This is a genomic window from Methylibium petroleiphilum PM1, assembly GCF_000015725.1.
In the GTDB taxonomy this organism is placed as follows: domain Bacteria; phylum Pseudomonadota; class Gammaproteobacteria; order Burkholderiales; family Burkholderiaceae_C; genus Methylibium; species Methylibium petroleiphilum.
In genome coordinates, this window is record NC_008825.1 from 2,968,311 (window position 1) to 3,023,694 (window position 55,384).

56 protein-coding genes (2 of these 56 only partly in view) are annotated in these 55,384 nt (G+C 68.7%); 14 read left to right on the forward strand and 42 right to left on the reverse strand.

All coding sequences use genetic code 11. From position 1 onward, the window contains the following. From MPE_RS14060 to fba, 7 genes are all read left to right on the forward strand, one after another. Window positions 1-266, forward strand: partial view of an HAD-IA family hydrolase gene (locus tag MPE_RS14060; protein ID WP_011830370.1) — the 3' end only. The gene continues 427 nt to the left of window position 1, outside the view; only the last 266 of its 693 coding nucleotides appear in the window; its start codon lies off the left edge, out of view; the stop codon is at window positions 264-266. A gap of 10 nt (window positions 267-276) precedes the next feature. After that, on the forward strand, window positions 277-1,350 hold the full coding sequence (locus tag MPE_RS14065) for a class 1 fructose-bisphosphatase (protein ID WP_011830371.1): 1,074 nt from the start codon (window positions 277-279) through the stop codon (window positions 1,348-1,350). Window positions 1,351-1,395: 45 nt separating this feature from the next. Next, window positions 1,396-2,274, forward strand: a complete 879-nt coding sequence (locus MPE_RS14070) for a phosphoribulokinase (RefSeq protein ID WP_011830372.1) — start codon at window positions 1,396-1,398, stop codon at window positions 2,272-2,274. A 70-nt stretch (window positions 2,275-2,344) separates the two neighbouring features. After that, the gene (gene tkt / locus MPE_RS14075) at window positions 2,345-4,423 is read left to right on the forward strand and encodes a transketolase (RefSeq protein WP_011830373.1); all 2,079 of its coding nucleotides are present in this window, start codon (window positions 2,345-2,347) and stop codon (window positions 4,421-4,423) included. A gap of 51 nt (window positions 4,424-4,474) precedes the next feature. Further along, window positions 4,475-5,494 carry a type I glyceraldehyde-3-phosphate dehydrogenase gene (gene gap / locus MPE_RS14080; protein WP_011830374.1) on the forward strand — a complete coding sequence of 340 codons (1,020 nt, stop codon included), beginning with the start codon at window positions 4,475-4,477 and terminating at the stop codon, window positions 5,492-5,494. Window positions 5,495-5,514: 20 nt separating this feature from the next. Then, window positions 5,515-6,696, forward strand: coding sequence for a phosphoglycerate kinase (locus tag MPE_RS14085; RefSeq protein WP_011830375.1), 1,182 nt, complete (start codon window positions 5,515-5,517; stop codon window positions 6,694-6,696). Between the two features lie 53 nt (window positions 6,697-6,749). After that, window positions 6,750-7,787, forward strand: a complete 1,038-nt coding sequence (fba, locus tag MPE_RS14090; RefSeq protein WP_011830376.1) for a class II fructose-bisphosphate aldolase — start codon at window positions 6,750-6,752, stop codon at window positions 7,785-7,787. 46 nt (window positions 7,788-7,833) lie between these two features. On the opposite strand, the gene MPE_RS14095 is transcribed toward fba, so the two are convergent. The 35 genes from MPE_RS14095 to MPE_RS14265 all read right to left on the reverse strand — a co-directional run bounded on the left by MPE_RS14095 (window position 7,834) and on the right by MPE_RS14265 (window position 41,094). Continuing rightward, window positions 7,834-8,298 carry a CreA family protein gene (locus MPE_RS14095; protein ID WP_231497552.1) on the reverse strand — a complete coding sequence of 155 codons (465 nt, stop codon included), beginning with the start codon at window positions 8,296-8,298 and terminating at the stop codon, window positions 7,834-7,836. A 46-nt stretch (window positions 8,299-8,344) separates the two neighbouring features. Next, entirely contained in the window at window positions 8,345-9,340 is a 996-nt protein-coding gene (locus tag MPE_RS22810; protein WP_011830378.1) for an HD-GYP domain-containing protein, read from the reverse strand. An 87-nt stretch (window positions 9,341-9,427) separates the two neighbouring features. Further along, a complete protein-coding gene (asd, locus tag MPE_RS14105; RefSeq protein ID WP_011830379.1) occupies window positions 9,428-10,279 on the reverse strand; it encodes an archaetidylserine decarboxylase in 852 nt (283 codons plus the stop codon). 73 nt (window positions 10,280-10,352) lie between these two features. After that, the gene (locus MPE_RS14110) at window positions 10,353-11,729 is read right to left on the reverse strand and encodes a sensor histidine kinase (RefSeq protein ID WP_148210953.1); all 1,377 of its coding nucleotides are present in this window, start codon (window positions 11,727-11,729) and stop codon (window positions 10,353-10,355) included. Window positions 11,730-11,817: 88 nt separating this feature from the next. Then, a complete protein-coding gene (locus MPE_RS14115; RefSeq protein WP_011830381.1) occupies window positions 11,818-13,986 on the reverse strand; it encodes a TonB-dependent receptor in 2,169 nt (722 codons plus the stop codon). A gap of 303 nt (window positions 13,987-14,289) precedes the next feature. Next, window positions 14,290-15,075, reverse strand: a complete 786-nt coding sequence (locus tag MPE_RS14120; RefSeq protein WP_011830382.1) for an energy-coupling factor ABC transporter ATP-binding protein — start codon at window positions 15,073-15,075, stop codon at window positions 14,290-14,292. Continuing rightward, window positions 15,068-15,682 (reverse strand): hypothetical protein, encoded by a 615-nt coding sequence (locus MPE_RS14125; RefSeq protein WP_011830383.1) that lies wholly within the window; start codon window positions 15,680-15,682, stop codon window positions 15,068-15,070. The genes MPE_RS14120 and MPE_RS14125 overlap by 8 nt, the downstream gene beginning before the upstream one ends. After that, the gene (locus MPE_RS14130) at window positions 15,679-16,356 is read right to left on the reverse strand and encodes an energy-coupling factor ABC transporter permease (protein ID WP_011830384.1); all 678 of its coding nucleotides are present in this window, start codon (window positions 16,354-16,356) and stop codon (window positions 15,679-15,681) included. Before MPE_RS14130 ends, MPE_RS14125 begins: the two co-directional genes overlap by 4 nt. Continuing rightward, entirely contained in the window at window positions 16,343-16,840 is a 498-nt protein-coding gene (locus MPE_RS14135) for a hypothetical protein (RefSeq protein ID WP_011830385.1), read from the reverse strand. Before MPE_RS14135 ends, MPE_RS14130 begins: the two co-directional genes overlap by 14 nt. 21 nt (window positions 16,841-16,861) lie before the next feature. After that, window positions 16,862-17,578, reverse strand: a complete 717-nt coding sequence (locus tag MPE_RS14140) for a DUF4198 domain-containing protein (protein WP_011830386.1) — start codon at window positions 17,576-17,578, stop codon at window positions 16,862-16,864. Window positions 17,579-17,590: 12 nt separating this feature from the next. After that, window positions 17,591-19,669 (reverse strand): TonB-dependent receptor, encoded by a 2,079-nt coding sequence (locus MPE_RS14145; protein WP_011830387.1) that lies wholly within the window; start codon window positions 19,667-19,669, stop codon window positions 17,591-17,593. Between the two features lie 299 nt (window positions 19,670-19,968). Further along, window positions 19,969-20,439: a nickel-responsive transcriptional regulator NikR gene (gene nikR, locus MPE_RS14150; RefSeq protein ID WP_011830388.1), complete on the reverse strand. Its 471-nt coding sequence runs from the start codon at window positions 20,437-20,439 to the stop codon at window positions 19,969-19,971. Between the two features lie 35 nt (window positions 20,440-20,474). Next, a complete protein-coding gene (locus MPE_RS14155; protein WP_011830389.1) occupies window positions 20,475-21,932 on the reverse strand; it encodes a nickel-dependent hydrogenase large subunit in 1,458 nt (485 codons plus the stop codon). Next, window positions 21,929-22,948 (reverse strand): NADH-quinone oxidoreductase subunit B family protein, encoded by a 1,020-nt coding sequence (locus MPE_RS14160; protein ID WP_011830390.1) that lies wholly within the window; start codon window positions 22,946-22,948, stop codon window positions 21,929-21,931. The genes MPE_RS14155 and MPE_RS14160 overlap by 4 nt, the downstream gene beginning before the upstream one ends. Continuing rightward, on the reverse strand, window positions 22,945-24,393 hold the full coding sequence (locus tag MPE_RS14165; RefSeq protein ID WP_011830391.1) for a sigma-54-dependent transcriptional regulator: 1,449 nt from the start codon (window positions 24,391-24,393) through the stop codon (window positions 22,945-22,947). The genes MPE_RS14160 and MPE_RS14165 overlap by 4 nt, the downstream gene beginning before the upstream one ends. Next, window positions 24,390-26,165: a hydrogenase maturation protein gene (locus tag MPE_RS14170; protein WP_011830392.1), complete on the reverse strand. Its 1,776-nt coding sequence runs from the start codon at window positions 26,163-26,165 to the stop codon at window positions 24,390-24,392. The genes MPE_RS14165 and MPE_RS14170 overlap by 4 nt, the downstream gene beginning before the upstream one ends. Window positions 26,166-26,187: 22 nt before the next feature. Beyond that, the gene (locus tag MPE_RS14175) at window positions 26,188-26,697 is read right to left on the reverse strand and encodes a hypothetical protein (protein WP_148210956.1); all 510 of its coding nucleotides are present in this window, start codon (window positions 26,695-26,697) and stop codon (window positions 26,188-26,190) included. Between the two features lie 44 nt (window positions 26,698-26,741). Further along, window positions 26,742-27,797, reverse strand: coding sequence for a hydrogenase expression/formation protein HypE (hypE, locus tag MPE_RS14180; RefSeq protein ID WP_011830394.1), 1,056 nt, complete (start codon window positions 27,795-27,797; stop codon window positions 26,742-26,744). Beyond that, window positions 27,794-28,936: a hydrogenase formation protein HypD gene (hypD, locus tag MPE_RS14185; protein ID WP_011830395.1), complete on the reverse strand. Its 1,143-nt coding sequence runs from the start codon at window positions 28,934-28,936 to the stop codon at window positions 27,794-27,796. Before hypD ends, hypE begins: the two co-directional genes overlap by 4 nt. Further along, entirely contained in the window at window positions 28,933-29,178 is a 246-nt protein-coding gene (locus tag MPE_RS14190) for a HypC/HybG/HupF family hydrogenase formation chaperone (protein WP_011830396.1), read from the reverse strand. Before MPE_RS14190 ends, hypD begins: the two co-directional genes overlap by 4 nt. Beyond that, entirely contained in the window at window positions 29,169-30,341 is a 1,173-nt protein-coding gene (locus tag MPE_RS14195; protein WP_011830397.1) for a Kae1-like domain-containing protein, read from the reverse strand. Before MPE_RS14195 ends, MPE_RS14190 begins: the two co-directional genes overlap by 10 nt. Then, window positions 30,338-31,375, reverse strand: coding sequence for a hydrogenase nickel incorporation protein HypB (gene hypB, locus MPE_RS14200; RefSeq protein WP_011830398.1), 1,038 nt, complete (start codon window positions 31,373-31,375; stop codon window positions 30,338-30,340). Before hypB ends, MPE_RS14195 begins: the two co-directional genes overlap by 4 nt. Before the next feature lie 15 nt (window positions 31,376-31,390). Continuing rightward, the gene (locus tag MPE_RS14205; protein ID WP_011830399.1) at window positions 31,391-31,735 is read right to left on the reverse strand and encodes a hydrogenase maturation nickel metallochaperone HypA/HybF; all 345 of its coding nucleotides are present in this window, start codon (window positions 31,733-31,735) and stop codon (window positions 31,391-31,393) included. Further along, window positions 31,728-32,894: a HupK protein gene (locus MPE_RS14210; RefSeq protein WP_011830400.1), complete on the reverse strand. Its 1,167-nt coding sequence runs from the start codon at window positions 32,892-32,894 to the stop codon at window positions 31,728-31,730. Before MPE_RS14210 ends, MPE_RS14205 begins: the two co-directional genes overlap by 8 nt. Continuing rightward, window positions 32,891-33,484 (reverse strand): [NiFe]-hydrogenase assembly chaperone HybE, encoded by a 594-nt coding sequence (gene hybE / locus MPE_RS14215; protein WP_375136156.1) that lies wholly within the window; start codon window positions 33,482-33,484, stop codon window positions 32,891-32,893. The genes MPE_RS14210 and hybE overlap by 4 nt, the downstream gene beginning before the upstream one ends. Beyond that, window positions 33,427-33,663: a rubredoxin gene (locus tag MPE_RS14220; RefSeq protein ID WP_036230946.1), complete on the reverse strand. Its 237-nt coding sequence runs from the start codon at window positions 33,661-33,663 to the stop codon at window positions 33,427-33,429. The genes hybE and MPE_RS14220 overlap by 58 nt, the downstream gene beginning before the upstream one ends. A gap of 73 nt (window positions 33,664-33,736) precedes the next feature. Then, window positions 33,737-34,612 (reverse strand): hydrogenase expression/formation protein, encoded by an 876-nt coding sequence (locus MPE_RS14225; protein ID WP_011830402.1) that lies wholly within the window; start codon window positions 34,610-34,612, stop codon window positions 33,737-33,739. Window positions 34,613-34,637: 25 nt separating this feature from the next. Further along, window positions 34,638-35,150 (reverse strand): thioredoxin domain-containing protein, encoded by a 513-nt coding sequence (locus MPE_RS14230; protein WP_011830403.1) that lies wholly within the window; start codon window positions 35,148-35,150, stop codon window positions 34,638-34,640. Next, window positions 35,147-35,479, reverse strand: coding sequence for a HypC/HybG/HupF family hydrogenase formation chaperone (locus MPE_RS14235; RefSeq protein WP_011830404.1), 333 nt, complete (start codon window positions 35,477-35,479; stop codon window positions 35,147-35,149). Before MPE_RS14235 ends, MPE_RS14230 begins: the two co-directional genes overlap by 4 nt. A 10-nt stretch (window positions 35,480-35,489) precedes the next feature. Further along, the gene (locus tag MPE_RS14240) at window positions 35,490-36,164 is read right to left on the reverse strand and encodes a HyaD/HybD family hydrogenase maturation endopeptidase (RefSeq protein ID WP_011830405.1); all 675 of its coding nucleotides are present in this window, start codon (window positions 36,162-36,164) and stop codon (window positions 35,490-35,492) included. Between the two features lie 23 nt (window positions 36,165-36,187). Next, on the reverse strand, window positions 36,188-36,691 hold the full coding sequence (locus MPE_RS24675; RefSeq protein WP_011830406.1) for a HigA family addiction module antitoxin: 504 nt from the start codon (window positions 36,689-36,691) through the stop codon (window positions 36,188-36,190). A 5-nt stretch (window positions 36,692-36,696) separates the two neighbouring features. After that, the gene (gene cybH / locus MPE_RS14250) at window positions 36,697-37,431 is read right to left on the reverse strand and encodes a Ni/Fe-hydrogenase, b-type cytochrome subunit (RefSeq protein WP_011830407.1); all 735 of its coding nucleotides are present in this window, start codon (window positions 37,429-37,431) and stop codon (window positions 36,697-36,699) included. Between the two features lie 48 nt (window positions 37,432-37,479). Beyond that, window positions 37,480-38,070, reverse strand: a complete 591-nt coding sequence (locus MPE_RS14255; protein ID WP_011830408.1) for a HupE/UreJ family protein — start codon at window positions 38,068-38,070, stop codon at window positions 37,480-37,482. 43 nt (window positions 38,071-38,113) lie between these two features. Beyond that, window positions 38,114-39,970, reverse strand: coding sequence for a nickel-dependent hydrogenase large subunit (locus MPE_RS14260; protein WP_011830409.1), 1,857 nt, complete (start codon window positions 39,968-39,970; stop codon window positions 38,114-38,116). 29 nt (window positions 39,971-39,999) lie between these two features. Then, on the reverse strand, window positions 40,000-41,094 hold the full coding sequence (locus MPE_RS14265; protein ID WP_011830410.1) for a hydrogenase small subunit: 1,095 nt from the start codon (window positions 41,092-41,094) through the stop codon (window positions 40,000-40,002). Window positions 41,095-41,441: 347 nt separating this feature from the next. On the opposite strand from MPE_RS14265, the gene MPE_RS14270 reads away from it, so the two are divergent. Beyond that, a complete protein-coding gene (locus MPE_RS14270) occupies window positions 41,442-42,608 on the forward strand; it encodes an alpha-hydroxy acid oxidase (RefSeq protein ID WP_011830412.1) in 1,167 nt (388 codons plus the stop codon). Window positions 42,609-42,648: 40 nt separating this feature from the next. Here the strand turns inward: MPE_RS14270 and MPE_RS14275 are convergent, their stop codons facing one another. The 3 genes from MPE_RS14275 to bufA2 all read right to left on the reverse strand — a co-directional run bounded on the left by MPE_RS14275 (window position 42,649) and on the right by bufA2 (window position 44,658). Continuing rightward, window positions 42,649-43,455, reverse strand: a complete 807-nt coding sequence (locus MPE_RS14275) for an HvfC/BufC N-terminal domain-containing protein (RefSeq protein ID WP_011830413.1) — start codon at window positions 43,453-43,455, stop codon at window positions 42,649-42,651. After that, window positions 43,452-44,312 (reverse strand): MNIO family bufferin maturase, encoded by an 861-nt coding sequence (bufB, locus tag MPE_RS14280; RefSeq protein WP_041929700.1) that lies wholly within the window; start codon window positions 44,310-44,312, stop codon window positions 43,452-43,454. The genes MPE_RS14275 and bufB overlap by 4 nt, the downstream gene beginning before the upstream one ends. 88 nt (window positions 44,313-44,400) lie before the next feature. Further along, window positions 44,401-44,658, reverse strand: coding sequence for a BufA2 family periplasmic bufferin-type metallophore (bufA2, locus tag MPE_RS14285; protein ID WP_011830415.1), 258 nt, complete (start codon window positions 44,656-44,658; stop codon window positions 44,401-44,403). Between the two features lie 286 nt (window positions 44,659-44,944). Here bufA2 and MPE_RS14290 point away from each other — a divergent pair, with 286 nt between their 5' ends. Next, window positions 44,945-45,484, forward strand: coding sequence for a TRAP transporter small permease subunit (locus tag MPE_RS14290; protein ID WP_011830416.1), 540 nt, complete (start codon window positions 44,945-44,947; stop codon window positions 45,482-45,484). After that, window positions 45,481-46,986 (forward strand): TRAP transporter large permease, encoded by a 1,506-nt coding sequence (locus MPE_RS14295; RefSeq protein ID WP_011830417.1) that lies wholly within the window; start codon window positions 45,481-45,483, stop codon window positions 46,984-46,986. Before MPE_RS14290 ends, MPE_RS14295 begins: the two co-directional genes overlap by 4 nt. 3 nt (window positions 46,987-46,989) lie before the next feature. Here MPE_RS14295 and MPE_RS14300 read toward each other — a convergent pair whose 3' ends face one another. Together MPE_RS14300 and pmbA are read right to left on the reverse strand one after the other, a co-directional pair. Next, on the reverse strand, window positions 46,990-48,072 hold the full coding sequence (locus MPE_RS14300; RefSeq protein WP_011830418.1) for a TRAP transporter substrate-binding protein: 1,083 nt from the start codon (window positions 48,070-48,072) through the stop codon (window positions 46,990-46,992). A 98-nt stretch (window positions 48,073-48,170) separates the two neighbouring features. Further along, entirely contained in the window at window positions 48,171-49,538 is a 1,368-nt protein-coding gene (pmbA, locus tag MPE_RS14305; RefSeq protein WP_011830419.1) for a metalloprotease PmbA, read from the reverse strand. A gap of 110 nt (window positions 49,539-49,648) precedes the next feature. Here pmbA and yjgA point away from each other — a divergent pair, with 110 nt between their 5' ends. Next, a complete protein-coding gene (yjgA, locus tag MPE_RS14310) occupies window positions 49,649-50,224 on the forward strand; it encodes a ribosome biogenesis factor YjgA (protein ID WP_237706326.1) in 576 nt (191 codons plus the stop codon). After that, window positions 50,217-50,831 carry a molybdopterin adenylyltransferase gene (gene mog, locus MPE_RS14315; RefSeq protein WP_011830421.1) on the forward strand — a complete coding sequence of 205 codons (615 nt, stop codon included), beginning with the start codon at window positions 50,217-50,219 and terminating at the stop codon, window positions 50,829-50,831. Before yjgA ends, mog begins: the two co-directional genes overlap by 8 nt. 19 nt (window positions 50,832-50,850) lie before the next feature. Here mog and cysE read toward each other — a convergent pair whose 3' ends face one another. Beyond that, on the reverse strand, window positions 50,851-51,621 hold the full coding sequence (gene cysE, locus MPE_RS14320; protein ID WP_011830422.1) for a serine O-acetyltransferase: 771 nt from the start codon (window positions 51,619-51,621) through the stop codon (window positions 50,851-50,853). A gap of 79 nt (window positions 51,622-51,700) precedes the next feature. After that, window positions 51,701-52,420 (reverse strand): RNA methyltransferase, encoded by a 720-nt coding sequence (locus MPE_RS14325; RefSeq protein WP_011830423.1) that lies wholly within the window; start codon window positions 52,418-52,420, stop codon window positions 51,701-51,703. Window positions 52,421-52,572: 152 nt separating this feature from the next. Between MPE_RS14325 and MPE_RS14330 the strand changes: the two genes are divergently transcribed. Together MPE_RS14330 and mutS are read left to right on the forward strand one after the other, a co-directional pair. Next, complete coding sequence (locus tag MPE_RS14330; RefSeq protein WP_011830424.1) at window positions 52,573-53,565, forward strand: inositol monophosphatase family protein; 993 nt, start codon at window positions 52,573-52,575, stop codon at window positions 53,563-53,565. Window positions 53,566-53,601: 36 nt separating this feature from the next. Then, a protein-coding gene (gene mutS, locus MPE_RS14335) for a DNA mismatch repair protein MutS (RefSeq protein WP_011830425.1) crosses the window boundary here: on the forward strand, window positions 53,602-55,384 show its 5' portion. 830 nt of this gene lie beyond the right edge of the window; only the first 1,783 of its 2,613 coding nucleotides appear in the window; the start codon lies at window positions 53,602-53,604; its stop codon lies off the right edge, out of view.

Here is a 55,384-nt window from a genome sequence, read left to right on the forward strand (position 1 = left end):
CGAAGGCGCAACGCAAGCCTTCGCCACTGCTGCTGGAAAACGCGGCAGACCAGCTCGGCGTCTCGACGGGTCGCCTGCTGATGGTGGGCGACAGCATCCTCGATCTGCGAGCGGCCCACGCGGCGGGCGCCCAGGCCGCGCTGGTGCAGTGGGGCTACGGCCACCTGACCGTGCCCGAGACCCTCGACGCCTGGCGCGTGGCGACGCCGGCGCAGCTGGCGGCCCGACTGCACCTGCAGTCCGCCCCCTGCGCCCAGAACACCTAAGGAGACCGTCATGCCCACTGGAGGAAAGTCGACCCTCACGCAGTTCCTCATCGAGGAACGGCGCAAGCACCCCGCCGCGACCGGGGAGCTCAATGCACTGATCACCGACGTGTCGCTCGCCTGCAAGGCGATCTCGCGCAAGGTGGCGTTCGGCGGACTGGCCGGCGTGCTGGGCAGCGCCGGCTCCGGCAACGTGCAGGGCGAGGAGCAGAAGACGCTCGATGTGCTGAGCAACACGATGTTCCTGCGCGCCACCGAATGGGGCGGGCACGTGGCCGGCATGGTGTCCGAGGAGCTGGAGGCGCCGTACACGCTGCCGCCGCAGTACGCCCGGGGCAAGTACCTGCTGATGTTCGACCCCCTGGACGGCTCGTCGAACATCGACGTCAATGTCACCGTCGGCAGCATCTTCGCGATCCATCGTGCGCCGCAGCCACGCCAGGACCCGCAACCGCAGGACTACCTGCAGCCGGGCACGACGATGGTCTGCGGTGGCTACGCGATCTACGGGCCGTCGACGATGCTGGTGCTGACGCTGGGCGACGGCACGCACGCCTTCACGCTCGACCCGCAGCTCGGCGAGTGGGTGCTGAGCCATCCGAACCTTCGCATCCCCGAGAAGACCCGCGAGTTCGCGATCAACGCGTCGAACAGCCGCTTCTGGGAGCCGGCCGTCAAGCGCTACGTCGACGAGTGCCTGGCCGGCAGCACCGGCCCGCGCGGCACCGACTTCAACATGCGCTGGATCGCGTCGCTGGTCGCCGAGACCCACCGCATCCTGATGCGCGGCGGTGTCTTCCTCTACCCGCGTGACAGCAAAGATCCGAACAAGGCCGGCCGACTGCGCCTGCTTTACGAGGCCAACCCGATCTCCTTCCTGATCGAGCAGGCCGGCGGCATGGCGAGCACAGGCCGCAAGCGCCTGCTGGAGGTGCAGCCGGAAGACATCCATCAGCGCATCGGCTTCGTGTTCGGCTCGACCGAGGAGGTGGCCCGCATCGAGGCCTACCACCGCGACGAACCTCCGACCCCCTACAACTCGCCGCTGTTCGGCAAGCGCGGCCTGTTCGCGGAAGCCGGCTGACACGGCAACCGCCGCCCGTTCTTCTCCTTCTTCATAGGCGCAGCCATGTCCGCATCGCATCCCATCATCGCCATCACCGGCTCGTCGGGTGCAGGCACCACGTCGGTGACCCGCACCTTCGAGAACATCTTCCGCCGCGAAAGCATCCGCTCCGTCATCATCGAGGGCGACAGCTTCCACCGCTATGACCGCAAGGCGATGAAGGCGGCGATGGCGGAACACGAGACCGCCGGCAACCCGCACTTCAGCCACTTCGGCGAAGATGCCAACCTGTTCGCCGAACTCGAGCAACTGTTCCGCGGCTACGGCGAATCCGGCACGGGCCAGGCGCGCAAGTACCTGCACAACGCCGAGGAGGCAGCCCCCTACAAGCAGGAGCCCGGCACCTTCACCCCCTGGGAGACGCTGCCGGACAGCGAACTGCTGTTCTACGAGGGGCTGCATGGCGGGGTGAAGACCGACAAGGTCGACATCGCCCGGCATGCCGACCTGCTGATCGGCGTGGTGCCGGTCATCAACCTCGAATGGATCCAGAAGCTGCACCGCGACCGGAACGCGCGCGGCTACTCGACCGAGGCCGTCACCGACGTGATCCTGCGCCGCATGCACGAGTACGTGCACTACATCTGTCCGCAGTTCACGCGCACCCACATCAACTTCCAGCGCGTGCCGGTGGTCGACACCTCCGACCCGTTCATCGCCCGCACCATCCCGACGGCGGACGAAAGCCTGGTCGTGATCCGCTTCGCCGACCCGCGCGGATTCGACTTCCCCTACCTGCTGAGCATGCTGCACGACTCCTTCATGTCGCGCGCCAACACGCTCGTTGTACCGGGCGGGAAGATGGAGCTGGCGATGCAGCTGATCTTCACGCCAATGGTGATGCGCCTGATCGAGCGGCGCAAGAAGCGGCTGGCGGCCTGATCGCAGCGCGGCGCATCGTGCCGCCCCGCCATCGGCGCGACCCCCAAGAACCTCATCCCCGGGCTCCCCCATGAACGCGACACCCGACACCCTGGCCCTGCGCAGCCAATGCGCCAATGCCATCCGCGCCCTCGCGATGGACGCCGTGCAGGCAGCCAATTCCGGCCATCCCGGCATGCCGATGGGCATGGCCGATATCGCCGAGGCGCTCTGGCGTCACCACCTGAAGCACGACCCGGCCGATCCGAAGTGGATCGACCGCGACCGCTTCGTCGTTTCGAACGGCCACGGGTCGATGCTGCTGTACGCGCTGCTGCACCTGAGTGGCTACGACCTGCCGATCGACGAGCTCAAGCGCTTCCGCCAGCTGCACTCGCGCACGCCGGGCCACCCCGAGATCGACGTCACGCCCGGTGTCGAAACCACCACCGGCCCGTTGGGCCAGGGGATCAGCAATGCCGTCGGCATGGCACTGGCCGAGAAGCTGCTGGCCGACGAGTTCAACCGCCCGGGCCATGCGGTGATCGATCACCGCACCTACGTCTTCCTCGGCGACGGCTGCCTGATGGAAGGCATCAGCCACGAGGCCTGTTCGCTGGCCGGCACCTGGCAGCTGAACAAGCTGATCGCCTTCTACGACGACAACGGCATCTCGATCGACGGCGACGTGAAGGGCTGGTTCTCCGATGACACGCCGGGCCGCTTCGAGGCCTACGGCTGGACGGTGCTGCGGGATGTCGACGGACACGACTTCGCGGCGCTCGACCGTGCCATCGCGCAGGCCCAGGCCTCCGACAAGCCCGTGCTGGTGTGCTGCAAGACGCGCATCGGCCAGGGTTCGCCGAATCGCGCCGGCACCGCCAAGGCTCACGGCGAGGCGCTGGGCGAGGCCGAGATCGCGCTGACGCGCCAGGCACTGGGCTGGACGGCGGCGCCGTTCGATATCCCCGAAGCGATCGAGCAGGCCTGGTCGGCGCTGGAGCCCGGCGCTCGCCGGCGGCGCGACTGGAACGACCGATTCGGCGCCTATGCGAAGGCCTATCCCGAACTGGCCGCGGAACTGCTGCGCAGGCTGTCCGCGACGCCCGCACTCGACCACAGGACCGAGGCTGCACTGGCGTCGGCGATCGAGGGCGCAGAGGCCCGGCATGCCGCCGTGGCCACCCGCAAGGCCTCGCAAGACGTGCTGCAGGAGGTGGGACCAGCCATGCCCGAGCTGCTGGGCGGCTCGGCCGACCTGACCGGCTCCAACCTCACGGACTGGAAGGGCCACCGTCCGCTCAAGGGGCGCGGCACCGGCAACCACGTGCACTACGGCGTGCGCGAGTTCGGCATGGCCGCCATCATGAACGGCGTGGCGCTGCACGGCGGATACCGGCCCTTCGGCGGTACGTTCCTGACCTTTGCCGACTATGCGCGCAATGCCATCCGCATGTCGGCGCTGATGCACCTGCCGGTCGTCTACGTCTTCACGCACGACTCCATCGGTCTCGGCGAAGACGGCCCGACCCATCAGCCGATCGAGCATGCGTCGAGCCTGCGGCTGATCCCCAACGTCGACGTCTGGCGCCCGGCCGACGCGACCGAGACGGCCGTCGCGTGGCGCCAGTCGCTGCGGCGCGACGACGGCCCCAGCTGCCTGCTGCTGTCGCGCCAGGCCCTGCCACACGGCGGTGACGGGCGCGAACGCATCGAGAACATCGCGCGCGGTGCCTACGTGCTGCGACGCCCCGAGGGCGAGCGCGTCGCGCTGCTGGCGAGCGGCTCGGAGATCGGCATCGCACTGCAGGCCGCCGCGCTGCTGGCCGCTGACGGCATCCCCGCGCGCGTCGTGTCGGTGCCCTGCCTCGACGCCTTCGATCGCCAGGACGCCGCCTACCGCAGCGCGGTGATCCCGCGTCACCTGCCGCGTCTGGCGATCGAGGCTGGCAGCACCGGTCTGTGGTGGAAGTACGTGGGCGAGCGTGGCGACGTGATCGGTCTCGACCGCTTCGGCGAATCGGCGCCGGCCGCGCAATTGTTCAAGTTGTTCGGACTCACGGCCGAGGCCGCCGCCGAGCGCGCGCGACAGCTGGTCCGTCCGCAAGGCGCCATCGCGGCCGACAGCGAGTTCGGCACCGAACTGAACGCCGTGCTGTCGTCCAACTGAGCCGTTCCCGCCCCCCTCTCCCCTTCACTCCCATTTCACGAAGAGGCTGCCTTGACCACACGCATCGCCATCAACGGCTATGGCCGCATCGGCCGGAACGTTCTCCGCGCGCTGTTCGAATCCAAGCGCACCGGCGCGGCACGCGACATCGAGATCGTCGCGATCAACGATCTGGGCAATGCCCAGACCAACGCCCACCTGACCCGCTTCGACACCGTGCACGGTCGCTTCGGCCTGCCGGTCAGCCACGAGGGATCGGACCTGGTGGTGGATGGGCATCGCATCCACGTCAGCTCGATCCGCAGCCCCGCCGAACTGCCCTGGAAGCAGCACGGCATCGACATCGTCATGGAGTGCACAGGGCTCTTCACCAGCAAGGCCAAGGCCGGGGCTCACCTGGCCGCCGGGGCGAGGAAGGTGCTGATCAGCGCGCCCGGCGGCGCCGACGTGGATGCGACCGTCGTCTACGGCGTCAACCACGGCGTGCTGCGGGCCGGGCACACCGTGGTGTCGAACGCCTCCTGTACCACCAACTGCCTGGCACCGGTGGCCAAGGTGCTCAACGACGGCATCGGCATCGCCAACGGCCTGATGACCACGGTGCACAGCTACACCAACGACCAGGTGCTGACCGACGTGTACCACGAGGACCTGCGCCGCGCGCGCAGCGCCACGCAGTCGATGATCCCCACCAAGACCGGCGCCGCCGCAGCGGTGGGCCTGGTGCTGCCCGAACTGGCTGGCCGACTCGACGGCTTCGCGGTGCGCGTGCCGACCATCAACGTCTCGCTGGTCGATCTGGTGTTCACTGCCCAACGCGATACCAGCGTCGACGAGGTCAACGCGCTGATGAAGACGGCCGCGGCCACGGGCCCGCTGGCCAGCGTGCTGGGCTACACCGACGAGCCGCTGGTGTCGATGGACTTCAATCACGACGCGCGCTCCAGCGTGTTCGACGCGAGCTGCACCAAGGTCTCGGGTCGGCTCGTGAAGGTCTGCGCCTGGTACGACAACGAGTGGGGCTTCAGCAACCGCATGCTCGACACCGCCCTGGCGATGGCCCGGGCCTGAAGGCGAACGCGGAGCGCGACATGGCCTTCATGACCCTGGACCAGATCAACCTGCGCGGCCAGCGGGTGTTCATCCGCTGCGACTTCAACGTGCCGCTCGATGCCGCCGGTCGCATCACCGACGACACCCGCATCCGCGCCAGCATCCCCGGCATCCGCCACGCGCTGACCCAGGGGGCGCGCGTCATGCTCGCCTCGCACCTCGGTCGACCCGGCGAGGGCGCACTGACGCCGGCCGACTCGCTCGCACCGGTAGCGCGCCGTGTCGGTGAACTGCTCGACCGCGAGGTGCCGCTGGTCGGCGACTGGCTCGCACGGCCTTTCGACGTCACCCCCGGGCAGGCCGTGATGCTGGAGAACTGCCGCGCCAATGTGGGCGAAAAGGCCAACTCGCGCGAGCTGGCGCTGCGCATGGCCGAACTGTGCGATGTCTATGTGAACGACGCCTTCGGCACCGCCCACCGCGCCGAGGCCACGACGGAAGCCCTGGCGCGCGTTGCCCCGGTGGCCTGCGCCGGCCCGCTGATGGCGTCGGAGCTGAACGCGCTCGGACGCGCACTGGCTCGGCCGGCCCGGCCTCTGGCGGCCATCGTCGGCGGTTCGAAAGTGTCGACCAAGCTGTCGGTGCTGAAGTCGCTGGCCGACCAGGTCGAGTTGCTGGTGGTCGGTGGCGGCATGGCCAACACCTTCCTGCTGGCCGCGGGGCAGAAGGTGGGCAAGTCGCTGTGCGAGCCGGACATGGTCGAGACGGCCGCGCAGGTGGCCTCGACGCTCGCCGCGCGCGGCGCCGAGCTCTTCATGCCGATCGACGTGGTGACCGCCACCGAGTTCTCCGAGGACGCCATCCCGGCGATCAAGGCGCTGAGCGAGGTCGGGCCCGACGACCTGATCCTCGACTTCGGTCCTCGGTCGATGCAGGCCCTCGTCGAGCGACTGGCGCCCTGCAAGACCATCGTGTGGAACGGCCCGCTGGGCGTGTTCGAGATCGAGCAGTTCTCCTACGGCACCCGCACGCTGGCCACCGCCATCGCCGCATCGCAGGCCTTCTCGATCGCCGGTGGCGGCGACACCGTCGCCGCGATCAACCGCTTCGACGTGGCCAAGGACATCGACTATGTCTCCACCGCCGGCGGTGCCTTCCTCGAGTTCCTCGAGGGCAGAACGCTGCCCGCTGTGAAGGCGCTCCAGGACCGCGCCGCCTGAGGCCCCGTCCCGCCCCTTCCCGATCCTGACGAACCCGCAACCGGAGCCGACCCATGGCAATGATTTCCCTGAGACAGCTGCTCGACCATGCCGCCGAGCACGGTTATGGCGTACCCGCCTTCAACGTGAACAACCTGGAGCAGATCCAGGCCATCATGCAGGCTGCCCAGAAGACCGACAGCCCGGTGATCCTGCAGGCCTCTGCCGGCGCACGCAAGTACGCCGGCGAGCCCTTCCTGCGCAAGATGGTCGAGGCCGCCGCCGAGATGTACCCCGACATCCCGATCGTGATGCACCAGGACCATGGCGCCAGCCCGGCTGTATGCATTCAGTCGATCCGCTCCGGATTCACCAGCGTGATGATGGACGGCTCGCTGCTCGAAGATGCCAAGACGCCGGCCAGCTACGAGTACAACGTCGACGTGACGCGCCGCGTGGTCGACATGGCGCATGCGATCGGCGTGTCGGTGGAGGGCGAACTCGGCTGCCTGGGTTCACTCGAGTCCGGCATGGCCGGCGAAGAGGACGGGGTCGGCGCTGAAGGCGTGCTGACCCACGAGCAAATGTTGACCGACCCGGAGCAGGCGGCCGACTTCGTGGCCAAGACGGGTGTCGATGCGCTGGCCATCGCCATCGGCACCAGCCATGGCGCCTACAAGTTCAGCCGCAAGCCGACCGGCGACATCCTCGCGATCGACCGCATCAAGGCGATCCACGCGCGCATCCCGAACACGCACCTGGTGATGCACGGCTCGTCGTCGGTGCCGCAGGAATGGCTGGCGATCATCCGCGAGCACGGCGGCGACATCAAGGAGACCTACGGCGTGCCGGTCGAGGAGATCCAGGAAGGCATCCGCTTCGGTGTGCGCAAGGTCAACATCGACACCGACATCCGGCTGGCGATGACCGGTGCGATGCGCCGCGCGATGGGCAAGGACCGCAGCGAGTTCGATCCACGCAAGTTCCTGAAGGACGCCACCGCCGCGGCGCGCGACGTGTGCGTCGACCGCTTCCAGGCCTTCGGCTGCGCCGGCATGGCCTCGAAGATCAAGCCGGTGTCGCTGGAAGCCGGCGCGAAACGCTACGCCTGAGCTGAATCGGCTCGCGCCGTCACGGGGTGCCCAGGGCACCCCGTTTTCATTTGATCGGGATGGTCAGCGCCCGGTCGATCGGCACGGCGGTGACGCTGTTCTGCGGCGAACCCTCGATCACCCGATCGGAATAGGTCAGGTAGACCAGGGTGTTGCGCGCCCGATCGACCATGCGTACCACGTGCAGGCGCTTGAACACCAGCGACTGGCGTTCGCTGAACATCTCTTCCTGCTCCGGCAGGGGCTTCAGGAAGCTGATGGCGCCGGTCTGCCGGCAGGCGATCGAGGCCTCCGCCTTGTCCTCGGCCAGGCCGACGGCTCCCTTGATGCCGCCGGTCTTGGCGCGCGAGACGTAGCAGGTCACGCCAGCGACCTTGGGGTCGTCGTAGGCATCGACCACGATCTTGTGGTCCGGCCCGATCAGCTTGAACACGGTATCGACCTCGCCGACCTGCTGCGAGCTCGCGCTCGCCGTCACACCGAGCCCCGCGGCCAGCAGCAGGAAGGTCATCGTTCTCATCGCTCTCTCCTGACGGCGCACAGCGGCCGCCCTGGTTTCACAGGCGGTCGGACACGCCCACGCGCACCGGCGGCACCGGTCCGCGGACTTCGGCCGGCCGCACGATACCTGCCACGGCATGGCTGCGATCGGCCGTGTCACGCGGTGTGGCCGCGGCCAGCGGCCGACCATCCCGGCCGACGAGACTGGCCACGACCGGCTCGTTCGCCTTGACGCCGCGCCGCGTGACGACGGCCACCTCACCGCTGGCCAGCTTGACGTAGCTGCCGGGCGGATACATGCCGAGCGACTTGATGACGGCCGAACCCACCACATCGGGCCGCCCGTCCGGCCCCAGGCAGGCCGCACGCGCTGCCAGGGTGGCCGGCATCCCGGCCCGGAATCGGCGCGAACTCATCTTGGCGGTGAAGACATCGACGCGACGCACCACGCTGGCCAGGCGCTGGGTCGGGCTAAGCGCCGCGAAGCCGGTCTCCGGCGGCGGATCGGTGTGGTGCAGTTCGACGATCTCGAGCCAGACCGGATCCTGCACACCGACCTGCCGCAGCAACTGGGCACCGGCCTGCGCATGACCGTCGATGACGCGCCGCTGGTCCAGCGTCGGAGTGCGCTCGCGATGGATCAGCTCGTTCTGCAGCTCCATCATGCTGAGGTTCATTGTCAGCGTCGCGAGCGCGGCGGATTGGCGCTCGGCATCCCCGACGTTCAGATGGTGGAGGCACAGGTCGACCACCACCGCGCAGAACAGCGCGTGCTGGCTGCTGTAGTGATCCTGCACCCGCTGCGCGCTCTGCACCTGCAGGTAGAGCGCCATGTCGGCGTCGCGCTCGACCAGTGCCCGGATGCGCCGGCCGACTCCATCGATCAGCGAGACCCACGCCCCTTCCTGGCTAGGCGCCCGTAACAGCGTGAGCAACTGGTGGTGGATCGCGGTCAGGTCGGACGGCAGGGCTGCCTGCGAAGGGGACACTAGGTCGTCGCCGGCTGCCGCACTGGGCTCGGAAGGCTCCGGGTAAGAGGTCAGCGAGTTCAATCGGGGAATCTCCGGTGTGTCACGCTCAGCGTCCACCCGCAAATGTAACCGTGCCGATCACTCGTACATCAGTCGAACCTCATTCCCCTACAGAAGCGGAGCGAACGCCATCGCCTCGCCCAGGCGCACTGCCCGTCCGGGCTCCCAGCCCGGATCGAAGCGGACCGAACCCTGCGGAAACAGTGCCACGACGGTCGACCCCAGCAGGAACCGCCCCATCTCCTCACCCTGCCGCAGCCGCAGTTCGCGGTCGGCATAGCGCCACTCGCGCAGCCGGCCGCTGCGCGGGGGATTCACCTGGCCGTGCCAGACCGTGGCCATGCTGCCGACGATGGTCGCCCCCACGAGCACCAGCACGAAGGGCCCCAGCGGTCCGTCGAACTCGCAGACCACCCGCTCGTTGCGCGCGAACAGCCCCGGGACACCGCGCGCGGTGACCGGGTTGACCGAAAACAGGTCCCCCGGCACGTGGATCATGCGCAGCAGCCGGCCGTCGCAGGGCATGTGGATGCGGTGGTAGTCACGCGGACTGAGGTAGAGCGTGGCGAACTGCCCGTCCTGGAAGCGCGCCGCCAGCTCCGCGTCGCCACCGACCAGCGCGCGGGTCGAATAGTGGTGCCCCTTGGCCTGGAAGATCTGGTCGCGCTCGATCGCGCCGAACTGGCTGATCGCGCCGTCGACCGGACACACCAGTTCGGCCGACGCCAGCGGGCGGGCGCCCGGGCGCAGCGCCCGGGTGAAGAAGTCGTTGAAGCGGGTGTAGCGGGCGATGTCGGGCTCGGCCGCCTCGCTCATGTCGACCCGGTACTTGCGGACGAAGCGACGGATGATGGCGGTCGTGATGCCGCCCCAGCGCCCCGAGGCCACGAAGCCGGCAAACACCGTCAGCGCCCGCTGGGGCACCAGGTACTGCAGCAGCACGGGAAGTCGTTCGGACACGAGGCAAGGACACGGAGCGGAGGCGCAGCAGTGTAGCGAGCGCCGAGCCGCGTCCGCGGCACGATCGGCTCGGTCATTCCGTCAGCGGAAGCTCCAGCGTGAACTCGGCGCCCCCGTCCGGGTGGTTGCGCGCACTCAGCGTGCCACCGTGCTGCTCGACGATGCCGTAGCTGATCGACAGACCCAGGCCCGTGCCCTTGCCCACCGGCTTGGTGGTGAAGAAGGGGTCGAAGATGCGCGTCAGGTGCTCGGACGGAATGCCGGGTCCGTTGTCGCGCAGGCGCAGGCGGACCCGCGAGCCGTCCTGCTCGGTATCGATCCACAGCACCGGGCTCTCGCCAGCACGGCTGGCCGCGGCGTCGCAGGCGTTCTGCAGCAGGTTCATCAGCACCTGCTGCAGCTGGCCCGCACTGCCGGTCACCGTGCAGGGAGGGCCCGGCGTCCATTTCATTTCGAAGCTGGGCGCGGTGCCCTTGCTGACCCAATGGATCGCCCGTTCGATCACGTCGTTCAGCAGCACCGGCACACGTGCCTCCGGGTCCATCGCCGAGAAGCGCTTCAGACCGTTGACGATGTCGGCGGTGCGTTGCGCGCCCTCGAGCGTGCCCTCGATCAGCGACGGCAGGTCATTCAGCAGGTGCTCGATGCGCAGCTTGCTGCGCATCTCGGCGAGCCGGGCCGGCGGCTCGTCCGCATGCACGGCCTCCAGGTAGGTTCGCAGCCGGTCGCTGTAGCGGCTGAGCGCATGGACGTTGCCGAGCACGAAGCTGATCGGGTTGTTCAGCTCGTGCGCCACGCCGGCCACCAGCCGGCCCAGCGAGGCCATCTTCTCGGAGTGGAGCAGCTGCTGCTGCGCGCGCTTGAGCGCCTCGTGCGCTGTGCGCAGCTCGTGGAAGGCCCGCTTGATCTCGGCCGTAGGGCGGCCGACGAACACCGTACCGACGCGCCGGCCGTTCGGCGCGATGCGCGGCGTGCAGTTGGCGTCGACCGGCACGCTCTGCCCCTGCGCATCGAGCAGGTTCAATTCGACGGCCTCGCCTTGCCGCGACGGCGTCGCGTTGGCCAGCACCTGGCGCACGCTTTCGCCGCTGGCCTCGTCGGCCAGCAGGTCGTTGAACAGCATGCCGCGCAGCGTGGCATCGCTGCGACCGACCAGCTCGCGCAGGGCGGCATTGGTCTCTTCGATCACGCCGTGTTCGTCGCACACCAGCAGCACATCCGACATGGCGGACAACACGCTGAAGATGAACTGCTGGGATTGCTCGAGCTCGGTGTTCTTCTGCTCGAGCTCGATCTCGTCGAGCACCAGCTGTGAATACACCTCGTCCATCTTCTGGATGACGTCCATCCAGGTCGATTCGTCGACGCCCTCGATCTGGCCGGGTTGCCCCGCGTCGGTGGCTGCCGGCGGGGCACTCAGCGAGGGACGGGGAGGCAGGGAGCGGGCCATCGAGACAGGGGCGCGAGCGAATGAATATCCATTTGAGCACGATGCATGCCCAGCGACGCTCCCCATGTCCGCACCGCTGGCCGATGGGTCAGAAGTTGGCCGTCAGCGTCAGGCGCAGACTGCGCGGTTCGACGGGGTGGAAATGGATGTCGTCCACGCCGCCGGCCGGTTCCCCCTGCAGGCGGGACGGGTAGTAGTAGTCGATGTCGCTGGCCTTGCGGTCGAACAGGTTGAAGACATCCAGCGCGAGCTTCACGTCCGTGCCGACCTTGTAGCCGACACGCAGGTAGGCCAGGGTCGTGGCACTCGATCGCACGCTGTTGTCCTCGATCAACGGCCGAGGCCCGAAATAGCGCAACTGAAACTGCCCGAACCAAGGCCCCAGATCGGTCACGGTCACGCCCAGCGAAGCGACCCGGTTCACCGCACCCGGGATGTGGTTGCCGACCGTCGGATCGGGATCGTCCTCGCTGAAGCGCGCCCGCGAGGCCGCGAGATCCAGATCGAACAGCAGCCAGGGTCGGACCACGTAATGGTTGTTCCATTCGATGCCGTAGCGCTTGCTGGCCCGGTTGGGTTCGGTCTCGCCGGCATCACCGACGAACAGCAGTTCGGAGTCCAGCTTCAGGTGCCAGAGCGCCAGAGAACTCTGCAGACCCGGCACGAGTTCGGTGCGAAGGCCGAGTTCCCCGCCCTTGGAGCGAACCAGCGGGTCGACCGCCTGGACGGCCACGGTCGGATCCTTGGCCGCGACCTTGGCGGTCGCACCGCGTGCGTCGTTGCTGTGATAGCCGTAGCCGTAGTTCGCGAAGTACTCGGTCTTGCTCCACGGGCCGATGATCAGCGACAGCTTGGGCGACGCGATGCTGTCGTTCTTCTTGCCGCTGTTCTGGGGAATCGAGCTGTCCACGTCGAACGCGAACCGATCGAACCGCAAGCCCGCCACGCTGCGCAACCACGGCAGCCATTGCGTGGCGTTCTCGCCGTAGACCCCGACGCTGGTCTCGCGAACGCGTGACTCCTGGGTGGTACTGACGCGCTGCCGCGCCACGTTGCTGTACAGGCCCACGGGATCGAGCCGGTCGTGCCGGACCTGTGCCCCGAGGGTGTTGATCACCTCGCGGCCCTCGAAGCTCGTGTTCCAGCTCCGGCTGGTGTTCAGGCCGACCACCTTGCGGCGTTCCGCCTGCTCGAACTGGTCACCGTTCGCCACGGTCGGGTCGAGGTCCACCGGATTCTCGAGGAAGAAGGTGAAGTTGGAGAACAGGTTCAAGCGCGACTGGACGGCATAGGCGCTGAACTTGAAGCTGCCGTCGTCGAGCTTGTGCGTCAGGTCGTACGAGAGGCTGTAGCGCGAGGTCTCGCCGCCATCGGTGGGATCGAGCGCGCCGAAGCGCCCGATCAGGCCCCGGTCGACGGCACGCTTTGGAATCTGGTCGGTGGAACTCCACTGGGCCGAATAGCCCATCGCGGTGATCACGGACCGCGTCTGGGCGTCGCCGAAGCTGTAGCGCAACACACCGTTCAGGCGGCGGAAATTTTCGGGGTTGTCCCAGGGCCCGTCGTTGTGCCCGGACTCCAGCGCATAGAGCAACTGCCCATCGCCCACAGCACCGGAGTTCGCCAGCAGGCCCCTGCGGTAGCCGTTCTCGCCGAAGGTGATCGAGCCGATGCCCTTGGGCAGCGTGTCGACCAGGCGGATGTGCGCGGCGCCGGCCGAGGCGAAGTCGCCCTCCTCCGCGTAATAGGGCCCCTTGCGGTAGTTGATGCGATCGACCAGCTCCGGGATCAGCCAGTTGAGATCGCTGTAGCCGTGACCATGGGCGTGCGTGGGCATGTTGACCGGCATCGCGTCGACGAAGGTCGCGAAGTCGGTGCCGTGGTCGAGGTTGAAGCCCCGCAGGTAGTACTGGTTGGCCTTGCCGTCCCCGCTGTGCTGCGACACGATGACGCCCGGCACGAACTCCAGCACCTCGGCCGGCCGCAGCGTCGGGCGGTTCTCGATCAGCTTGGCCGTGACGGTGCCCTGGCTTGCGGCGTCCGAACTGCCGATCGAGTTGTTGTAGTTGCCCTGCACGACGATCGGCTCGAGCTGGGTGATCGGCACCTCCGGCGTTGGTGTCTGTGCCACGGCGCTGTTGCTCAGCGCCGCCAGCGAGATCGCCTGCAGCGCCAGGTTGAACGGCCATTGCCGATGGGAGGACACCGAGGCGAGGTCCCCGCTGCGAGCCTCCCGGTTGGGCTTGCTTTCGTGCATGGCTTTGTCTCCTTCCTGATCGTGTCGGCGAGCCCACGCGCCACGACGCGAGACTGGTTCAAGCCCTCCCGAACGATCTGTGTAAGATAAATTTTCTAGTGCTCATACATTATTCGTACCAGCCCACAACAAGCAGCTGGACAACTTGTGCCGATGCAGCGCTTCGGACGCTCCCTGCCACGTACGGACAAGCGCCGATATCGGATGCATCGTTCGCCGCACGAGCTGACTTGCATGGACATCGCCCGGAAGCCGCGCTTTCCAGTTGGCACACTCTCCTGCTGATCGGTTGCCGGCCTGTTCTCAGCCTGGCGTTTCCCAGGCGTGCAGGTGCATGTGAGCATGCTCGCCAGCGCCATGGCGGTGACGATGGCGATGCGCCAACTGCGCGACCTCCAGCAGTTCCACGTCGGCGAGCGCCCGCTCGATGGGGCCGTCGTAGTGCAAGCTCCCCCCGGGCTCGAGGACGAGACAGCGCTCCCCGAACTCCGAAGCCATTGACAGGTTGTGCGTGCTGACGATGACGGTCGCCCGGGTGCCGAGCAGGTAATCCGCCAGCCAGCCGGCCGTGCGGGGATCGAGGTTGGCCGACGGCTCGTCGAGCAGCAGGACCCTGGGGTCGAGCGCCAGCACCGCGGCCAACGCGACCTTCTGCTTCTCACCGCCCGAAAGATGGAAAGGCGGCGCGTCGAGCAAGGCCTCGAGCCGCAGTTCGCGGGCCCAGCGAGCGACGCGCGCATCCACATCGGCCAGACCGAGCTGGCGCGGGCCGTAGGCAATCTCGTCGCGCACGGTCGCGTTGAACAGCATCGCCTCCGGATGCTGGAACAGCAGCACGCACTCGCGGCGAAAGCGCCGGGCCCGATCGCGGTCGCGCAAGCGCTGCACGGTGACCTCTTCCCCGTCGTGGAAGCTGCGCCCTGCGGTCGGGTCGATCAGGCCGTTGAGCAGCTTGAGCAGCGTGGACTTCCCGCTGCCGTTGGGACCGAGCAGCACCACCTTCTCGCCGGCCTCGATGCGCAGCGTGAGGCCGCTGAAAGCCGGGGGCCTGTCGGGCCAGCCGAAACTCACGCCCTGCAGCTCAATCATCGAAGCATCCTCTCGATCGCATGGCCAGGGAAGCCTCCGCAGCGCTGGCCACCGACTTGTCCAGCAGGTGCGTGGCCTGGGCAGAGGCGTTGCGAGCGCGATCGCTCCAACGCGGGCGGCCCGGGTTGCGGCTCACGAAGGCCAGCCGGAAGTCGCGCAGAACGCGCAGGAACACCGTGACCTGCCCGACCGCGAGCGTGGCCACGAAACTCAAGGTCGGCGAGAACGACAGGGCCTGCAGCACATTGACCCGCGACACGAACCAGAAACCCAGGAACACGAGCAGCAGCACGCGCAGATTGACCAGCACGAGGTAGGCAGGCCGGAACGCGCCCTGCCACAGCGAGACCCCCAGATACCCCAGGCTCACGGACAGGTTGAAGGCCAGCACCGCCAGCAGGGCACGCCGAAGCACGCGCCAGCGTGTGGACCCGCTGGCGGCCAACGCGAGGCCCAGCAGGCCGGCCAGCACCCGAGGATCGTGCACGGACGTCACCGCCACCACGGCAGTGGCGTAGCCGGCCAGCCACCACTGCGCGTGACGCGCGGCCCTCGGAGTCGTGGCCGGCAAGCCGTCGGCCGGGGCCGGACAGCAGGAAGGGTTCATGCGCATCGCACCGAACGTTCGGCCTGCCCTTCCGCCGCGACCCAGCCGCGGCCGCGGGCGAAACGCCAGACCAGCAGCGTCAGGGCCGCCTCTCCCACGCCGATCAGCGCATGCGGCACCAGTACCGCCGGCAGCACGACGGCGAAGCCGAACGGGAAGAAGAGCGGCGTCCCGTCGGGGCGCTGGGCGATCAGCGGCTGCAGACCGAGCACCAGGCCGACGATCAGGCCAGAGAGCATCACGGAACACCACGCAGCAGCCACCACAGCGAGTGGCTCGCCGAGCCGCCGCAGCGCGCGAAACACCAGCACGGCCATCGCGGCGCCCGCCAGCCCCATGGCCAAGGCATTGATCGGCAGGGCGGTGACGCCACCGGCACCGAACAGCAGCGACTGCAGCAGCAGCACCAGGCTGTAGGACAGGAAGGCGAGACGGACACCGAACAGCAGCGCCAGCATCGCCACGCCCAGCAGATGCCCCGACGTGCCCCCCGGGATCGGCAGCATGATCAGCCCGAGACCGTAGGCCAGGGCCGTCAGCGCCGCAAGCTTGGGCACGGTCTGGTCGTCCAGTTGCCGGCGCAGGCTGCGCGCCGCCCACAGCCAGGCAACGCCCGCCACCGCGTAGGCCGGCAGAAAGGTCTGCGGCGAGAGGAAGCCGTCAGGGATGTGCATCGGACCCGTCTCGTGCGACCGCACCGCGCGGCCTGCGCCCGCGGACGAAGAGCTGCAGCGCGCAGAACAGCGCCAGGATCACCAGCACACCGAGCAGCACGCGCGAGGGGCGGTCGGTCGCCGGACCCGGGACGGAGATCGCGGCCTCGCCGGACGTCTCGAAGTTCACGTCCACCCCGTGCCCATCGGCGGAGAAGGCGCGGACGCGCCAGCGTTTCACCTGATCTGGCAGGAAGACCGCGCGCCCCTGCCCGTCGGTGCTGCCGGACAGCGTGGGCTGGGTGCTGCCGTCGGCGAACAGTTCGTAGCGTTCGAAAGAGAACGGCTCACCGTCGGCATAGGTCAGGCGGACCACCGTGGCCTGCGCCCGCGACACCTCCTCATGCACTTCATGGGCCGATACGGAGCCGATCATCCCGGTCAGGACCCAGGGTAACAGGCAGGCGACCGAAGACCGCGCGCTGCGGCGTGCGACGAGACTCATCTTCCGTATCCCTCCGATCGATCAATGCACCGTGAAGACGAGGTTGGCCGAGATCGACTCGCTGTCGGCCCGCGGATCGTTCGCGAGGTCCTGCTTGCGGTTGACCGACAGGGTCTGCTCGCCGGCGACCACCGGTACCTGCGCCTTGCCTTCGGCGTCGGCCTCGATGGGGGCCTCCTTGCTGTACTCGGCACGCACGAGCTTCGCACCGGCCAGCGGCTTGCCATCCCACAGCACCTGCACCGGCAGCGACTTGCCGGCGGCGGGTGCGGCGGAGCTCAGCGGCACCAGTTCGAGCCGCTGGCCCTGCGGCTTGGTCACGGCCGCACTCCAGGCAAACACGGTCTTGCCGTATTTCACCGAGTGCACCGCGCTGACCGCACCGGGCACCTCGTTCTTCGGCAGGTTCTTGGACGTCGCATCCGCGCCTGCGGTCTTGCTCCAGTAGCCATTGTCGAAGTGCAGCGTCATCAGCGAGGGTGCCTGCGACAGCGTCGCACGCACCGCATCGCTGCCGTCCTGGCGCTTCACGGCGATGGCGGCTCCCCTGGCATCGAGCGCCGACAGCGACTTCACCTTCGCGGGGACATAGGCCTCGACCTGCTCGCCGTGGCCGTAGAGCACGGCGTAGGCCTCGCCTTTGGCGGCGATCCAGGCATCGTGCGATCGAGCGGACAGTGCCGTGCCCGCCAAGGCGGCAGCGATGAGGACATGCAGAGAAGGGTGTCGAGCGATCATGGGATCTCCTGGTCAGAAGGTGTAGGTCAAGGCCACGCCGACATCGGCGCGGGGGCGGGGATCGACGCTGGTGCCGGCCTGCTCGCTGGCGAACGCGTGGGGCTGGAAGACGCCGTACACCGCGTATCGCACGCGGTTCCGTTCAAGCGAGACACGCAGGTCGTAGCGCGTGTAGATGCGGCTGAACATCGGTACCGGGCTCGCGCCGACGTAGTAGGGCGCGCCGGAGAGTTGGAAGACATCGGCATTCGCACGCAGCAGGCCCGCGGTCAGCGCCACCGTGTACTCGCCGCCGAGCCGGTAGGTGTGTTCAGGCAGGCCGGAGATCAGGTCCTGCCCGGCATTGACGGGCGTGTTGATGCGCCCCTTGACGTTTCCGTAGCTCACGTAGAGGCTCAACGCGTCGGTGGCATCGAAGCGAACATCGGCCTCCCAGCCGTTGCGCGTGGTGTCGCCGATGCCAGCGTAGACACCGCTTCCGGGCGTGGTTTCGCGGATCTCGCTCTTGTTCACCGTGTGGTAGGCCGCAGCCGACAGCGTCCACCGCGTTCCGAGTCGGGCGTTGAAGCCGACGTCGCGAGCCTTCACCTTCGGGGGCTTCAGGTCCGGGAACGAGGCACCTCCGGGCGCACCCAGCGGCCCCAACGGCCCGGGCGGCGACAGCTCCCGTTCCGCCGGCGAGCGAAAGCCCTCGCCCACATTGGCGTAGATGTCCAGCGCCTTGAGCGGCGACCAGACGAACCCCGCGCGCGGCGTGGTCACCGACGCGTCGTAGTCCACCGAGGCAGCAGGCTGCTTCAGGTTGTCGATCCGGTAATCGAAGGCGTCGCGCCGCACGCCGCCGACCAGCTTGAACGATTCCAGAACCTGCCATTGCCCCTGGGCGAACAGGCCGTAGGTCAACAGATCCAGATCCCAGTGGTTGTTGACGTTCGCGCCCGGCCCCGCCGGCGTGTCCCAGCGCTGGTTGATGCCCGTCCCGCGGTCTGCGCGGAGCTCGGCGCCGGCCGTGATCGCTGCCTTTGCGCCGACCCCGAGGTGGTACTGCGCCCGGCCACCGTAGACGGCGCGATCGTCGTTCTGCACGTTGTAGCCGTTCGGATTGCCTCCTGCCGGATTGGCGCGTCGCTTCTCGTAGTGCTCGGCAAAGACCGAGGCATGCCAGCCCTCCTCGCCACGCGCCGGACGGCGGGTCAGCACAAGGCCATAGCGTTCGGCATCGCCGAACAGTGGCGGCGCGTTCGGATCACGGTCGCGCGGCCCGACCGCGCCGTTCACCAGCGACGCAAAGCTGAGGTAGCCGGGTGCGTCCCAGTCGGACTTGTAGTAGCTGCCGCGAAGCGCCCACAGGGCATCGCCGGTGTCGAGCGAAGCCTTGGCGAACAGGTTGCCGCGCGCCACCCGCGAGTTGTCGCGATAGCCGTCGGTGCGGTAGAGATCGGCGACCACGAAGGATCGGACCGCGCCATGTTCGCCGGAGAACACCGCCGTGCCGCGGCCGCTGCCGTAGCTGCCGGCACTCAGCCCGAGACTCGATTCGCCCCGGTCGCGCGTGACGATGTTGATCGCCCCGGCGCGGTTCTGGTCGCCGTACAGCGCAGAGAACGGCCCCTTGATGACCTCGATGCGCTCGATCATGTCGGGCGTGAGCCACGACAGATCGCTCATCCCGGGCCCGCCCTGGTTGGCGGACGGGAAGTTCTGCGGCACGCCGTCCACGTAGATGGCCACGTCGCCGCCGTGTGCGCCGGTGCCGGTAAAGCCCCGCATCTTGATCGGGCTGCCGATGTCGCCCTGGCCGAAACTGTAGGCGTTGACGCCCGGCACGCGGCGCAGCAGATCGGTGTAGTCGCGGCCGACGTTCGTCCGTGCGATGTCTTCGCGCCCGATGACCGTCACCGCAGCGGGCAGCCCCCGCGCGTCGAGCGTGACGCTGCCCTTGGTTTTCTCGGCCGAGCCGACGACACGAACAGCGGCCAGTTCCGCAGCGGCAGGTTCGTCGGGGTTCTGCTGCGCCAGGACAGGGCCCACCGCCAGCGCGGTCAACAACAGGGTGCTCGGCGAAAGGCGCCGATCGAAAGCGTGGTGCACAGGGTCTCCTCGTTGCAGAACGACTCATGGGCAACCGGCGCACCCATGAGTATGATGATTTTTATTATGTTCATACATCTTCCGTGCCACCCATCCCGGATGGCATCCGACGCCCGGTGAAGGACGTCGAACCACGAGCAAACCCCCGATCACCGCGCTTCCAGCAGAGACGTCGAAACGCTCAGTGAGCGCTGTGGTCTCGGTGGCAGACACGCCCACGGACGCAACCCACCCGTCGCGCCCCAAGAAAAAAGGCCCTGCGGTGCAGGGCCTTGGTGGGTCGGGGCAGACGCCGCGGCTCAGGATGCCGGCTTCGGATGCACGTGCGCCGCGTGGTGCGCGCCGCGTCCGTGCTTGTGGCTGTGGTGCAGTTCCACGCTGATGAGGTTGAGCTTGCCGTGGTGCACGCCGCGCTCGGCGCACACCGCGTCGGCGAAGCGCCTCACCGCCAGCGTCGGGCCGCGGAGGATCACGGTCTCGAGGCAATGGTCGTGATCGAGGTGCGCGTGCATCGTCGACACCGCAAGATCGTGGTGATCGTGCTGTAGCTCGGTGATGCGCTCGGTGAGTTCGCGCTGGTGGTGGTTGAAGATGTACGACAGGCAGGCCACGCAGTGCACCGACTCGTCCTTGTTCTGTCGCGTGCGCTCCATCTCCGCACGCAGCAGGTCGCGCACCGCCTCCGAACGGTTGGCATAGCCGCGGTCGGCGATCCAGTGGTCGAATTCGTGCGCGAGCTTGTCGTCGAGGGAGATGGTGAAGCGTTCCATGCGAGCCGGTCGGTGAAGGTGGAGAGGAGAATCGGTCAATGCACCGTGCACACCATGCACGGATCGAACGAGCGCACGATGTGCTGCACCGCCACCGGCGTCAGTTCGCCCTCTTGCACCGGCGCGCCCTCGAGCGCCTGCTCCAGCGCGCCGGGCGTGCCGGCGGCGTCTCGCGGCGAGAAGTTCCAGGTGGTGGGCGCGACGATCTGGTAGTTGGCGATCTGGCCGCGGATGGCGACGATCCAGTGGCCCAGGCTGCCACGCGCGGCCTCGCTCAGGCCCACGCCGACGCCCTCGGTGAAATGCGGGCTCGGCACGCAGTAGGACTCGCCGCTCTGCAACTGCTGCAACCAGCGCTCCATCATCGGCACCACGCGCGCCAGTTCGATCAGGCGCGCCAGCACGCGGGTGTAGACGGTGCCGCCGTGGCGCGCCACCGCGTCGCGCACCAGCGGCTGCGCCGATGCCAGCTGGCGGGCGATGGCACCTGTCTCGACCACCTCGCCGGCGAGCCGTGGCGCCTTGTTCCACGTGTAGGCGTCGGGCTTGTCGGCGTCGGGCAGCGTCAGGCCGTCGAGCGGATGGCGCGGGGCGGCGCTGTCGGCCAGCCAGGCATGCGTCGCGTCCTCTCGTATCGCCGCCTCGTCGAGACGCGACAGCACCGCGCGCTGCGCATGCCACACGCCGCCGCCGAGCTCGAAGCCGCCGTCCGGCTGCGGGTAGGCGCCGTAGCTGAGGTAGCGCCCGGGGCCAGGGCCGAGACGCTCCAAGGCAGCGTCCTTGACCATGCTCAGGAACAACCGGAAGTCGCCGCGCCACGGGTCCTGCGCATGCCAGGCCCACAGCTCGGCTTCGCTGGCGATCGAGCTCACCTTCTCCAGCGGTGCGGCGAACAGCTGGCGCTCGAGGAAGGCCCGGAACTCGCGCACGCGCGACAGCAGGCGCACACGCTCGGCTGCCTCGATCGGCCGCGTGGAGCCGCCCGGCTCGATGCTCTGCGTGTGAGGCCACTTGCCGGCCAGGGTGCCGAGCAGCGTGAACCAGCGCTGGCGCGCCGCGATGGCCGCGCGCGTCTGTTCGCCGGTCTGCGGGGCGAAGCGGCGTTCGGCTTCGGCATGCCAGGCCCGCGACGCATAGACCGGACGAGTGAAGTCCGGCATGAAGAAGAGGTAGAAGTGCGTCAGGTGATCGGCCAGGTTCTCGGTGGCGAGGATCACATTGGTGGCGTGCTGGCCGTTGGGCGGCATCTCCAGGCCGCCCAGGTCGGCCAGGGCGCGCGCCGACGCCACCGACTGCGAGACCGAGCAGATGCCGCAGATGCGCGGCACGTAGACCAGTGCATCGTGCGGGTTCTTGCCGCGCAGGATCTGCTCGAAGCCGCGGTACATCGGCGCGTTGACGCGCGCCGACGTCACCCGGCCGTCGGCGATGTCGAGCGTGACTTCGAGATCGCCTTCGACGCGGTTGAACGGGCCGACGAGCAGGCGGGTCATTTCAGGCGCGTCTTGCGCACCGCCGGCGTGACCACCAGGTGATCGGCCACGGCATTGAGCTTCACGCGCCTGGGCGTCGCCGACTTCGACAGCGACGCAAGCGCGACGAACCAGGCCTTGGGCATGTCGGTCGGCAGGCCGATCGGGATGCCGGCTAGCTTGGGTGTCTGTTGGAAGGGGTGGCCCGGTTCCTGGAAGCCCGGCTCGGTGCAGGCGACGCAGGCGTAGCCGCCCCGGGTGCACGAGCCCTCGCCGTTCCACAGCCGCGTGTTGCAGTCCGCATGCACCTGTGTGCCCTTGCAGCCCATGTGCTCCATCATGCAACCCAGGTCCGACGGCTTCTCGGCGCTGGCCTTGAATTCGTAGTATTCATTGCGGGTGCAGCCGTGGTGCACCAGCTGATCGGCATAGAAGCGCGGACGGCCCAGCTGGTCGAGGTCGCCGGCCGTGAAGCTCTCAGCGGCCAGCGCCATCAGCGTGTCGATCACCCAGCTCGGATGCGTGGGGCAGCCAGCGATGTTGATCACCGGCAGGCCACTCTCAGAACGGAAGTCGGCACCGAGCAGGCCACCGCGACGGTCGTCCTCGAACTGCAGGCCGCAGGCATCGGTGGGGTTGTCGCCACCGGCGGTCACGCCGCCCCAGGCCGCGCAGCTGCCGACCGCCACCACGTGCCGGGCCCTGGCCGCCAACCGCGAGACCCAGTGGATCATCGGGATGCCGGTGCCGGCCAGCACGTGGAAGCGACCGCTGCCATGCGGGCCGCGCAGCAGGGAGCCTTCGATGCACAGGGCGTCGAGCCGCAGGCGGCCATCGGCGATGCGGTCGAGCATGGTGCTCAGCTCGTGCCCGCTCTCGATCGAGAGCGAGGGGTGCCACAGCAGGTCGATGCCGGCGTCGCGCAACTGGCCGTGGAAGTCGGTCGTGTCGGCGCACAGCAGCGACATGCTGCAGCCACCGCATCCCCCCGACTGCAGCCACAGCACGTTGAATCCCGCCGCAGCGCCCATGCTCATCCTTCCAGCCCGAATCTCAGCATCTTGCCACGCAGCCCGACGCGCGACAGGCCCAGTTCCTTGGCCGCGCGGGTCTTGTTCCAGCGGTGGCGCAGCAGCGTCTCGCGCAGGATCATCGCCTCGATGGCATCGAGCCGCTCGCCCAGCGTGCCGCTGCGCGGCAGCGGCGTGGCCTGCGCGGTGGCGGACAGGCCGGCCTGCCCATGCAGCACGCGCAGCGAGAAGGCCTGCGCCTCGATGCATTCGGTGGCGCTCAGCGCCACCGCGCGGGCGATCTCGTTGCGCAGCTCGCGGATGTTGCCGGGCCAGGGGTAGCCCATCAGGCAGGCCATCGCCTCGTCGCTGAGCTCGGCGCCGGGCCGCCCCAGTTCGGCGCTCACCTCGCGCACCAGGCGGCGCGCAATCGGCTCGATGTCGCCGCCGCGCTCGCGCAGCGGTGGCACCGTCAGCGAGATGCCGGCGATGCGGTAGTACAGGTCTTCGCGGAACAGGCCCTCGCGGACGCGCTGCTCCAGGTCGCGGTGCGTGGCCGCGACCACCCGCACGTTGACCGGCACGGTGCGCACGCCGCCGACCGGCCGTACCTCGCCCTCCTGCAGCACGCGCAGCAGGCGCACCTGGAAGGCCGGCGAGGTCTCGCCGATCTCGTCGAGAAACACCGTCCCGCCATTGGCGCGCTGGAACAGCCCCGGATGGTCCTCGTGCGCACCGGTGAAGGAGCCGCGCTTGTGGCCGAACAGCTCCGACTCCAGCAGGGTGTCGGGAATGGCCGCGCAGTTCTCGACGACGAAGGCGCCGCTGGCACGCGGGCTGGCGTAGTGGATGGCGCGCGCAAGCAACTCCTTGCCGGTGCCGGATTCGCCGAGCACCAGCACGCTGAGGTCATAGCGCGCCACGCGCGCGGCCATCTCGCACACACCATCGAGCGGGCTGCCTGCGGCGCGCTCGATGCGGTCGAAGTCGAAGGTGTTGCGCGCCTTCTCCAGCTTGTGCGCGGTACGCTGGCGCAGCACCGGTGTGCTGGTACGCAGCTCGAGGTCGAGGCGGTGCATCTCGCGCTGCAGCACACGGGCTTCCGCCGCGGTGCGCACCGTGTCGAGCAGGTGGTCCGGCACCCAGGGCTTGAGGATGTACTGGTAGATGCCGGCGTCGTTGATGCCGGCGATGATGTCCTCGGAATCGGTGTAGCCGGAGATCACGATGCGCACCGTGTCGGGCCAGCGCTCGCGCACTTCCTTCAGGAACTCGACGCCGGTGAGTCCCGGCATGCGCTGATCGCACAGGATCACGCTGACCTCATAACGCTCGAGTTGCTTGCGGGCGTCATCCGCATGGCTCGCGGTGAGGACCGTGAAGTCCTCGTCGAGCGTGCGCCGCATCGCGTCCTGGGAACGCACTTCGTCGTCCACCACCAGGACGGTCGGCAGGCTGGCGACCTCGCTCATGCGCGCTCCGTGCTGCCGGCAGCGGCCTCGCGATGGACCGCGAGATGCCGGGGTGTCCAGGCATGGGGCAGCTTGTGCACGAAGTGATAGCGAGCGACGTGGTAGCTCGGGTCGAAGCCGTAGAAATTGCGGTGCATCCGGGACAGCTCTTGTTCTCTGTAGGCGGCCAGGGGCCGCCGGGCCTCGTCCGCGTCGCGCACCTGCCGCTTGAGGGCGACGCGCTCGGCCAGATTGTGGGCCGACGCCAGTGCCAGCGCATGGGTAGTTGCCTCGATTTCGAAGCTGCGCACCCCGGTATCGAAGCATCGATCGATCAGGCCCGAGCGCTGCGCCGCGGCCGCCGAGACCGGCAAGCGCTGCTGCATCAGCGCCGCGGCGCCGGCCGCTCCCAGCCGCCGCGGCAGCAGGTACGTCCAGTACTCGGACCCGTAGAGGTTGCCCATGTTCTTGTAGTGCGGATTCAGCACGACACCCCGGTGCGCCCACACCTCGTCGGCCGCCAGCGCCAGGAAGACACCGCCGGCTCCGGCGTTGCCGCGCAGAGCGGCCACGGTGAGCCGGTCGGTGAGCGTGATCAGCTCCAGTGCCACGTCGTCCATCGCTTCGATGTTGCGCCAGGATTCGTCGGCCGCGCTGTCGCCGGCCCGGTGGGCGGCCGCCTCGATGCAGTTCAGGTGGATGCCATTGCTGAAGAAGTCGGACCCGCCGAGCAGCAGCAGCACCTGCGTTTCGCGCCGCCGAACTTCCTGCAGCGCCGCCCGCAGTCGACGGCACTGATCGGTCGACATCGCGCCGTTGTAGAAGTCGAACGACAGGCACCCCACTCGTGCGCCGCGCGGGCCGAGTTCGCGGTAGCGCAGTTCACCCCATTCATCGGCATCGCGCTCCACCGGCGCATCGAGCTGCGGCAGGCCGGCCGCGTGGGATGCGAACGCGAGGGCTGCCGGCAGTTTGAACGATGGCCCGTCGCCGCAGGCCTGCGGACTGCGCACCTGACCGATCCACACGCCGCCATCGACGGTGCGGCGCAGCAAGGCCCCGTCGCGATGCGCCACCACGGTGCCCGGCGCACCCGCGGGCGCGCGGGCCAGTGTCGCGGCGCTGACCGGGTGGCCATCGTAGAGATGGCATTCCACGTCGAACAGCCGGTCGCGCACGCCCGGCTGGCCGTCGGCACTGCGCAGCCGGGCCAGGATGTGTGCCGTGTCGTCGTGCTCCCAGTCGATGCGGCGAGCCGACTGCGGCAGCGCCGGGCGCCAGCCGGCGGCCCCCTCGATGTCGGCTCGGGTGCCACCATCGAGCGCGCCCGCCCCGCCCTGCGCGGCGAAGCGTTCGACCGCCTTCAAGGACGCCGCGACGGCGGCATCGGCCACCTCGCCGCGGTAGAGGCTGCCCTTGGCAGCGGCGCGCATCGGGAACTCGGCGTGCGCCCACACGGGACCGGCGTCGAATTCGTCGTTGGCCTGAAGCACCGTCACGCCCCAGCGAGGACGGGACTCGAGCACGGCCCAGTCGAGCGCCGAGGGCCCGCGATCACCGGGCGGACCGGGGTGCACCACCAGGCAGACCACCCGGCGCCACACCGATGCCGGGATGCGCCGCTTCAGGAAAGGTGCGATCACCAGGTCGGGCCCGAACAGCGCCACCGCCTCTTCGGTGACGCTGTCGGCCACGTCGAGCTCCACCGACACGCTGTGCCCCCGGGCGCCGAGTTCGACGAAAAGGCGCTGGGTGAGGCTGTTGAAGCTGTGGCAGAGCAGCAGGATGCGCATGGTGGCTCGTCGAGGGTCGGGATCAGACGGGCTTCAGCCCCGCCAGCAGCTTGATGGCCTGCTTGCGCCCGAGGTTGACGGACACCTTGGATTCCAGCGCCTCGAGCGCCTTGCAATAGTCCTCGAGGGTGGCGGCCCCCAACAGCGGGCCGGCCACGACCACGGCGTCAGGGCCGTAGTGCGGCGCGAGCCGGGCCAGCGCCTCGCGGCGCAGCGGTGCGAGGCGCTCCCGCACCTCGGCGGCAGACGTTTCGGCCTCGCGTGGTGCGACGGATTCCACCGCGATGTCCACCGGCAGGGGCTGCGCGCCAGGGCTGTCGGCGACCCGCCGCACCGGCGGCGCAGCCGGCTCCACATGGCCCTCGGCCGCGAGCGCTTCGACGAGCGCGTCGGCATCGGGGCCGATCTTGGCACGCAGGGCGGCGAGCGAATCGACCCCGTTGACGAGGATCAGCGCCGTGCGCGATCGCGCCGACAGCCCCCCCGACCGCAACCTCACTTCTCCCATGCCCCGATCGGTCTTGCGGTACACGCGGTCCCCGGGATCGTCCATCGCAGCCTCTCTATGCGGAGGTGTCAGCAAATGCGCGGCAACTGCTCTCCGCTCAACCAGTCGACGACGCGGCGCCCGCCGAAGCGGGTGTCCATCTGCACGAAGCGGTGGGGGTCTTCGACGACGCTACCGATGCGCGCGGCCTGCGCGCCCAGCGGATGAGCGCGCATCGCCGCCAGCACCGCCTCGACTGCCTCGGGCGCGCAAGCGGCCACCAGCTTGCCTTCGTTGGCGATGTACAGCGGGTCCAGGCCCAGCAGTTCGCAGGCCGCATCGACCTGCGGCAGCACCGGGATCGCGTCCTCCTGCAGCAGCATGCCGACACCGGACTGGCGCGCGATCTCGTTGAGCGTCGTGGCCAGGCCGCCGCGCGTGGGGTCGCGCAGCACCCGCACGCCCCCCGGCGCAGCCTGCAGCATCGCGGCCACCAGGGTGTGCAGCGCCGCCGTGTCGGAGCGGATCGTGGTCTCGAACTCGAGCGACTCGCGCTGCGACAGCACCGCGACGCCGTGCTCGCCGATCGTGCCGGACAGCAACAGCACGTCGCCGGGACGCGCGTTCCTGCCGGAGACGTCGACACCGACTGGCACCACGCCGACGCCGGTGGTGCTGATGAAGACGCCATCGCCCTTGCCTTGCTCCACGACCTTGGTGTCGCCGGTGATCACCGGCACGCCGGCCTCGCGCGCCGCAGCGGCCATCGACTCGACGATGCGCTTGAGATCGGCGAGCGGGAAGCCCTCTTCGAGGATGAAGCTGGCGGCCAGATAGAGCGGCCGCGCGCCGGACATCGCCACGTCGTTGATCGTGCCGTGCACGCTGAGGCAGCCCACGTCGCCGCCAGGGAAGAACAGCGGCGACACCACGTGGCCGTCCACCGCCATCACCATGCGCTCGCCTTGCGGGATGGCAAACGCCGCACCATCGTCGCCCTGGCGCAGGTAGTCGTTGTCGAAGGCCGCGAGGAAGAGCTCCTCGATCAGCTGCATCGCCGCGCGCCCGCCGGCGCCATGCCCCATGTCGATGCGGCCGTTCTTGATGTCGAGCGGCCGGATGTAGTCCTTCTTGACAATGCTCATGCTGCCGCCACGATCGCGATGTCCTTGAACCGCCCGTAGGAGTAGTGCGCCGCGCAGGCGCCCTCGCTGGACACCATGCAGGACCCCACCGGATTCTCCGGCGTGCACACCGTGCCGAAGATCTTGCAGTCGGTCGGCTTCTTCACACCGCGCAGGATGGCGCCGCATTCGCAGGCCTTGTTGTCGGCCACCGGCTGGTAGCCGAGCTGGAAGCGCCGCTCGGCATCGAAGGCGGCGAAGCCGGGGCGGATCTTGAGCGCGCTGTACGGCACTTCACCGAGGCCACGCCACTCGAAACTCGGCCGCAGCTCGAAGATGTCGGACACCAGCGCCTGCGCATTCAGGTTGCCGTCGCGGTTGACCGCACGGGTGAACTCGTTCTCGACCTCGGCGCGCCCTTCGTTCACCTGGCGCACGAGCATCAGCACCGCCTGCATCACGTCGAGCGGCTCGAAGCCGGCGATGACCACCGGCTTGCGGTACTCCTGTGCGAAGTGCTCGTAGGGTCCGGAACCGATCACGATGCTGACGTGTGCCGGCCCCACGAAGCCATCGATCGGCACCGTGCCGAACTGCCGTACTTCGGGCGACTCGAGGATGTGCGTGATCGCCGACGGCGTGAGCACATGGCAGCACAGCACGCTGAAATTCGCCAGCCCCTCCTTGTGGGCGTCGCGGATCGCCAGGGCCGTGGGCGGCGTGGTCGTCTCGAAGCCGATCGCGAAGAACACCACCTCGCGCTGCGGGTTCTGGCGCGCGATCTGGAGCGCATCGGCCGCCGAGTACACCATGCGGATGTCGCCACCGCGCGCCTTGGCACGAACCAGCGACAGGCCGTCGGACGCCGGCACGCGCATGGTGTCGCCGTAGGTACAGACGATGGCTCCACGCTCGAGTGCGAGCTTGATCGCCAGGTCGATGCGGCCGATCGGCAGCACGCAGACCGGGCAGCCTGGACCGTGCACCATGCGCACATTGGCCGGCAGCAGCTCGCTGACGCCATAACGCGAGATGGCGTGGGTGTGGCCGCCGCAGAACTCCATGAAGCTGTAGCTGCGGTTCGGACGAACCTCCTGGCGCAGCCGCTCGGCGATCTTCTGGGCGACGCCGCCGTCGCGAAACTCGTCGATGTACTTCATGACAGCGCCGCTCCCGAGGCGGCCGGCAAACGGGCGACTTCACCGAACATCGCGAGCGTGCGCTCGGCTTCGGCCGGATCGATCTGCCCGATAGCATGTCCGACGTGCACGATCACGTAGTCACCGACGACCACGCCGGGCAGCAGGGCCACGGAGATCTCCTTGCGAATGCCGCCGAGGTCGACCACGGCCTGGTCGGCGGGCTTGAGTTCGATCAGCTTGGCGGGGATGGCTAGGCACATGAGAGGCTCTCGTTGACTTCGATGGAAAGGGGCCGGCCGCCGGCATGCAGCAGGTGAGCGGCCACCCAGGCCTGCCCGAGCGCCAGCGCCGCATCGCCGCAGGTGTGGGCCTGCGGCCTCAGCACCTTCAGCCCCTGCCGCTGCAGGCCGGCGGTGACATGCTCGGTGAGCACCATATTGCAGAAGCAACCGCCGCCGAGGCACACGGTGCGCGCACCGCGCTCGCGGGCTGCTGCACCAGCCCAGCCGGCCAATGCCTCGGCCAGCGCCACGTGGAACCAGGCGGCCTCGGCGGGCACCCCGCCAGCAGCATCGCCGTGATCGAGCAATCGCGCCAGCAAGGGGCGCAGGTCGAGGCGATCGATCCGGCTCGCATCGACGATGTCCGTCCGCGTCGGCCGGCCATTCGCCGCGATCCACGCGCGTGCCTGTTGCTCCAGCGCGATCGCGGCCTCGGCCTCGTGCGCCTGGCGAACGCTCAGCCCCAGCGCAGCGGCGGCCGCGTCGAACCAGCGCCCGGCGCTGCTGGTGGGAGGGCAGTTGAAGCTGGCGACGAGCAACTGCTGCACGAGGCGCGCGGCACTCGCACCCACGGCGCCAACGAAGCGCTCACCGATCTCGCCCCCACGGCCCAGCGCGTGGAGCGCCGACGCAGCCATCCGCCAGGGCTCGCGTGCCGCCACATCGCCTCCGGGCAGTGCCAGCGGCCAGAGGCCGCCGAGGCGCTGCCATTCGGCGGTGTCGACCCACAGCAGTTCACCACCCCAGGCGGTGCCGTCGGTGCCCAGGCCGACGCCGTCCAGCGCCAGGCCGACGACCGCCTCCTCGACGCCATGCTCGGCCATCACCGCCGCGATGTGGGCGTGGTGGTGCTGGACGCCGATCGCGGGAACCCCCAGCTCCGCGGCCAGAGACACCGCCAGGCGGGTGCTGTAGAAATCGGGGTGCAGGTCGTGCGCGATCGCAGCCACCGGCCGGCCGGGTCGGCGCAGCAGCGACTGCATTGAGGCATCGAGCGCGCAGCAGGCACCCGGTTCACCCAGGTCACCGTGCAACGCCGACCAGACCGGCACGCCGCCCTCGAGCAGGCACACGGCATTCTTCAGCCAGGCGCCAGCGGCCAGTACGGTGGGCAGGTCGTTCGGCACGATGCAGCCGTTCAATCTGACGTTGCCGCCCCTGCAGCGGCAGCGAGCGCGGCTTCGAGCTCGGCCACGCGCCGACGCAGCGCAGCTTCGGTATCCGGACCTTCGGAGCGAGCCGGGGACGCCGGCTCATGATGGTGATGGTGGTGAGCGTCGACCGGCGACATCGCATGCTCCAGCCAGTGCAGCCAGTCGTCCATGCCGGCTCCGCTGGTCGCCGAGAGCTGGATCACCTCGATCGCCGGGTTGACGCGCCGGGCCGCCTGGATGCAGCGCTGGACGTCGAAGTGCAAGTGCGGCAGCAGGTCGATCTTGTTCAGCACCATCAACGAGGCGGCGGCGAACATGTCAGGGTACTTGAGTGGCTTGTCCTCGCCTTCGGTCACCGAGAGGATGGCCACCTTGGCGGCCTCGCCCAGATCCCACACCGCGGGGCAGACGAGGTTGCCGACGTTCTCTATGAACAGCAGGCTGTGCGCGTCGTGATGATGCGCGTGGTGGTGGTCTGCGTGATGGTCGTGCGTGTGCAACCGGGAGAAGGCATCCGCCACCATCGGCGCATCGAGGTGGCAGCCCTTGCCGGTGTTGACCTGGATGGCCGGCGCACCGGTCGCACGGATGCGCTCGGCGTCGAAGCTGGTCTGCTGGTCGCCCTCGATGACCGACACCGACAGCCCGGGATGGCGTCGGCGCAACGCCTGGATGGTGGCGCACAGCAGAGTGGTCTTGCCGGAGCCGGGACTGGACACCAGATTCAGTGCCGTCACGCCATGTGCCTCGAAGTGCTGGCGATTGCGCCGCGCGATGCGGTTGTTCTCGCCGAGGATGTCGGTCTCGAGCTTGATCGCGCGCGCCTGGCTCATGCCGGGCACCGAGACGCGTGCGGCGCCGGCACCGTAATGCAGGTCGCCGTGGCGAGGATCCACGTGAACGTGCGTCCCCGAGAGGCTCGGCGCAGCGTCACGATCCTGCGCCTGCGCCACCACGGCCTCGTCGGCAGGCTTCGCCGCTTTCGGATCCTCGGACCCGGCACAACCACAAACGACACACATACTCGCTCCTTCTGTCTAATCGTCGACCAGCATGTCGAGCACCCGCAGTTCGGTGCCTCCGGTGGGCTGCACCTGGTAGCCGCCGCACACCGGACAGGCATCGCCGCGCTGGGCGATCTCGACCGTCTGGCTGCAGTGGAGGCACCAGGCCTGGCCGATCGGCTCCTCGATCTCGAACCGCGCGTCCTGGAGGCAGGTTCCCGGCGCGAGCGACTCCAGCGCAAACTGCAATGCGCGCACTTCCACGCCGGCCAGACGCCCGGCTTCCATGCGCAACACCGTTACGCTGCGAAAGCCCTCGCGCTGCGCGGCGTCTTCGACGAGCTTCAGGATGCCGCCGGCCAGACTGGCTTCATGCATGGGCGGCCTCCTCCAACCAGGCCGGCTCGATCTCATAGGGCACGCACGGATCGTAGGCTGCCATGAGGAGGGCGACTTCGCGCTGGCGCGTCGGTGCGACTTCGGCGGACAGGCGCTCGAGCGCTGCAGCCAGCGCACCGGCAGGATGAAAGTTCCATTCCGTGGGGGCAAGCACGCGGCAGCTGTCGACGCGCGCCGCATCGCCCTGGTTGTCGAGGCGCACATGATGGACCAGCAGGCCGCGCGCCATCTCTGCCCAGGCCAGGGCCTCCCCCGGGCCGAGCGCCAGGCTGCCGCTCGCGAGCCACTGGGCGCCGCTGCGCCGCGCTCCGTCGGGCAAGGCAAGGCGCACGGCCTCGGCCAGGCGTGCACCGAGGCGCAACCTGGGGCTGTCGAGGCGCGGGCCGGCCGGCCGGTTCAGACGGTTCCATGGTCCGGTTTCTGCGCAGGCGCCGCGCCAGAGCGGCTGGCGAACGAAGGCGGGGCTTTCTTGCAAGGCGTCGGCGAGTTCGCGCAGCGAGGCCGCACCCGCATGAGGTTCGAGATCGGCCGCGGGCAGCACACGGTCGGCGACCGCGGGCATTCCCCTGAACAGTTCGGCCAGCCACCCTTCGCTCTGACCGGCCCACTCGATCGACCAGGCCTGCGGATCGCGTTCCCACCTGGCCAGCCATTGCGACGCGGGCATGCGCAGGACGGCATGCTGCAGCCAGTCGAGCAGGCCCGGGATCGCTTCGCCCGCCGTCGTGTTCGAGGGCAGCAACGGAGCGACGAACGCCGGGCAATGCTGAAGCTGGCTCATCGCCTGGGCGGCGAGCGCCTCGCGATGCGACGAGACCGCCAACTGCCGAGGCCAGTCCATGCACAGGCGACGCAAGTGCTCGCGCAGACTGCCGAGCTGCAGCGCGCCAGCGGCATTGCGTTCGTCTGCGTCACCCCGGCCACGCGCAGCAGCCACGGCGCGCTGCGCGCACAGGCGGTGCGCATGGCCGCACAGGCTGTACAGGCTGCCCAGGATGTCGGCCAGCGCGGCGGCGGGCTTGCCGCGGGTCAGCAGATCGGTCAGGTCCGGGCGGGTGCTGACCAGGTTGTGCGGCCGAGGCCGACCGGGACGCACCAGCAGGGCGCCACCCAGGTCCGCGAGCCGCCCCGCACTCATCGCACCGCCCCGGTGGCCGATGACCGACCGAGCAAGAAGGATCGGCGAGCCGGCGAAGGGGTCTGCTCAACGGCAGCAACCGGCACGCGCAAGGTCGTGAGCACGGCACGCGCGGTGGCCACGGCCGCCGCCTGGTCGACGAACTCGAACATCGGCGAGAACAGCGAGCAGGCCGCATAGGAGCCAAAGGCGGGCTCGTGGCCTCCGATGAAGTCGAAGTTCTCGCTGCCGACGGGCCGCGTCCGCGAGACGCCGACGCAGGCGACGTCATCACGGCGTTCCAGAGGCATCGTGACGAGGTTCATGAACCAGGGGGTGACGAGAATACCGACCGCCTCCACGTCGCCGCCGGATTCTGGATCGGCGATCGCCGGATCGAACGCCGGTTCGAAACCCACCGCTTCCACCTGCAACGCCGGGTTCAGAACCGGCACGCCAGCCATGCGATCGCGCTCGATGCCGCGGAACAGGTCCACGAGATCGCAGACGCGCCGCGACAAAGCGGCAGCAGGAGACGACGCAGCGCTCATGATCAGGTGGTGCCGTCGAGCACCATGAACTGCTCGGCATCCCCGTCGCACTGCGGGCATCGCCAGTGCGGCGGCAGATCCGAGAAGGACGTGCCGGGGTCGATCTGCCAGACGGGATCGCCGAGCGCGGGGTCGTAGACCCACCAGCAGATCTTGCATTCGAGACGCGCGCCGGCCGGCAGGCGGGCGCTGTTGCCGAGGTAGCTGCCTTCGAACCGCGGCGGGCTGCTGGAGTTCACGGTCTCACCCCGCACACGAAAGCGGTGCGCTCGACGGCCTGCAGGACCGCCGGGTCGAGGCACGCCGCTCTTCTCATGCCTGCTCCACCCACTCCAGCACTTCCCTCAGACGCTCGTGCGAATCGTCGAGGTCTTCCTTGGCGGCTTGGGCCACCTCAGGCAGCTCGACGACTTCGACGGTGTTGAGGATGACCACGTCCTGCGAGTTGTAGTACACGACGCGCCAGCAATTGGGCATGCGGGTGTTGGTGATGCGGCAGTTGCCATAGCCGCGCGACAGGATCAGCACCCGGCCCGTGCCGAGATGGTGATCGAGGAAGCCGATGTCTTCGGTCGACATCGGCAGCAGCGTGAGGTTGACGACGTGAGCCGCCTGGCCCGGACGCCAGATGCGCCACTGATCCTCGATCTCGGCCAGCAGAGAGGGTGCGTTCTGCACATTGGGGGGCAGATCGCCGGTCCAGCGCGGCACCTGGGCCCAGACATCGTCGCGTGCGGCCGCCTTCAGCGCCTGCGGCACGGGGCCGAGTTCGATGACGTCCGACATGACCTGACCATCCATCGAGCGGACCACGCGCCACACGCCGGCAAAGACGGACTCCTGCACGCGCAGCTCATGACTCGCATCGCCGTCGCTCTTGACCAGCGCACTCACCTCGCCCTCGCCGAGCACCTGGTTGACGAGCTGCAGGTCCGCGGCTGGCAGTCCCAGCAGGTCGACGCTGCGGTTGCCGCCGTTGCGGCGCGCGTCGTCGAGGGCCATCAAGGCCTCGCGCAAAGCGCGGTGCGCCTGCTCTCGCGCGGCGATCTCCTCGGGCTCGGGAAGAATCGGCGGGCGGAAGGTCTCCATGCCCTGGGGCATCGGCATGTACTGGAGGCTCTCGTCCTCCTCGGGCTGGCTGCCCGGACCAACGCCTATGCCCACGACCGGTATCGGAAAGTCTTTCATGAGGTGCTTCCGTGAAAGGGTTGTTTCAATGGCACGACGAACCGGAGGATCCGGCACTGACCACCGGGATGCCGATGGTCGGCGCGCGCGAGGTCGGCATGGCCAGCGCCTGCTTGACGCGTTCGACGTAATCGTCCCAATCGAGCATGCCGGAGATCGTGGTCACGTACTGGCCATCCCGCAGGAACAGCAGCGTCGGCCAGCGCTGCGAACCGTAGCGGCGAGCCACGGCTTCCTCGCTCTGTCGCGGCACGACGCCGACGAGGAAACGCCCCGGGAAGCTGCGTTGCAGCTCCGGCAGCACGACAGCCACATCCAGCCCCTCAGGAAAGCGGACCGGATCGCCAGCGAACAACACGACGCGATCACCTCCCTGCGCGGCCCAGTCACCGATGCTGGTCTCGTCGACCCACGTCGCACCGTGGACGCTGACGAGCCGCTCGATCAGCGGCGACGTTTCGGGAACGGCCATCGTCGTCTTGGGGGGCTGCACGGGCAGCTTCACCAGGGTTTCGTGGCTCGACGTGTCGGTACTCATGGTGATTTCTCCAAAGTGGGGCTGGATGCCGCCCCCGCCAAAGCAAGGACTTCGTCCTGGTTCATGCGCGACGGCAGGGCGAAGGAGGCGACGCCGTCGGCGGCATCGCCGTGCATCACCGCTTCGAGCAGATCGAGCGTGGCGTCGATCTCGCGCGCGCGCTCGGTCGTCAGACGCTCCTGAGCGCTGTCGATGAACACGAGCAGCCAATCACCGGGTGCGACGTCGCCCACCAGCGCCGTCCGGACACGGCGAGACTCACCTCGGCCGCGGCACTGCGCGTGACCGGGCTCGACGCTCAACACCTGCATGGGAAGTCCGATGCACATGGCGGCTCGATCAGTTCTGAGCGACTGGCGGGAAGAAGCGTTCGTCGCCGACTCGGCACGCAAGTTCTTCCGGTGGGCGCTGCTCTTCGTAGCGGCCGATATCGAGCTCCGAGAAGGTCACCGACTCGTGCTCGCCCAGCGGCGCGGTGCGCGGCACGGGCCTCGCGCCCCATTGGCGCAGCGTGTCGACCCCATGCGCGAGCGCGTCCTCCAGCGCCTGCTTGACGCGCGGCCGCAGGCTGCCGCCGTAGTCCTCCAGCTCTTCAGGCTGGCAACCGATCAGCAGCACCTGCTTCGGGTACTGCTCCGTCAGCAGCGCCAGCATCAGCACCTCCTGGAAGCCGGTCTGGTGAAGGCTCATCTTCTTCGCCCCCATGAAGCGCGGCACGTCGTCGTTCTCGACCAGCTTCAGCGTGCCTGGCGTCAGCCCGTAGTCGATGGCATCGAAGATCAGCAGGCGCGTCGCAGCCTGCACGTGCTGGATGAGGTAGAGCCCCTGGGTGCCGCCGTCGATCAATTGCACGTGAGGCGCGAACTCGTAGCGGCGCTGCAAGGCCTCGATGCAACGCACGCCGAAGCCTTCATCGGCCCACAGGACGTTGCCAATGCCGAGGACGCAGATTACCTCCGCCTCAGGGTTGCCACCTAGGTCGTGACAGTCGCCAGCAGACGGACGAGCGCTCATGCGGGTTGACTCCAACAAGAAAATCAGTGGGTGCCGCGGGTGCGGCGGGTCTGGACGCGGAGCAACTTCCAGGTGTGGAAGCTGTCCCAGGCAGATTGCAACGCGAGCCAGAACGCCGCATCGGTTCCGAACACCAGCGCGCAACGGATGGCGGTATCGGCCGTGATACCGCGCTGGCCATGCACGATCTCGTGCAAGCGCCGGCGCGATACGCCGAGCAGGCGTGCCGCCTCGGTCTGCGAGAGACCGAGCGGGGTCAGGTAATTGCGCCGGAGAAAGCGCCCCGGATGCCAGGGAGCACGGCCCGGCACCCCGGGTGGCAGCAGCATCGTCGTGGCCGCAAGGGACCGCGACGAACGATCCGAGGCCCCGGCTCCCCGCGAGAAAAAGTCGCCCGCGCCGGACGGCCCTCCCGGTGCGCGCACATGCCGCACTGGACCGATCCATGCCAGTCGCTCGCCCGCCGCCGCTCCGACCGTCCGGGTCGCGCCCCAGCCATTGCGCTGAACCAGATCTTGCAGGCTCATGGCCGTCAGTCCTTGAAGGTGCGGTGGCCGGAGATCATCGTGCTCACCACGCTCGATCGACCCATGATGTCTTCGCGGATGGCGGCGTACACGTGCACGATGACGAACACGATCAGCCACCACATCCCGAGGTGGTGCCAGGTGTGCACGTCCTGGGACTGCCCGAACAGCGGGATCACCCAGCCGAACATCACGTCGGCCCAGGAACCGGCCTGCGCGCCTTCACCGTACAGCGCGAACCCGGTCACGACCATGAACACGGCCGTCAGGAAGAACATGAAGAACATCGCGAAGCGTGCCAACGGGTTGTGTCCCACGTACTTGCCGGGCCGCGCGCTCACGAAGGCATACCACTTCACCATGCCCCATACCTCGAGCCAATAGGCGCGCTGGAACACCGGTACCCAGAACAACTCGCGGGCGTGGTGGTTCCCGACCACGGCCCAGTAGAGACGCCCGAGCAAACCGACGGCCAGCAGGTAGCCGGCGGCGAAATGGGCGAAGCGGATGTAGCCCATCAGGTAATTGGCGCTGGCCTCGCCCGGCATGGTCGGCAAGGGCGAGCCGATGAAGTAGCCCGTGATGGCCAGCACGCTGATGGCCAGCGCATTGATCCAGTGCCAGATGCGCACCGGTACTTCGTAGACGTAGACCGACTTGATGGATTGCGCGTGGACGAGGTCGTGCGCGTCGGTGCCCTCGACAGGGGCGTTCGAACTATTCGCGGGTATGGCGGACATGAATCGTCTCCTCTTCGGGCTGGCGTGATGCGACTCGATCGGCCGTGATCAAAGACGGGCGGCGAGCATCACCACCCCGGCTCCTCCGACCACCGTGGCCGCCAGCCGAGCCACCCGATCGGGCAGCCGCTGAAGACCGACGCCGGCGGCGAGGCCCACGCCGTGCAGCAGCGTCGTCGCCCCCATGAAACCGGCGGCATAGGCCACTGCCGAAGCACCGACCGCCAGCTCGCTGCCATGCGCATAGCCATGGAACAGCGCCGCCGCACCGACCAGCGTGAGGCCGAGCGATGTCGGCACGTGCCGCCCCGCGAACAGCATCGCACCCAGCAGCACCACACTCGCCGCCACGCTCGACTCCACCGCCGGCAAAGCCACCCCCTCCCACGACAGCAGAGCGCCGATCAGCAGCGCCGCAAGGAACACCCCCGGTCCGAGCAGACGCCGACCGACAGGCAGCGCGATCGCCGACCACAGGCCCACGGCGACCATCGCCAGAAGATGGTCCAGCCCCAGGAAGGGATGGGCCAGACCTTCGACCAGGCCATGCGCTCCGTGACCGGTGTGCGCCTGGCTGGCCGTCGCCGCCGCCAGCAGCATGCTGGGCAGTGCGAACCGCAGGGAAATGCTCTTCGACATGGGTTTCTCCTCGGAATGCGGGTGTGGTGTAGGGGCGGTGCTGTCAGCGCACCTTGACACTGGTGAGCTCCTGGCCGTCGGGGCTCATCACGTGCGTCGAGCAGGCCAGGCAGGGATCGAAGGAGTGCAGCGTGCGAAGGATTTCCACCGGTTGCTCGGGGTTGGCCATCGGCGTGTTCATCAGGCTGGCCTCGAAGGCCCCGATCTGCCCCTTGTTGTCGCGAGGGCTGCCGTTCCAGGTGGTCGGCACGACGCACTGATAGTTCTCGATCCGCCCGTCCTTGATGCGGATCCAGTGCCCCAGCGTTCCGCGCGGTGCCGCGACCGTGCCCACGCCCTTGGCTTCCTTCGGCCAGGTGGCCGGATCCCACTTCTCGACATTGGCCGTGGTGGTGTCGCCGGCCTTGATATTGGCGACCAGTTCCTTGAAGTCCTCGAGCATCATCTCCGCGCAGTACTGCGCCTCGAGCGCCCGCGCGAGCGTGCGGCCGATCGTGGTGGGTAGCAACTGCTTGGCGCTGTACTGCGTCTCGGGCAGACCCAGCGCCTTGGGATAGACGCTGTTGATGATCATGGCCGAGGTGTCGATCTGCTCCTTCACGCGTTGGCAGTACTTGTGACCCTGCTTCGCGTGGGCATAGCCCAGGATGTAGCGAGACAGAGGGCCGACTTCCATCGCATGGCCGCGCCAGCGCGGCGACTTGATCCAGGAGTACTTCGCGCTCTCGTCGAGCTCCTGGATATTGGTGCGCGTGCCCTTGGTGTTGGCTCCGAGCACGTAGTTCGGCTCGGTGACGCCGTCCCACGGATGCAGGCCCTTGGATTCGTCGGCGTACTTGTACCAGCTGTGCGGCACGAACTCCTGCACCTGCTCGGGGTCCCGCGGATCGACCGGGTGGATGACGTCCCAGTTGCCGTCGAGGATGGCACCGCCCGGCAGTTGCTGGGTGCTGTGATCGCCCATCACCTTTTCGTAGGTGCCGTAGTCGAGCACGTTGGTCGCCGACAGGCCGCCACCGTAGAGCCAGCCGGCCTGCTTGTAGATGGTGCCGATCGCCAACACGTCCGGGATGTAGACGTTGTTGTTGAACTCGATCATCTCCTTGATGCGCGCCTCGACGAAGTTCAGGCGCTCCATGTTCACCGGCGCGCCGGCCGCGCCGTCCTTGTCGATGTTGATCGCGCAGGGCACGCCGCCGACCAGGTAGTTCGGGTGCGGGTTCTTGCCGCCAAAGACCGTGTGAACCTTGACCCACTCCTTCTGCAGATCCAGCGCCTCGAGATAGTGCGTGACGGCCATCAGGTTGGCCTCTGGCGGCAGCACATAGGCCTTGTTGCCCCAGTAGCCGTTCATGAACGGTCCGAGCTGGCCGCTCTCGACGAACTTCTTGAGCCGGTTCTGGATGTCGCGGAAGTAGCCCGGCGACGACATCGGGTGACTCGGCGACACCAGGTGCTGGAGATCGGAGGTCTTCTTCGGGTCGGCCTTCAGCGCTGACACGACATCGACCCAGTCGAGGGCATGCAGGTGGTAGAAGTGGACGGCGTGATCGTGCTCCTGCAAGGTCTTCGCCATGATCTCGCGGATCAGGTAGGCGTTCTTCGGAATGACGATGCCGAGCGCATCTTCCACCGCACGCACCGAAGTGAGCGCGTGGCAGCCGGTGCAGACACCGCAGATGCGCTCGACGAAGGCCCACGCGTCGCGCGGATCGCGCCCCTTGAGAATGACCTCCAGACCACGCCACATCGTGCCGGTGGAGACGGCGTTGCGGATGACGTTGTTGCTGTCGAGGTTGACCTCGCAGCGCATGTGGCCTTCGATGCGCGTCACCGGGTCCACCACCACGCGGCGGCCCGAGTTGTCCATCTTGAAGCCCTGAGTTTCGTAAGCACCCATGTGTCGTTCCTTTGTTCGTGCTCAGCGCTTCACTGCCCGGCGCGGGAGGTTTCGTTCGTCTTCGAATCGGTCTTCTGCGTCGCACGCTTGATCGCCGACACGGCGGCGTGGGCGACGGCGGCCGCGCCCACCACACCGGCCGCGGCACCACCGACCTGGTCGGCGTTGGCCTCGATGCCGAACTGATGGATGTTGGTGAGGCGGTCGTAGAACGACCCCTTGTCCCAGAAGCCGTCTTCGGAGCAGCCGATGCAACCGTGGCCGGCCTGGATCGGGAAGCTGGTGCCCTCGTTCCAGCGCGTGGTCGAGCACGCGTTGTAGGTGGTCGGGCCCTTGCAGCCGACCTTGTAGAGGCAATAGCCGCGGCGCGCCGATTCGTCGTCGAAGTGCTCGACGAACTGACCGGCATCGAAGTGCGGCCGGCGGTAGCACTTGTCGTGGATGCGCTGGCTGTAGAACATCTTCGGTCGGCCCTGGCGATCGAGCTCGGGCAGCCGGTCGAAGGTGAGCATGTAGGTGATCACCCCGGTCATCACCTCGGCGATCGGCGGGCAGCCCGGCACCTTGATGATGGGCTTGTCGAAGATCACCTTGTGAACCGGCGTGGCCTGCGTGGGATTGGGCTTGGCGGCCTGCACACAGCCCCACGAGGCACACGAACCCCAGGAGATGATGGCCTTGGCGTCCTTGGCCACGTGCTTGAGCTGGTCGATGAAGGGCTTGCCGCCGATGATGCAGCTCATGCCATCCTGGTTCAGCGGAGGATTGCCCTCCACCGCCAGGATGTAGTTGCCCTTGTACTTGGCCATGATCTCTTCGAGGATCGCCTCGGCCTGATGGCCTGCGGCGGCCATCAGCGTGTCGTCGTAGTCGAGCGAGATCATCGACAGCACCACGTCCTTCGCGAGCGGGTGCGCTGAGCGGATGAAGCTCTCCGAGCAGCAGGTGCATTCCAGACCGTGCAGCCAGAGCACCGGCGTACGCGGCTTGTTCTCCATGGCGTGCGCGATCTGCGGCACGAAGGCCGGACCCAGCCCCAACGAGGTGGCCGTGAGCGAGCAGTACTTCAGGAAGCTGCGGCGCGAAATGCCTTGGCGGCGCATCACCTCATAAAAGGTTTCCATCGTGGAAGGTCTCCGGTTGCTACTGGATGTGATCGAACCGTGCGACCGGCCCGCCGCGGCAACAGCAGACCGGCGCACCGGGTGGGCAAGACAACACAAGTCGTGGGCCAACCCCGCGCGGCTCGCGGGAAAACCCCGAATGCCTCTCGTAAGTCCTTGTCGCGACTGGGACTATTTGCGAGGACAGTCGACGCATGCCCCAAGGTCGCGACAGCAGTGGAAGCGGCTCTTGCAGTTGAATCCATCATCTGCAATGGCAACATCCGATTCGGCTCACGGCTGCGGGAAACCGGCGGCACGGATGGCAGAGAATCGCTTCGTCGCTCAACGAGAAGAAGATCTGAACCATGCCCGTGATCACCTGCATCGAAGACCTGAGGGTTCTGGCCCGGCGCCGGGTGCCGAGGATGTTCTACGACTACGCCGACTCGGGCTCCTGGACCGAGGGCACCTACCGCGCCAACGAGACCGACTTCGCCCGCATCCTGCTGCGCCAGCGCGTGGCGGTGAACATGGAGGGCCGCTCGCTGCGCACCACCCTGGCCGGCCAGGACTGCGCCATGCCGGTCGTGATCGCCCCCACCGGCCTGACCGGCATGCAGCACGCCGACGGCGAGATCCTGGGCGCGCGCGCGGCCGAGGCCTTCGGGGTGCCGTTCACGCTGTCGACGATGAGCATCTGCTCGATCGAGGACATCGCCGCGCACACGAAGGCGCCGTTCTGGTTCCAGCTGTACTGGATGCGCGACCGCGATTTCATGGAGCGGCTGATCGAGCGAGCCAAGGCGGCACGCTGCTCGGCGCTGGTGCTGACGCTGGACCTGCAGGTGCTGGGGCAGCGCCACAAGGATCTGAAGAACGGCATGACGGCGCCGCCCAAGCCGACGCTGGCGAACCTGATCAACCTGGCGATGAAGCCGCGCTGGTGCCTGGGGATGGCCGGGACGCGGCGCCACAGCTTCGGCAACCTGGTGGGGCATGCCAAGGGGGTGAGCGACATGTCTTCGCTGGGGACGTGGACGAAGGAGCAGTTCGATCCGCGGCTGAGCTGGGACGATGTGGCGTGGATCAAGCAGCGCTGGGGCGGCCGGCTGATCCTGAAGGGGATCATGGAGGTGGCCGACGCGAAGCTGGCGGCCGACAGCGGGGCCGACGCGATCGTGGTGTCGAACCACGGGGGGAGGCAGCTCGATGGGGCGCCGTCCTCGATCGCGGCGCTGCCGGCGATCGCCGAGGCGGTGGGCGACCGGATCGAGGTGTGGATGGACGGGGGGATCCGCTCGGGCCAGGACGTGCTCAAGGCGGTGGCCCTGGGAGCGCGCGGCACGATGATCGGGCGGGCCTTCCTGTACGGGCTGGGCGCGATGGGCCAGGCCGGCGTGACACGCGCCCTCGAGATCATCCGCAACGAGCTCGACATCACCATGGCCTTCACCGGCCATACCGATATCAGACGGGTGGGGCGCGAGATCCTGGTACCGGGCAGCTACCGCGGCGCGGGCGGGCCGTCCTGATCGCCCGGCGGCGAACCCGCGCTACGGCAATGGGTGCCGGCTAGACCTGCACGGCCGCGATCAGGCCTTCGGCGAGCCAGCCCTGAAGGACCGCGACGACGGCCGTGGCGGCATCGGCCTCGCCGACCTCAGCGGCAGCACGGGCGCACAGCGCCGCGAACGGCTGGCGATCGAGGACCGCGCGCAATAGCACCGTCTCCAGGCTTTCGAGCGAACGCCAGCGCGTCTCCAGGCCCGGTCGCCAGGCCAGCAGGCAATGTTCGTGCGGTTCCGGTTCGGGCAGTTCGGGTTCGCCATCGGCTGGCTGCGCCGCCTGTGTCTGCAGCGCACGCCACAGCGGCTCGACCGCCCAGTGCAGCGTCACCAGCCGGGCGCTGGGCAACAGCGAGAAACGCAGACCGGGCCAGGCCCGCGCATCGAGGGTCTGCAGCGCTTCCGCCCGGATCGGCAGGGCATCGGCGGCATCGAAGGCCATCCGCAGCGCCCACTCCATGCGCGCCAGATCGGCCAGGGACGGGTGCGGCGCCAGTTCCGGCCGAGCCTGCATGAAATCGGCCAGGGACTCACCGAACCAGCGGATCGACGGATGCCGCGACGGACACGCCGACAGATAAGCCTGCGCCAAGGCCTCGAAGGCCTCGTCGCCCATGACCCGCGGCAGTCCCTCGTGGTTCTCGCGCAGCGCGGCGACGAGGCGGGCGCGGTAGGCGTGGCGGTAGATGTTCAGCAGCGAGCCGCCAGGTCGTGGCCGCAGCAACCCGTCAGCCGGCGTCGCCCCGGCGGCGGCGTCCTCGACGACGGCACGGCTCAGCCGCCGCTGCTGCTCGATCAGCACGCCCGCATTCATGCCGTCATCTCACGCACACCGCGGCCGGTCCTCGCCGCGGACAGCGCGCCGGCCTGAACCTCCCGCGCCACGTCGAGTTCGGCCACCAGCTCGGCCAGCGGCGGGATGCGGTCATCCCGCTCGATCATCGTCGGCACCGCGCCGAACCGCCGCGTCGTGTAGTCATACAGCTTCCACACGGCATCGCACACCGGGTGGTCATGCGTGTCGATCAGGTGGCTGCCGTGGTCCTCGTGGCCGGCCAGATGGATCTGCCGCACGCGCTCGCGCGGCAGGGCATCGATGTAGCACCGCGCGTCGAAGCCGTGATTCACGCTGCTGACGTGGACGTTGTTCACGTCGAGCAACAGATCGCAGTCGGCGCGCCGCGCGAGCTCGGCGACGAACGCCCACTCGCTCATCTCGTCGGCTTCGAAGGCCACGTAGCTCGACACGTTCTCGAGCAGCAGGCGACGGCCAAGGTGGTCCTGCACGCGCGCCACCCGCTCGCACAGGTGGCGCAAGGCAGCCTCGGTGTAGGGCATGGGCATCAGATCGTGCAGGTTGTGGTGGTCCACGCCGGTCCAGCAGAGATGGTCGGAGATCCACGCCGGCTCGATGCGATCGGCCAGCGCCTTCAGGGCGCGCAGGTATTCGAGGTCCAGGTCGTCGGCACTGCCGATCGACAGCGACACACCGTGCATCGCCATCGGGTAGTCGCGGCGCAGGCGGTCCAGGTGCTGCAGCGGCGCGCCGCCCGGCAGCATGTAGTTCTCCGAGATGACCTCGAGCCAGTCCACCGCGGGCCGCCGTTCGGCGAATGCAGCGTAGTGTTCGGGACGAAGTCCCAGGCCGAAGCCCTGAAGCATGGTGCTCATCGGTGAGGGTGCAAAGACGCACAAGAGGCACGAAGGTCCGCGCATCGGCCAGGGCCGACGCGCGGACCTCGTGACCGATCCGTCGGGCCTACTTCGCGACGGTCCCGCCGGCGTCGGTGCATTCCTTCGCGGACTTCTTGCTGACCCAGCCCTGGCCCTTGCACGTGTTCTGACCCTTGCAGGCGCTGCTGGCGGTCTTGCACTCCGAAGTGCCCTTGCAGCTGTTCACCCCGGCGCAGTGCACCGAGCCGGTGTCAGCAGCCTGCACCGTGGTGCTGACCGTGCCCATGGCAAACAGGGCGGCAGCGGCGCCGGCAATCGCCAGACCAGACTTGAAATTCGTCATGTGGATCTCCTTCGGATGGATGGTTGCGGAACGGCAGGCCGGGGAACGTCGTCGCACTCCGTGCACTGGCCTTCTTCGGTCGCACCTGGCGGCGTTTACTTACACCGACATCGAATCAGGCACGCAGGAGTCCTGTACGCAGCGCAGGCGACGGCGGATGCGGCGCGGCTCGCACGGGCAAACGCGCAAACCCCGCACCTCGGCCCTCTAGAATCGCTCGGCCTCGCAGTGCCCGACCCCGCACGCATGATTTCCTGACGAGCCGCTGTCACCCGAGAGATCGCCGATGAGCGCCCTGTCCCGAATCGTTTCGCCGATCGACGTCCTCAACGACCGCTTCGCCTGGCTCGCCCAGTGGGCCGTGCTGGCCTGTTGCCTGATCAGCGCCGGCAATGCGCTCGTGCGCTACGGCCTCGACTACAGCTCGAACGCCTGGCTCGAGATCCAGTGGTACCTGTTCGCCGCCTGCGTGATGCTGGGCGCGTCGCAGGTGCTGCGGCTCAACGAGCATGTGCGCGTCGACGTGTTCTACGGCCGCCTGTCCGGCCGCGGCAAGGTGTTTGTCGACCTGTTCGGTCTCGTCGCCTTCCTGATGCCCGTCGTGCTGCTGATGCTGTGGCTGTCGCTGCCGCTGTTCTGGCGCACCTACACGAGCGGGGAGATGTCCGGCAACGCCGGCGGCCTGATCCGCTGGCCGGCGATGCTGATGCTGCCGCTGGGCTTTGCGCTGCTCGCGCTGCAGGGACTGGCCGAGATCGCCAAGCGCATCGGCTGGCTGCTGCATCGCCACGAGATGCACACGCACTACGAGCGCCCCCTGCAATGACGATGGAGCAGTTCGCCCCGCTGATGTTCGCGGGGTTGATCGTCGTGCTGCTGATCGGCTTCCCAGTGGCCTTCTCGCTCGCGGCCTATGGTCTGCTGTGCGGCTTCATCGCGATCGAGGCAGGTTGGTTCCCGCCCGAGTTCATGTCGGCGCTGCCGCTCAACGTGTTCGGCATCCTCAGCAACGACCTGCTGCTGGCCATCCCCTTCTTCACGCTGATGGGCGCCGTGCTCGAGAAGTGCGGCCTCGCCGAGGACATGCTCGACTCGATGGGCCAGCTCTTCGGTCCGGTGCGCGGCGGCCTGGGCTATTCGGTGATCATCGTCGGCTTCGTGCTGGGCGCCATCACCGGCACCGTGGCCGGCCAGGTGATCGCGATGGCGATGATCTCGCTGCCGGTGATGATGCGCTACCGCTACGACCTGCGCTATTCCACCGGCGTCCTCGCCGCGTCGGGCACGATCACGCAGCTGGTGCCGCCCTCGCTGGTGCTGATCGTCATGGCCGACCAGCTCGGCCGCCCGGTGGGCGACATGTACAAGGGCGCCTGGGGTCCGGCCATCCTGCAGGTGCTGCTGTTCGCGGCCTATACCTTCGTGCTGAGCCGTCTGCGCCCCGCCGCCGTGCCCGGCGTGCCGAAGGAAGCGCGCACTCTGAGCGGCCGGGCGCTGTGGCTCAAGTGCCTGCGCGGCATCGTTCCGTCTGCCGTCCTGATCTTCGCGGTGCTCGGCAGCATGGGCGGCCTGCCCGGCATGGACCACGCGATCGCGACGCCCACCGAGGCCGGCGCGATGGGCGCGGTCGGCGCCTTCCTGCTGGCCGCCCTGCACCGCCGCCTGAGCTGGCCGCTGCTGCGCGACGCGCTGGCGGGCACGATGCGCATCACCGCGATGGTGGTGTTCATCCTGATCGGTTCGCGCGTGTTCTCGCTGGTGTTCCAGGGCGTCGACGGGGGCAAGTGGGTCGAGCACATGCTCTCCGGCCTGCCCGGAGGCCAGATCGGATTCCTGATCGCGGTCAACGTCTTCATCTTCTTCCTGGCGTTCTTCCTCGACTTCTTCGAGATCGCCTTCATCATCCTGCCGCTGCTCGCGCCGGTGGCCGACAAGCTCGGCATCGACCTGGTGTGGTTCGGCGTGCTGCTGTGCGTGAACATGCAGACCTCGTTCATGCACCCGCCGTTCGGCTTCGCGCTGTTCTACCTGCGCGGCATCGCCGACTCGCTGTTCAAGAGCGGCACGCTGCCCCGCCCGGTGCCGTCGCGCGACATCTACCTCGGCGCACTGCCGTGGGTGATGCTGCAGCTGCTGCTGGTGGTGATCGTGATCTTCGTGCCGGAGACAGTCACGGTCTTCCTCGACAAGGAAGAGAAGATCGACCTCGACAAGGTCCGCATCGAGATGCCGGTCGATCCTTCGGACACGGCGGCCTCGGAACCCGACCTCGACGAACTGTTCCGCGACCGGCCGCCGGCGGCAGACCCGGCCGCCTCGGCCCCCTGAGGCTCAGAGCTTCTGCGACTGCATGAAACGGTCGAAGGTCGCCTCGGTGAAGCGGAACCACACGTTCTGCTCGGCGCGGAACTTCGCGTAGTCCTCCCACACCTTCTTCCAGGACGGGTTCTTGGCCGACAGGTCGGCGTAGATCTGCTCGGCCGACTTGAATGCCGCGGTCATCACGTCGGCCGGGAAGGGCTTGAGCTTGGTGCCCGAACCCACCAGCTGCTTCAAAGCCGGTGGATTGCGCGCGTCGTAGCGCGCCTGCATCTCGATGTGCGACTGCGCCGCGGCGGCCTCGATCATCGACTTGTAGTCGGGCGTCAGCGCCTCCCACGCCTTGTTGTTGATGAAGAAGTCGAGCTGCGGCCCACCCTCCCACCAGCCCGGGTAGTAATAGTTCGGCGCCACCTTGTTGAAACCGAGCTTGAGGTCGTCGTAGGGACCGACCCATTCCGCCGCGTCGATGGTGCCCTTCTCGAGCGCGGGGTAGATGTCGCCGCCCGGCAGCGACTGCGGCACCACGCCGAAGGGCTCGAGCACGCGGCCGGCAAACGGGTTGCAGCGGAACTTCAGACCCTTGATGTCGGCGATGGACTTGATCTCCTTGCGGAACCAGCCGCCCATCTGCGCACCGGTGTTGCCGCCGGGGAAGTTGACGATGTTGTACTTGGCGTAGAACTCGCGCATCAGTTTCAGGCCGTTGCCGTCGTACATCCACGCAGACATCTGGCGGGAGTTCAACCCGAACGGCACCGCGCAGCCGAGGCAGAAGGTCGGGTCCTTGCCGTAGAAGTAGTAGGGCGCGGTGTGGGCAATGTCGACGGTGGCGTTCTGCACCGCGTCGACCACGCCAAAGGCCGGCACCAGCTCGCCGGCCGCATGCACCGAGATCTGGAATCGGCCACCGCTCATCTCGCCGACCTTCTTCGCGAACAGTTCGGCCGTGCCGAAGATCGTGTCGAGCGACTTCGGGAAACTCGAAGCCAGCCGCCAGCGCAGGTTGCTCTGGGCGTGCACGACCGCCGGTGCGGCGCCCGTGGCCAGCACACCGGCCAGACCGGCCCGTTGCACGAAGGAACGGCGTTGCATCAAGGACGACTCCTGGAGAGGGAAGGAAGGATCGAAAAGATTCTAGGAGCGCCCTCCGCGGCCCGGCGTGGGGCTTACCCGCCAGGCACGCACCGTCCTCAGCTGCCGGCGATCTTCAGGCGCTCGATCAGCACCGAGCCGATGGTCTTGCCGCCCATCGTGTAGGCATCGGCACCGACCGCGACGATCCGGCGCAGCATCTCGCCCAGGCTGCCGGCGATGGTGATCTCGTGCACCGGGTGCACGATGCGCCCGCCCTCGACCCAGTAGCCGGCCGCGCCGCGCGAGTAGTCGCCGGTCACGTAGTTGACGCCCTGCCCCATCAGCTCGGTGACGAACAGCCCGCGGCCGAGCTTGCGCAGCATCGCGTCGAGGTCGTCGCCGGGCGCCGTGAGCCGGCTCGTCAGCGTGAGGTTCTGCGAGCCGCCGGCGTGACCGGTCGTGTGCATGCCGAGCTTGCGCGCCGAGTAGCTCGACAGGAAATAGCCTTCGGCGCGCCCGCCGGCCACCACCTTGCGCGCGCGCGTGCGCACGCCCTCGTCGTCGAACGGTGCGCTGGCCTTGCCCTTGAGCAGGTGCGGTTGCTCGACGATGTCGACGTGGTCGGGAAACACCGGCTTGCCCAGGCAGTCGGCCAGGAAGGTGGCCTTGCGGTAGAGCGCGCCGCCGCTGGTGGCCTGCACGTAGGCACCGAGCAGACCCGCGGCCAGCGTCGACTCGAACAGCACCGGCACCTCGCAGGTGGCGATCTTGCGGCCCTTCAGCCGCGCCAGCGTGCGCTCGGCAGCGTAGCGGCCCACGGCCTCGGGGGACGCGAGCTCGGCGGCGTCCCGCATCGAGCTGTACCAGGCATCGCGCTGCATGTCGTTGCCCCGGCCGGCGATCGGAGCCACCGACAGCGAGTGCCTCGAACTGGCGTAGCCGCCGCGGAAACCGCGCGAGTTGCCGGCCATGAAGTGCGACTGCTGGACCGAGACGCCGCAGCCGTCAGAATTGGTGACGCGCCGGTCGGTCGCGAAGGCTGCGCCCTCGCAGCGCAAGGCCAGCTCGATGGCGCCGGCGGCGTCGATCGCCCAGGGGTGGTAGAGATCGAGATCGCGCGCCGCTTCCTCGGGCGTGGCCAGATCAGCCGCGTCGGGCAGGCCGGCGGCCGGGTCCTCGGCCGTGAAGCGGGCGATGTCGTAGGCGGCGCGCACCGTCTGCTCCAGCGCGGCGCGCGAGAAATCGGAGGTGCTGGCGTTGCCACGCCGCTGGCCCAGGTAGACGGTGACGCCGAGCGACTTGTCGCGGTTGCGCTCGACCGTCTCGACCTCGCCCTTGCGCACCGACACCGACAGGCCGGCGCCCTCGCTGACCTCGGCCGCCGCATCGCTGGCCCCGAGCCCGCGGGCCACCGCGAGCGCGTCGTCGATCAGTTGCTCGAACTGGGCTCGGCTATGGGCAAAACCTTCGGGGGTGCGGGACATGGCGGGACCTGGAAACTGCGGGGCTGTGCGGCCGCAGGGAGAGCCGGCGGCACGCAACTATGATAGCCAGCGCCCTGCGGCGTTCCCCCTTCCCTGATGCCTGCCACCGCTTGAACACCGAAACGAACGAACTGGACGACGACGATGCGTCCGAGCGCCCCAGCAAGACCGCGCTGAAGAAGGCCATGCACGAGCTGCAGGCCCTGGGCGAAGCACTGATGACGCTGCCCGACGCTCGCATCGACGCCATCGGCATCGACGAGTCGCTCCGCGAGGCGGTCCGAACCGCCCAGCGCACCAAGTCCCATGAAGGCCGCCGCCGCCAGATCCAGTACCTGGGCAAGCTGATGCGCCGGGCGCAGGATGCCGGCGGTATCGAGCCGATCCGCGAGGCGGTTGCCTCGTTCCAGCTCGGCCACGCCAAGGATGCGCTCGCATTGCACGAGGCCGAGCGCTGGCGCGCCGAACTGCTGGCCAGCGACGACGCCCTCACCCGCTGGACCGCCGCGCACCCGCGCAGCGACCTGCAGCAGCTGCGCAGCCTGATCCGCAGCGCGCGCAAGGAAGCCGTCCCCGCACTGCCGGACGGTGCTGCCCGCCACGGCCGGGCCTACCGCGAGCTGTTCCAGCAGCTGCGCGGCGCGCTCGCCGAGCCTGGCCGCGAAGAGGAGGAAAGCAATGACTGACGTACCCGCCGCGGGGTTCGACCCCGTCACGATCGGCCTCGTCTCGGTCAGCGACCGCGCCTCCAGCGGCGTCTACGCAGACCAGGGCATCCCGGCGCTCCAGGACTGGCTGAGCCGCGCGCTGAAGAACCCGGTCACCTGGGTCACACGCCTGATCCCGGACGAGCAGGAGGGCATCAGCGCCACGCTGCGCGAGCTGGTCGACGACGCGCACTGCGACCTGGTGCTGACCACTGGCGGCACCGGGCCGGCGCCGCGCGACGTGACGCCCGAGGCCACGCTGGCCGTCGCTCACAAGGAGATGCCGGGCTTCGGCGAGCAGATGCGGCAAATCTCGCTGCGCTTCGTGCCCACCGCGATCCTGTCGCGCCAGGTGGCGGTGATCCGCGGCCAGACGCTGATCATCAACCTGCCCGGGCAGCCCAAGGCGATTGCCGAGACGCTGCAGGGCCTGCCGGACGCGAGCCCGCCGGCGCACGGCATCTTCGCAGCCGTGCCCTACTGTGTCGACCTGATCGGCGGGCCCTACCTCGAGACGGAAGAGACGGTCTGCAAGGCCTTCCGGCCGAAATCGGCGCTGCGCGCGCCGCGCCCGGCGGCTGCCTGAACCGGCCGGCCGCCGCGCGTCAGCGCACCAGCTGGTTCAGCGCCGCCGCGTCGAAGTCCTCGCGGGTCTGCGCGTCGCTCGGGACGCAGTCGCCGGCGGCGCTGCGCCGCGACAGCGTCTCGACTGCCGCCCACAGCATGGCGATCTGGTGTTCGTGGCCCGAGGCGTTGTCGATCAGGCCTTTCATCGCCTGAGCCACCGGGTCGTCTCCCTGGCTCACGCCGTAGGCCGAGAAACCCATCTTCGCCGCCGCCGCCTCGCGCTGCACATCAACTGCGTCGTGCAGGATGCGCGCCGGGTTGCCGACCGCCGTGGCGCCCGCCGGCACCGGCTTGACGACCACCGCGCCCGAGCCGACCCGCGCCCCGTCGCCGACCAGGAAACCGCCAAGCACCTGCGAGTTGGCACCGACGATCACGCCCTTGCCCAACGTCGGGTGCCGCTTGGCGCCCTTGTAGAGCGAGGTGCCGCCGAGCGTCACGCCCTGGTAGATGGTGCAGTCGTCACCGATCTCGGCCGTCTCGCCGATCACCACGCCCATGCCGTGGTCGATGAAGACGCGCCGGCCGATCGTGGCACCCGGATGGATCTCGATGCCGGTGAGGAAGCGGCCCAGGTGCGACAGGAAGCGACCGAGCCAGTGCCAGCCGCGTGTCCAGCAGCCATGCGCCAGCCGGTGCACCGCGAGTGCATGCAGCCCCGGATAACAGGTCAGCACCTCGAAACCCGTGCGTGCGGCCGGGTCGCGCTCGAGGATGGTGGCAATGTCTTCGCGGAGGCGGCTGAACATGTCGTCGCTCTTCAGGTTGGGCCAGATCAGTGTAGCCAGCCGCCTTCCTGCCTGAGGCCGGCGGGGGCATCGCGGCGGCTCAGCGTTTCAACATCGAGGTGGCGATCCCGCGCAGCAGGTGCACCTCTTCCTCGGTCAGTTGGGCCCGGTTCAGCAGCTGGTTCACCCGCGGCAACAGCTTCTTCGGTGCCGCCGGATCGAGGTGGCCGATATGCACCAGCGCCCGCTGCCAGTGATCGAGCAGCCCCTGCACCGCCGCCGCGTCGGCCAGCGCCGGATCGGGCGTGCGGGGCGTGACGGGGTAGCCGCCGAGCGCCTGGCGCCAGTCGTAGGCGATCAGCTGCACCGCCTGCGCCAGGTTCAGCGAGCCGTAGTCGGCCGGCGTCGGGATGCTCAGGCAGCTGTGGCAGCGGTACACGTCCTCGTTCGACAGCCCATAGCGCTCGGAACCGAACACGAAGCCCACGCGCTGCCGCCCGGCGGCGAGCTCCGGGAACAACGCACGAGGCGCGTGGGTCCTGGGGCCGAAATCGCGTGGCGTCATCGCGGTGGCGCAGGCGTGGGTCACGCCCTCCAGGGCCTCGGAGAGCGTCGCGACGACGCGCGCCCGCACCAGGATGTCGGCCGCGCCGCTGGCCAGGGCCACCGTGTCCTCCTGCACCAGCACGTCGGCATGGCGGGGCGCCACCAGCACCAGGTCGGAGAAGCCCATCACCTTCATCGCCCGCGCCGCCGCGCCCACGTTGCCGGGATGGCTGGTGCCCACGAGGACGAAGCGGGTCGGATCGGCGGTCGACATCGGCGGGGGCGGCTAAAATTCGATTATCGGCGTGGCCCTCGCGGCCCGTCGCGCCGGCCGCGCTGCCCTCCCCGCCCGCCGGCCCCGCGCGTTCTTTGTCCCCCGCCAGTCCGCCTTTCCCTCTCCTGCCCCGTCAGCCGCGAGCGCCCGCCATGTCCCAGACCCTGCACCCCATGCTCAACACCGCCGTCAAGGCTGCACGCACCGCGGGGGCGCTGATCAACCGGGCCTCGCTGGACATCGAGCGCGTGACGGTGACGGCCAAGTCGCACAACGACTTCGTGACCGAGGTGGACCAGGCGGCCGAGGCGGCGATCATCGAGACGCTGCTCGGCGCCTACCCCGGCCACGGCATCCTCGCCGAGGAGACCGGGCGGACCCACGGCGCGAAGGACAGCGACTACCTCTGGATCATCGATCCGCTCGACGGCACCACCAACTTCATTCACGGCTTCCCGGTCTACGCGGTCTCGATCGCACTCGCCTTCCGCGGCCAGATCCAGCAGGCGGTGGTCTACGATCCCTCACGCAACGACCTGTTCTACGCCTCCAAGGGACGCGGCGCCTTCCTCAACGACAAGCGCCTGCGCGTCAGCAAGCGCAGCCGCCTGCTGGAGTCGCTGATCGGCACCGGCTTCCCGTTCCGCAAGGGCGACAACTTCAAGCGTTACTTGAAGATGTTCGAGGAGGTCATGCAGCACTGCGCCGGCCTGCGCCGCCCGGGTGCCGCCGCGCTGGACCTGTGCTACGTGGCCGCGGGCTGGTACGACGGCTTCTTCGAGACCGGGCTGAACCCCTGGGACATCGCGGCCGGCTCGCTGATCATCACCGAGGCCGGCGGCCTGATCGGCAATTTCACCGGCGAGTCCGACTTCCTCTACCAGCGCGAGATCGTCGCGGGCAACCCGAAGATCTATGCGCAGCTGGTGAGCATCCTCGCGCCCTACACCCGCATCATCAAGGACGACGACGCGGGCGCCACGGCCCCCGCTGCGGGCGCCGCAGCGGCGGCGCCGGACGCGACCGCCGCCTTCGTCGCGAGCGTCGAGGCCGATACACCGCCCGCCGCCACCGCGAAGAAGCCGCCGGTGCGCATCCGCAAGACCGACCTCGCCAAGGCCAAGGACAACGACGCCCCGTTCTGAGTCTTCGACGTTGCGTCGCCCCGTCCGCGAGCCCGCATGAGTGCCGACCCCGCCCGCGCCGAGTCCGGTCACACCCCCATGATGCAGCAGTACCTGCGCATCAAGGCCGAGCATCCCGACACGCTCGTGCTCTACCGCATGGGCGATTTCTACGAGCTGTTCTTCGACGACGCCCGCAAGGCGCACCGCCTGCTCGACATCACGCTCACCAGCCGCGGCCAGAGCGCCGGCGAGCCCGTCGTGATGGCCGGCGTGCCGGTGCACGCGCTCGAGAACTATCTCGGCAAGCTGGTCAAGCTTGGCGAGTCGGTCGCGATCGCCGAGCAGGTGGGCGACGTGGCGACTGCCAAGGGGCCGGTCGAGCGCAAGGTGGTGCGCGTCGTCACGCCGGGCACCGTGACCGACACCGAGCTGCTGTCGGAGCGCGTCGACACCCTGCTGCTGGCGGTGACGCGCCAGCGTGCGAGTTACGGCCTGGCCTGGCTGGGCCTGAGCAGCGGCACGCTGGGTCTCAGCGAATGCGGCGAGCGCGAACTCGCGGGCTGGCTGGCGCGCCTGGGCCCGGCCGAGGTGCTGGTCGACGACCGCGACGACGCGGCGCTGACGGCCGCGCTGTCCACCACTCGCACGGCGCTCACGCGGCGACCCGCGTGGCAGTTCGACACGGCGCTGGGCCGGCGCAAGCTGTGCGAACAACTGCGCGTTGCCAGTCTCGCCGGCTTCAATGCCGAGGACGTGTCCGCAGCCCACGCCGCCGCCGCGGCGCTGCTCAGCTACGCCGAGCACACCCAGGGCCGGGCGCTGGCCCATGTGGGTTCGCTGGCGGTGGAGCGCGCGAGCGATCTGCTGGAACTGCCGCCGGCCACGCACCGCAACCTCGAGCTGACGCAGACGCTGCGCGGCGAGGACGCGCCGACGCTGCTGTCGCTGCTCGACGTGTGTCGCACCGGCATGGGCTCGCGCGCCTTGCGCCACTGGCTCACGCACCCGGCGCGCGTGCGCACGGCGGCCCGCGCGCGCCATGAAGCGATCGGCGCGCTGATGGAACGTGGCGGCGAGGTGTTGCGCGAGGCGCTGCGCGGCGTCAGCGACGTCGAGCGCATCACCGCGCGCATCGCGCTGCGCCAGGTGCGTCCGCGCGAACTGACCGGACTGCGCGCCACGCTGCTGGCGCTGCCCGCGCTGCGCGACGGCGTGCCGCGCGACAGCGCGCTGCTGGCCGATCTGGCACAGCAGCTCTCGCCGCCCCCGGAGATCGCCGACCTGCTGCAGCGCGCCATCGCCGACGAGCCGGCGGTGCTGTTGCGCGACGGCGGCGTCATCGCAACGGGCCACGACGCCGCGCTCGACGAGCTGCGCGGCATTGCGCAGAACTGCGAAGCCTTCCTGCTGGACCTGGAGGCGCGCGAGCGCAACCGCACGGGCATCGCCAACCTGCGCGTGCAGTTCAATCGCGTGCACGGCTTCTACATCGAGGTCACGCAGGGCCAGGTCGACAAGGTGCCGGCCGACTACCAGCGCCGCCAGACGCTGAAGAACGCCGAGCGCTACATCACGCCGGAGCTGAAGGCCTTCGAAGACAAGGCGCTGTCGGCACAGGAGCGTGCTCTGGCGCGCGAGAAGCTGCTGTACGACGGCGTGCTCGATGCGCTGCAGCCGCAGCTGGCCGCGCTGGGCGCCGTGGCGCGCGCGCTGGCCAGTCTGGACGCGCTGGCCGCGCTGGCCGAGCGCGCGGCGGTGCTGAACTGGTGCTGCCCGGAGTTCGTGAGCCAGCCTTGCATCGAGATCGAGCAGGGCCGCCATCCGGTCGTCGAGGCGC

What these genes read in the sequence shown, in the direction of transcription:
- MPE_RS14065 (WP_011830371.1), top strand. Translation starts at nt 277, where the DNA reads ATGCCCACTGGAGGAAAGTCGACCCTCACGCAGTTCCTCATCGAGGAA.
- MPE_RS14070 (WP_011830372.1), top strand. Translation starts at nt 1,396, where the DNA reads ATGTCCGCATCGCATCCCATCATCGCCATCACCGGCTCGTCGGGTGCA.
- tkt (WP_011830373.1), top strand. Translation starts at nt 2,345, where the DNA reads ATGAACGCGACACCCGACACCCTGGCCCTGCGCAGCCAATGCGCCAAT.
- MPE_RS14085 (WP_011830375.1), top strand. Translation starts at nt 5,515, where the DNA reads ATGGCCTTCATGACCCTGGACCAGATCAACCTGCGCGGCCAGCGGGTG.
- fba (WP_011830376.1), top strand. Translation starts at nt 6,750, where the DNA reads ATGGCAATGATTTCCCTGAGACAGCTGCTCGACCATGCCGCCGAGCAC.
- MPE_RS14095 (WP_231497552.1), bottom strand. Translation starts at nt 8,298, where the DNA reads ATGACCTTCCTGCTGCTGGCCGCGGGGCTCGGTGTGACGGCGAGCGCG.
- MPE_RS14110 (WP_148210953.1), bottom strand. Translation starts at nt 11,729, where the DNA reads ATGGCCCGCTCCCTGCCTCCCCGTCCCTCGCTGAGTGCCCCGCCGGCA.
- MPE_RS14115 (WP_011830381.1), bottom strand. Translation starts at nt 13,986, where the DNA reads ATGCACGAAAGCAAGCCCAACCGGGAGGCTCGCAGCGGGGACCTCGCC.
- MPE_RS14120 (WP_011830382.1), bottom strand. Translation starts at nt 15,075, where the DNA reads ATGATTGAGCTGCAGGGCGTGAGTTTCGGCTGGCCCGACAGGCCCCCG.
- MPE_RS14125 (WP_011830383.1), bottom strand. Translation starts at nt 15,682, where the DNA reads ATGAACCCTTCCTGCTGTCCGGCCCCGGCCGACGGCTTGCCGGCCACG.
- MPE_RS14130 (WP_011830384.1), bottom strand. Translation starts at nt 16,356, where the DNA reads ATGCACATCCCTGACGGCTTCCTCTCGCCGCAGACCTTTCTGCCGGCC.
- MPE_RS14135 (WP_011830385.1), bottom strand. Translation starts at nt 16,840, where the DNA reads ATGAGTCTCGTCGCACGCCGCAGCGCGCGGTCTTCGGTCGCCTGCCTG.
- MPE_RS14140 (WP_011830386.1), bottom strand. Translation starts at nt 17,578, where the DNA reads ATGATCGCTCGACACCCTTCTCTGCATGTCCTCATCGCTGCCGCCTTG.
- nikR (WP_011830388.1), bottom strand. Translation starts at nt 20,439, where the DNA reads ATGGAACGCTTCACCATCTCCCTCGACGACAAGCTCGCGCACGAATTC.
- MPE_RS14155 (WP_011830389.1), bottom strand. Translation starts at nt 21,932, where the DNA reads ATGACCCGCCTGCTCGTCGGCCCGTTCAACCGCGTCGAAGGCGATCTC.
- MPE_RS14160 (WP_011830390.1), bottom strand. Translation starts at nt 22,948, where the DNA reads ATGAGCATGGGCGCTGCGGCGGGATTCAACGTGCTGTGGCTGCAGTCG.
- MPE_RS14165 (WP_011830391.1), bottom strand. Translation starts at nt 24,393, where the DNA reads ATGAGCGAGGTCGCCAGCCTGCCGACCGTCCTGGTGGTGGACGACGAA.
- MPE_RS14170 (WP_011830392.1), bottom strand. Translation starts at nt 26,165, where the DNA reads ATGCGCATCCTGCTGCTCTGCCACAGCTTCAACAGCCTCACCCAGCGC.
- hypE (WP_011830394.1), bottom strand. Translation starts at nt 27,797, where the DNA reads ATGAGCATTGTCAAGAAGGACTACATCCGGCCGCTCGACATCAAGAAC.
- hypD (WP_011830395.1), bottom strand. Translation starts at nt 28,936, where the DNA reads ATGAAGTACATCGACGAGTTTCGCGACGGCGGCGTCGCCCAGAAGATC.
- MPE_RS14190 (WP_011830396.1), bottom strand. Translation starts at nt 29,178, where the DNA reads ATGTGCCTAGCCATCCCCGCCAAGCTGATCGAACTCAAGCCCGCCGAC.
- hypB (WP_011830398.1), bottom strand. Translation starts at nt 31,375, where the DNA reads ATGTGTGTCGTTTGTGGTTGTGCCGGGTCCGAGGATCCGAAAGCGGCG.
- MPE_RS14205 (WP_011830399.1), bottom strand. Translation starts at nt 31,735, where the DNA reads ATGCATGAAGCCAGTCTGGCCGGCGGCATCCTGAAGCTCGTCGAAGAC.
- MPE_RS14210 (WP_011830400.1), bottom strand. Translation starts at nt 32,894, where the DNA reads ATGAGTGCGGGGCGGCTCGCGGACCTGGGTGGCGCCCTGCTGGTGCGT.
- hybE (WP_375136156.1), bottom strand. Translation starts at nt 33,484, where the DNA reads ATGCCCGCAGTGCGACGGGGATGCCGAGCAGTTCATGGTGCTCGACGG.
- MPE_RS14225 (WP_011830402.1), bottom strand. Translation starts at nt 34,612, where the DNA reads ATGAAAGACTTTCCGATACCGGTCGTGGGCATAGGCGTTGGTCCGGGC.
- MPE_RS14230 (WP_011830403.1), bottom strand. Translation starts at nt 35,150, where the DNA reads ATGAGTACCGACACGTCGAGCCACGAAACCCTGGTGAAGCTGCCCGTG.
- MPE_RS14235 (WP_011830404.1), bottom strand. Translation starts at nt 35,479, where the DNA reads ATGTGCATCGGACTTCCCATGCAGGTGTTGAGCGTCGAGCCCGGTCAC.
- MPE_RS14240 (WP_011830405.1), bottom strand. Translation starts at nt 36,164, where the DNA reads ATGAGCGCTCGTCCGTCTGCTGGCGACTGTCACGACCTAGGTGGCAAC.
- MPE_RS24675 (WP_011830406.1), bottom strand. Translation starts at nt 36,691, where the DNA reads ATGAGCCTGCAAGATCTGGTTCAGCGCAATGGCTGGGGCGCGACCCGG.
- cybH (WP_011830407.1), bottom strand. Translation starts at nt 37,431, where the DNA reads ATGTCCGCCATACCCGCGAATAGTTCGAACGCCCCTGTCGAGGGCACC.
- MPE_RS14255 (WP_011830408.1), bottom strand. Translation starts at nt 38,070, where the DNA reads ATGTCGAAGAGCATTTCCCTGCGGTTCGCACTGCCCAGCATGCTGCTG.
- MPE_RS14260 (WP_011830409.1), bottom strand. Translation starts at nt 39,970, where the DNA reads ATGGGTGCTTACGAAACTCAGGGCTTCAAGATGGACAACTCGGGCCGC.
- MPE_RS14265 (WP_011830410.1), bottom strand. Translation starts at nt 41,094, where the DNA reads ATGGAAACCTTTTATGAGGTGATGCGCCGCCAAGGCATTTCGCGCCGC.
- MPE_RS14270 (WP_011830412.1), top strand. Translation starts at nt 41,442, where the DNA reads ATGCCCGTGATCACCTGCATCGAAGACCTGAGGGTTCTGGCCCGGCGC.
- MPE_RS14275 (WP_011830413.1), bottom strand. Translation starts at nt 43,455, where the DNA reads ATGAATGCGGGCGTGCTGATCGAGCAGCAGCGGCGGCTGAGCCGTGCC.
- bufB (WP_041929700.1), bottom strand. Translation starts at nt 44,312, where the DNA reads ATGAGCACCATGCTTCAGGGCTTCGGCCTGGGACTTCGTCCCGAACAC.
- bufA2 (WP_011830415.1), bottom strand. Translation starts at nt 44,658, where the DNA reads ATGACGAATTTCAAGTCTGGTCTGGCGATTGCCGGCGCCGCTGCCGCC.
- MPE_RS14290 (WP_011830416.1), top strand. Translation starts at nt 44,945, where the DNA reads ATGAGCGCCCTGTCCCGAATCGTTTCGCCGATCGACGTCCTCAACGAC.
- MPE_RS14295 (WP_011830417.1), top strand. Translation starts at nt 45,481, where the DNA reads ATGACGATGGAGCAGTTCGCCCCGCTGATGTTCGCGGGGTTGATCGTC.
- MPE_RS14300 (WP_011830418.1), bottom strand. Translation starts at nt 48,072, where the DNA reads ATGCAACGCCGTTCCTTCGTGCAACGGGCCGGTCTGGCCGGTGTGCTG.
- pmbA (WP_011830419.1), bottom strand. Translation starts at nt 49,538, where the DNA reads ATGTCCCGCACCCCCGAAGGTTTTGCCCATAGCCGAGCCCAGTTCGAG.
- mog (WP_011830421.1), top strand. Translation starts at nt 50,217, where the DNA reads ATGACTGACGTACCCGCCGCGGGGTTCGACCCCGTCACGATCGGCCTC.
- cysE (WP_011830422.1), bottom strand. Translation starts at nt 51,621, where the DNA reads ATGTTCAGCCGCCTCCGCGAAGACATTGCCACCATCCTCGAGCGCGAC.
- MPE_RS14325 (WP_011830423.1), bottom strand. Translation starts at nt 52,420, where the DNA reads ATGTCGACCGCCGATCCGACCCGCTTCGTCCTCGTGGGCACCAGCCAT.
- MPE_RS14330 (WP_011830424.1), top strand. Translation starts at nt 52,573, where the DNA reads ATGTCCCAGACCCTGCACCCCATGCTCAACACCGCCGTCAAGGCTGCA.